62 protein-coding genes and 1 rRNA gene (1 of these 63 only partly in view) are annotated in these 50,947 nt (G+C 56.6%); 60 read left to right on the top strand and 3 right to left on the bottom strand.

What is annotated here, in order from left to right:
* From tuf to RI101_08710, 46 genes are all read left to right on the top strand, one after another.
* On the top strand, positions 1-142 hold a 142-nt coding region (gene tuf, locus RI101_08935; GenBank protein ID MEC4890170.1), incomplete at its 5' end, for an elongation factor Tu.
* A gap of 37 nt (positions 143-179) precedes the next feature.
* On the top strand, positions 180-491 hold the full coding sequence (rpsJ, locus tag RI101_08930; GenBank protein ID MEC4890169.1) for a 30S ribosomal protein S10: 312 nt from the start codon (positions 180-182) through the stop codon (positions 489-491).
* A 28-nt stretch (positions 492-519) separates the two neighbouring features.
* Complete coding sequence (rplC, locus tag RI101_08925; protein MEC4890168.1) at positions 520-1,140, top strand: 50S ribosomal protein L3; 621 nt, start codon at positions 520-522, stop codon at positions 1,138-1,140.
* Between the two features lie 3 nt (positions 1,141-1,143).
* On the top strand, positions 1,144-1,767 hold the full coding sequence (gene rplD, locus RI101_08920; protein MEC4890167.1) for a 50S ribosomal protein L4: 624 nt from the start codon (positions 1,144-1,146) through the stop codon (positions 1,765-1,767).
* A complete protein-coding gene (locus tag RI101_08915; GenBank protein ID MEC4890166.1) occupies positions 1,764-2,057 on the top strand; it encodes a 50S ribosomal protein L23 in 294 nt (97 codons plus the stop codon). Before rplD ends, RI101_08915 begins: the two co-directional genes overlap by 4 nt.
* A 24-nt stretch (positions 2,058-2,081) precedes the next feature.
* A complete protein-coding gene (gene rplB / locus RI101_08910; GenBank protein MEC4890165.1) occupies positions 2,082-2,924 on the top strand; it encodes a 50S ribosomal protein L2 in 843 nt (280 codons plus the stop codon).
* A complete protein-coding gene (rpsS, locus tag RI101_08905; protein ID MEC4890164.1) occupies positions 2,917-3,204 on the top strand; it encodes a 30S ribosomal protein S19 in 288 nt (95 codons plus the stop codon). The genes rplB and rpsS overlap by 8 nt, the downstream gene beginning before the upstream one ends.
* A gap of 46 nt (positions 3,205-3,250) precedes the next feature.
* Complete coding sequence (gene rplV, locus RI101_08900; protein ID MEC4890163.1) at positions 3,251-3,607, top strand: 50S ribosomal protein L22; 357 nt, start codon at positions 3,251-3,253, stop codon at positions 3,605-3,607.
* Positions 3,608-3,666: 59 nt separating this feature from the next.
* Complete coding sequence (gene rpsC / locus RI101_08895) at positions 3,667-4,332, top strand: 30S ribosomal protein S3 (protein ID MEC4890162.1); 666 nt, start codon at positions 3,667-3,669, stop codon at positions 4,330-4,332.
* Positions 4,333-4,350: 18 nt separating this feature from the next.
* Positions 4,351-4,764 (top strand): 50S ribosomal protein L16, encoded by a 414-nt coding sequence (rplP, locus tag RI101_08890; protein MEC4890161.1) that lies wholly within the window; start codon positions 4,351-4,353, stop codon positions 4,762-4,764.
* 41 nt (positions 4,765-4,805) lie between these two features.
* Entirely contained in the window at positions 4,806-4,997 is a 192-nt protein-coding gene (gene rpmC, locus RI101_08885) for a 50S ribosomal protein L29 (protein ID MEC4890160.1), read from the top strand.
* Positions 4,998-5,021: 24 nt separating this feature from the next.
* A complete protein-coding gene (gene rpsQ / locus RI101_08880; GenBank protein ID MEC4890159.1) occupies positions 5,022-5,273 on the top strand; it encodes a 30S ribosomal protein S17 in 252 nt (83 codons plus the stop codon).
* Between the two features lie 46 nt (positions 5,274-5,319).
* Positions 5,320-5,688: a 50S ribosomal protein L14 gene (gene rplN, locus RI101_08875; GenBank protein MEC4890158.1), complete on the top strand. Its 369-nt coding sequence runs from the start codon at positions 5,320-5,322 to the stop codon at positions 5,686-5,688.
* 22 nt (positions 5,689-5,710) lie between these two features.
* The gene (gene rplX, locus RI101_08870; GenBank protein MEC4890157.1) at positions 5,711-6,040 is read left to right on the top strand and encodes a 50S ribosomal protein L24; all 330 of its coding nucleotides are present in this window, start codon (positions 5,711-5,713) and stop codon (positions 6,038-6,040) included.
* A 15-nt stretch (positions 6,041-6,055) separates the two neighbouring features.
* The gene (gene rplE, locus RI101_08865; GenBank protein MEC4890156.1) at positions 6,056-6,709 is read left to right on the top strand and encodes a 50S ribosomal protein L5; all 654 of its coding nucleotides are present in this window, start codon (positions 6,056-6,058) and stop codon (positions 6,707-6,709) included.
* 44 nt (positions 6,710-6,753) lie between these two features.
* Positions 6,754-6,939 (top strand): type Z 30S ribosomal protein S14, encoded by a 186-nt coding sequence (locus tag RI101_08860; GenBank protein MEC4890155.1) that lies wholly within the window; start codon positions 6,754-6,756, stop codon positions 6,937-6,939.
* A gap of 44 nt (positions 6,940-6,983) precedes the next feature.
* The gene (gene rpsH, locus RI101_08855; protein MEC4890154.1) at positions 6,984-7,379 is read left to right on the top strand and encodes a 30S ribosomal protein S8; all 396 of its coding nucleotides are present in this window, start codon (positions 6,984-6,986) and stop codon (positions 7,377-7,379) included.
* A gap of 39 nt (positions 7,380-7,418) precedes the next feature.
* Positions 7,419-7,955 (top strand): 50S ribosomal protein L6, encoded by a 537-nt coding sequence (gene rplF / locus RI101_08850; protein MEC4890153.1) that lies wholly within the window; start codon positions 7,419-7,421, stop codon positions 7,953-7,955.
* 7 nt (positions 7,956-7,962) lie between these two features.
* The gene (gene rplR / locus RI101_08845) at positions 7,963-8,328 is read left to right on the top strand and encodes a 50S ribosomal protein L18 (GenBank protein ID MEC4890152.1); all 366 of its coding nucleotides are present in this window, start codon (positions 7,963-7,965) and stop codon (positions 8,326-8,328) included.
* A gap of 60 nt (positions 8,329-8,388) precedes the next feature.
* Positions 8,389-8,901 (top strand): 30S ribosomal protein S5, encoded by a 513-nt coding sequence (gene rpsE, locus RI101_08840; protein ID MEC4890151.1) that lies wholly within the window; start codon positions 8,389-8,391, stop codon positions 8,899-8,901.
* A 44-nt stretch (positions 8,902-8,945) separates the two neighbouring features.
* Entirely contained in the window at positions 8,946-9,116 is a 171-nt protein-coding gene (gene rpmD / locus RI101_08835) for a 50S ribosomal protein L30 (GenBank protein ID MEC4890150.1), read from the top strand.
* Complete coding sequence (gene rplO / locus RI101_08830) at positions 9,113-9,562, top strand: 50S ribosomal protein L15 (GenBank protein ID MEC4890149.1); 450 nt, start codon at positions 9,113-9,115, stop codon at positions 9,560-9,562. Before rpmD ends, rplO begins: the two co-directional genes overlap by 4 nt.
* Positions 9,555-10,874, top strand: coding sequence for a preprotein translocase subunit SecY (secY, locus tag RI101_08825; protein ID MEC4890148.1), 1,320 nt, complete (start codon positions 9,555-9,557; stop codon positions 10,872-10,874). The genes rplO and secY overlap by 8 nt, the downstream gene beginning before the upstream one ends.
* A gap of 6 nt (positions 10,875-10,880) precedes the next feature.
* On the top strand, positions 10,881-11,537 hold the full coding sequence (locus RI101_08820; GenBank protein ID MEC4890147.1) for an adenylate kinase: 657 nt from the start codon (positions 10,881-10,883) through the stop codon (positions 11,535-11,537).
* Positions 11,534-12,310, top strand: coding sequence for a type I methionyl aminopeptidase (gene map, locus RI101_08815; GenBank protein MEC4890146.1), 777 nt, complete (start codon positions 11,534-11,536; stop codon positions 12,308-12,310). The genes RI101_08820 and map overlap by 4 nt, the downstream gene beginning before the upstream one ends.
* A gap of 18 nt (positions 12,311-12,328) precedes the next feature.
* Complete coding sequence (gene infA / locus RI101_08810; GenBank protein ID MEC4890145.1) at positions 12,329-12,547, top strand: translation initiation factor IF-1; 219 nt, start codon at positions 12,329-12,331, stop codon at positions 12,545-12,547.
* 18 nt (positions 12,548-12,565) lie between these two features.
* Complete coding sequence (gene rpmJ / locus RI101_08805; GenBank protein MEC4890144.1) at positions 12,566-12,679, top strand: 50S ribosomal protein L36; 114 nt, start codon at positions 12,566-12,568, stop codon at positions 12,677-12,679.
* Between the two features lie 57 nt (positions 12,680-12,736).
* Complete coding sequence (gene rpsM, locus RI101_08800) at positions 12,737-13,120, top strand: 30S ribosomal protein S13 (protein MEC4890143.1); 384 nt, start codon at positions 12,737-12,739, stop codon at positions 13,118-13,120.
* Between the two features lie 39 nt (positions 13,121-13,159).
* Entirely contained in the window at positions 13,160-13,543 is a 384-nt protein-coding gene (gene rpsK, locus RI101_08795; GenBank protein MEC4890142.1) for a 30S ribosomal protein S11, read from the top strand.
* Positions 13,544-13,621: 78 nt separating this feature from the next.
* Positions 13,622-14,248, top strand: coding sequence for a 30S ribosomal protein S4 (rpsD, locus tag RI101_08790; protein ID MEC4890141.1), 627 nt, complete (start codon positions 13,622-13,624; stop codon positions 14,246-14,248).
* A 97-nt stretch (positions 14,249-14,345) separates the two neighbouring features.
* Positions 14,346-15,335 (top strand): DNA-directed RNA polymerase subunit alpha, encoded by a 990-nt coding sequence (locus tag RI101_08785; GenBank protein MEC4890140.1) that lies wholly within the window; start codon positions 14,346-14,348, stop codon positions 15,333-15,335.
* Between the two features lie 21 nt (positions 15,336-15,356).
* Positions 15,357-15,788: a 50S ribosomal protein L17 gene (gene rplQ / locus RI101_08780; protein MEC4890139.1), complete on the top strand. Its 432-nt coding sequence runs from the start codon at positions 15,357-15,359 to the stop codon at positions 15,786-15,788.
* Between the two features lie 157 nt (positions 15,789-15,945).
* Positions 15,946-16,518, top strand: coding sequence for an LPS export ABC transporter periplasmic protein LptC (gene lptC / locus RI101_08775; protein ID MEC4890138.1), 573 nt, complete (start codon positions 15,946-15,948; stop codon positions 16,516-16,518).
* The gene (locus RI101_08770) at positions 16,487-17,086 is read left to right on the top strand and encodes an LptA/OstA family protein (protein ID MEC4890137.1); all 600 of its coding nucleotides are present in this window, start codon (positions 16,487-16,489) and stop codon (positions 17,084-17,086) included. Before lptC ends, RI101_08770 begins: the two co-directional genes overlap by 32 nt.
* 29 nt (positions 17,087-17,115) lie before the next feature.
* Complete coding sequence (lptB, locus tag RI101_08765; protein ID MEC4890136.1) at positions 17,116-17,865, top strand: LPS export ABC transporter ATP-binding protein; 750 nt, start codon at positions 17,116-17,118, stop codon at positions 17,863-17,865.
* An 18-nt stretch (positions 17,866-17,883) separates the two neighbouring features.
* Positions 17,884-19,395: an RNA polymerase factor sigma-54 gene (gene rpoN / locus RI101_08760; GenBank protein ID MEC4890135.1), complete on the top strand. Its 1,512-nt coding sequence runs from the start codon at positions 17,884-17,886 to the stop codon at positions 19,393-19,395.
* Between the two features lie 51 nt (positions 19,396-19,446).
* Positions 19,447-20,010 (top strand): ribosome-associated translation inhibitor RaiA, encoded by a 564-nt coding sequence (raiA, locus tag RI101_08755; protein ID MEC4890134.1) that lies wholly within the window; start codon positions 19,447-19,449, stop codon positions 20,008-20,010.
* A gap of 142 nt (positions 20,011-20,152) precedes the next feature.
* The gene (gene rapZ, locus RI101_08750) at positions 20,153-21,019 is read left to right on the top strand and encodes an RNase adapter RapZ (protein MEC4890133.1); all 867 of its coding nucleotides are present in this window, start codon (positions 20,153-20,155) and stop codon (positions 21,017-21,019) included.
* Positions 21,020-21,736: 717 nt separating this feature from the next.
* Positions 21,737-22,849, top strand: coding sequence for a type IV pilus assembly protein PilM (gene pilM / locus RI101_08745; GenBank protein ID MEC4890132.1), 1,113 nt, complete (start codon positions 21,737-21,739; stop codon positions 22,847-22,849).
* A complete protein-coding gene (locus RI101_08740; GenBank protein ID MEC4890131.1) occupies positions 22,846-23,397 on the top strand; it encodes a PilN domain-containing protein in 552 nt (183 codons plus the stop codon). Before pilM ends, RI101_08740 begins: the two co-directional genes overlap by 4 nt.
* A 3-nt stretch (positions 23,398-23,400) precedes the next feature.
* Positions 23,401-24,042 (top strand): type 4a pilus biogenesis protein PilO, encoded by a 642-nt coding sequence (gene pilO, locus RI101_08735; protein ID MEC4890130.1) that lies wholly within the window; start codon positions 23,401-23,403, stop codon positions 24,040-24,042.
* 94 nt (positions 24,043-24,136) lie between these two features.
* The gene (locus RI101_08730) at positions 24,137-24,688 is read left to right on the top strand and encodes a pilus assembly protein PilP (protein ID MEC4890129.1); all 552 of its coding nucleotides are present in this window, start codon (positions 24,137-24,139) and stop codon (positions 24,686-24,688) included.
* Positions 24,685-26,658, top strand: coding sequence for a type IV pilus secretin PilQ (gene pilQ / locus RI101_08725; GenBank protein ID MEC4890128.1), 1,974 nt, complete (start codon positions 24,685-24,687; stop codon positions 26,656-26,658). The genes RI101_08730 and pilQ overlap by 4 nt, the downstream gene beginning before the upstream one ends.
* Before the next feature lie 294 nt (positions 26,659-26,952).
* Positions 26,953-28,098: a 3-dehydroquinate synthase gene (gene aroB / locus RI101_08720; protein MEC4890127.1), complete on the top strand. Its 1,146-nt coding sequence runs from the start codon at positions 26,953-26,955 to the stop codon at positions 28,096-28,098.
* 12 nt (positions 28,099-28,110) lie between these two features.
* Positions 28,111-29,373, top strand: coding sequence for a GAF and ANTAR domain-containing protein (locus RI101_08715; GenBank protein ID MEC4890126.1), 1,263 nt, complete (start codon positions 28,111-28,113; stop codon positions 29,371-29,373).
* A 27-nt stretch (positions 29,374-29,400) separates the two neighbouring features.
* Positions 29,401-31,173 (top strand): NAD+ synthase, encoded by a 1,773-nt coding sequence (locus RI101_08710; protein ID MEC4890125.1) that lies wholly within the window; start codon positions 29,401-29,403, stop codon positions 31,171-31,173.
* A 12-nt stretch (positions 31,174-31,185) separates the two neighbouring features.
* Here RI101_08710 and RI101_08705 read toward each other — a convergent pair whose 3' ends face one another.
* Positions 31,186-31,962, bottom strand: a complete 777-nt coding sequence (locus RI101_08705) for a hypothetical protein (GenBank protein MEC4890124.1) — start codon at positions 31,960-31,962, stop codon at positions 31,186-31,188.
* A gap of 553 nt (positions 31,963-32,515) precedes the next feature.
* Here RI101_08705 and RI101_08700 point away from each other — a divergent pair.
* The 11 genes from RI101_08700 to RI101_08650 all read left to right on the top strand — a co-directional run bounded on the left by RI101_08700 (position 32,516) and on the right by RI101_08650 (position 45,975).
* Positions 32,516-32,866, top strand: a complete 351-nt coding sequence (locus RI101_08700) for a hypothetical protein (protein MEC4890123.1) — start codon at positions 32,516-32,518, stop codon at positions 32,864-32,866.
* A 174-nt stretch (positions 32,867-33,040) separates the two neighbouring features.
* A complete protein-coding gene (locus RI101_08695) occupies positions 33,041-34,378 on the top strand; it encodes an outer membrane beta-barrel protein (GenBank protein MEC4890122.1) in 1,338 nt (445 codons plus the stop codon).
* A 23-nt stretch (positions 34,379-34,401) separates the two neighbouring features.
* Positions 34,402-35,784: an ammonium transporter gene (locus RI101_08690; protein ID MEC4890121.1), complete on the top strand. Its 1,383-nt coding sequence runs from the start codon at positions 34,402-34,404 to the stop codon at positions 35,782-35,784.
* 32 nt (positions 35,785-35,816) lie between these two features.
* Positions 35,817-37,193, top strand: coding sequence for an ammonium transporter (locus RI101_08685; GenBank protein ID MEC4890120.1), 1,377 nt, complete (start codon positions 35,817-35,819; stop codon positions 37,191-37,193).
* A 124-nt stretch (positions 37,194-37,317) separates the two neighbouring features.
* Entirely contained in the window at positions 37,318-37,656 is a 339-nt protein-coding gene (locus RI101_08680; protein MEC4890119.1) for a P-II family nitrogen regulator, read from the top strand.
* Positions 37,653-40,337, top strand: coding sequence for a [protein-PII] uridylyltransferase (gene glnD / locus RI101_08675; protein ID MEC4890118.1), 2,685 nt, complete (start codon positions 37,653-37,655; stop codon positions 40,335-40,337). The genes RI101_08680 and glnD overlap by 4 nt, the downstream gene beginning before the upstream one ends.
* 52 nt (positions 40,338-40,389) lie before the next feature.
* The gene (glnA, locus tag RI101_08670; GenBank protein ID MEC4890117.1) at positions 40,390-41,799 is read left to right on the top strand and encodes a type I glutamate--ammonia ligase; all 1,410 of its coding nucleotides are present in this window, start codon (positions 40,390-40,392) and stop codon (positions 41,797-41,799) included.
* 325 nt (positions 41,800-42,124) lie between these two features.
* Entirely contained in the window at positions 42,125-42,955 is an 831-nt protein-coding gene (locus RI101_08665) for a formate/nitrite transporter family protein (protein ID MEC4890116.1), read from the top strand.
* Between the two features lie 48 nt (positions 42,956-43,003).
* A complete protein-coding gene (cynS, locus tag RI101_08660) occupies positions 43,004-43,444 on the top strand; it encodes a cyanase (protein ID MEC4890115.1) in 441 nt (146 codons plus the stop codon).
* A gap of 91 nt (positions 43,445-43,535) precedes the next feature.
* A complete protein-coding gene (locus tag RI101_08655) occupies positions 43,536-45,110 on the top strand; it encodes a ferredoxin--nitrite reductase (GenBank protein ID MEC4890114.1) in 1,575 nt (524 codons plus the stop codon).
* An 82-nt stretch (positions 45,111-45,192) separates the two neighbouring features.
* Positions 45,193-45,975: a CBS domain-containing protein gene (locus RI101_08650; GenBank protein ID MEC4890113.1), complete on the top strand. Its 783-nt coding sequence runs from the start codon at positions 45,193-45,195 to the stop codon at positions 45,973-45,975.
* Between the two features lie 38 nt (positions 45,976-46,013).
* Here RI101_08650 and RI101_08645 read toward each other — a convergent pair whose 3' ends face one another.
* Complete coding sequence (locus RI101_08645) at positions 46,014-46,934, bottom strand: alpha/beta hydrolase (protein ID MEC4890112.1); 921 nt, start codon at positions 46,932-46,934, stop codon at positions 46,014-46,016.
* A gap of 212 nt (positions 46,935-47,146) precedes the next feature.
* Between RI101_08645 and RI101_08640 the strand changes: the two genes are divergently transcribed.
* Positions 47,147-48,184 (top strand): hypothetical protein, encoded by a 1,038-nt coding sequence (locus RI101_08640; protein MEC4890111.1) that lies wholly within the window; start codon positions 47,147-47,149, stop codon positions 48,182-48,184.
* Positions 48,185-48,502: 318 nt separating this feature from the next.
* Entirely contained in the window at positions 48,503-48,916 is a 414-nt protein-coding gene (locus RI101_08635) for a putative toxin-antitoxin system toxin component, PIN family (GenBank protein MEC4890110.1), read from the top strand.
* Between the two features lie 94 nt (positions 48,917-49,010).
* On the opposite strand, the gene RI101_08630 is transcribed toward RI101_08635, so the two are convergent.
* Complete coding sequence (locus RI101_08630; protein ID MEC4890109.1) at positions 49,011-50,048, bottom strand: molybdopterin-dependent oxidoreductase; 1,038 nt, start codon at positions 50,046-50,048, stop codon at positions 49,011-49,013.
* 306 nt (positions 50,049-50,354) lie between these two features.
* Between RI101_08630 and RI101_08625 the strand changes: the two genes are divergently transcribed.
* Positions 50,355-50,947, top strand: a 16S ribosomal RNA gene (locus RI101_08625) (it continues 948 nt past the right edge of the window).

Raw genomic sequence — 50,947 nt, 5'->3', positions numbered from 1 at the left:
GGAGATGGTCATGCCGGGCGACAACGTGAGTGTCACGGGCGAGTTGATCAGCCCGATCGCGATGGAGCAGGGGTTGCGCTTCGCGGTCCGCGAGGGCGGCAAGACCGTCGGCTCCGGCGTCGTCACTGAAATTCTGGCGTAGGGCAATATTCATTAGCCGATATGATGGGGAGTAGAGCGTGAAGGTCGATCAAAGAATTAGAATTCGGCTCAGAGGATTCGATTATCGCGTCCTCGATCAATCCGTCGCTGAAATCGTTGAGACGGTTCGGCGCAGCGGGGCGAAGGTCGTCGGGCCAATTCCGCTTCCGACGAAGATTGAAAAGTTTACCGTCCAGCGATCGACTCACGTCGATAAAAAGTCTCGTGAGCAATTCGAGATGCGGACGCATAAGCGGTTGCTTGACATCATGGAGCCGACTCCGGAGACGATGGATTCTTTGATGAAGTTGAATTTGGCTGCCGGCGTTGACGTCGAAATCAAGTTGTGATCTGGGCGCTGTTGAAGGACTGAATGCAATGACAAACGGGTTGCTCGGTAAAAAATTAGGTATGACCCAGGTGTTCGACGAGAGTCGGTTGACGCCTGTCACTGTGATTGAGGCTGGGCCCTGCCGCGTGGTGACGGTTAAGACGAAAGAGCGTGACGGCTACGAGGCGGTTCAGCTGGCTTTCGGCGAAGTGAAGGAGCGCAAGCTTTCAAAGGCGCAATTGGGCCATTTGAAGAAGAATGATGCGCCTGCAACGAAGACGTTGCGGGAATTCAAGGCGGATGGCGAGGTCACGGTCGGCCAGTCTGTCACCGTTGGAATTTTCAAGAAGGGCGACTGGGTTGATGTGATCGGTGTGTCGAAGGGCAAGGGGTTTCAGGGTGTCGTGAAGCGCCATCACTATGCCGGTGGTCCTGAGTCTCATGGTTCGATGTTCCATCGCGCACCGGGGTCGATCGGTGCCAGCTCATTCCCTTCAAGGGTCTGGAAGGGAAAGACGCTGCCTGGGCATATGGGTGCGGAGCGTGTGACGGCCCAGCGTTTGAAGGTTATCGAGTCTCGGCCAGAAGAGAATTTGCTGTTTGTGCGCGGAGCGATCCCTGGCGCAACGAATGGCCTTATTGTCGTGAGAAAGTCGAAGAAGGGTTAGGTCATGCCCACGGTCGATGTTATCGATTTGAAGAAGAAGAAGGTTGGCACGGTGGACTTGTCGCAAGCCGTGTTCGGTTGTGAGGCCAGAGCTGCCTTGGTTCATGAGGCGGTGGTTATGCAGCGGGCCTGCGAGCGTCAAGGTACGGCCTCCACGTTGCGTCGTGGAGAGGTCAGTGGTTCTGGGAAGAAGCCGTGGAAGCAGAAGCACACCGGCCGGGCCAGAGCGGGCTCTCTTCGGTCTCCTGTGTGGCGTCATGGCGGTACCGTTTTTGGGCCAAAGCCGAGAAGTTATTCCTATACGATGCCGAAGAAAAAGTATCGCGCCGCTTTGCAGAGCGCCTTATCGGCCAAGTTCGCAGACGGAAAAGTGATCGTGCTGTCTGATCTGTCTATCGAGCAGCCGAAGACGAAGTTGCTGGCGAAGGCATTGATGCAGTTCGGGGCCAATCAGCATGCGCTCTTGGTGGCCGGTGATGCGCAGCCTAACGTCTTGCAGGCGGCCCGGAATCTTTCGACTCTGACCGTGCTGCATCCAGACCGCTTGAACGTCTATGATGTGGTGCGTGCCGAGATCGTATTGATCCCTGAGCGAGAGCTGGCCCGCGTGAATGAGGTGTGGTCATGAAGGTGAGCATGCATGCGGTGTTGGTTCAGCCGCTCTTGACGGAAAAAATTACCGGTCTTCGGGAGAAGACTAATACGGTCGGATTTGTGGTGCATCCCGATGCAAATCGCCTCCAAATCAAGCAGGCCGTCGAAACTCTTCTGAAGGTCAAGGTTGAGAAGGTCAATGTCTTGAATGTTCAGGGGAAAACGAAACGCCTTGGACGATTTTCCGGGAAGCGGTCAGATTGGAAGAAGGCTTTCGTCACTCTGAAGAAGGGTGAAAAGCTTGAGATGTACGAAAGCGCGTAGCGTCGAGGGAAGGTAGGATCGAGCATGGGATTGAAATCGTATAAACCGACGTCGGCTGGCCGCCGCGGCATGACAGCCGTCACGACGGAAGATCTGACCAAAAAGAAGCCTGAAAAGTCGTTAACCGCGTTTCATCTGCGGACCGGCGGAAGAAATACCGACGGACGGACCACGATTCGCTTTCGTGGGGGCGGACACAAGCGGCTGTATCGGAAGATCGACTTCCGCCGTGACAAGATCGGCATTCTTGCCCGAGTAGCCTCAATTGAGTACGATCCGAATCGCTCGGCCCGTATTGCGCTCTTGAATTATGCCGATGGAGAGAAGCGCTACATTCTGGCGCCTGTTGGATTGAGTGTGAATGACCAGATTCAGTCCGGCCCTACGTCAGAGGTGCGTCCTGGGAATGCCCTTCCTTTGGCCAGCATGCCGTTGGGTACGACGATTCACAATATCGAATTGAAGCCCGGCAAGGGCGGCCAATTGATCCGAAGCGCCGGAGGATCCGCGCAGGTGATGGGGCGTGACGGTGAGTATGTCCAGATTCGCTTGAAGTCTGGTGAAATGCGCAAAGTGCTCTCATCCTGTATGGCCACCGTCGGCCAGGTTGGCAATGTGGATCACGAGAATGTGAGTGTGGGGAAGGCCGGTCGGACTCGCTGGAAGGGCAAGCGCCCTCACGTTCGCGGTGTCGTGATGAATCCTGTCGATCACCCGCACGGTGGTGGTGAAGGTAAGTCGGGCCAGGGTAACCCGCATCCGGTGTCGCCGTGGGGCCTGCCGACAAAGGGTTATAAGACTAGACAGAATAAGAAGACCGATAAGTTCATTATCGCTCGACGCAAGTCAGGAGTGCGCAATGCCTAGATCAATCAGTAAAGGCGCGTTTATCGACGATCATTTGCTTAAGAAGGTTGAGCAAATGAATCAAAATAAGGACCGGAAGATCATCAAGACCTGGTCGCGTCGATCGACGGTGATTCCGGATATGATCGGCCATACCTTCGCCGTCCATAACGGGAAAAAATTCATTCCTGTTTTTGTGACGGAAAATATGGTCGGCCACAAATTGGGAGAGTTTGCGCCCACCCGCTTTTTCAAGGGGCATGGTCAGGCGAAGACTGAAAAGGCGGTTGCTCTTAAGTAATCAGTGGGCCGGATTCTCCGGCTGGTGATCTGGTAAAGGATAGGACATGACTGAAGCACATGCAATTCTCAGATTCGTCCGTGTTGCGCCTCGGAAGGCACGACCAGTCGTTGACATGATTCGCGGCCAGCAGGTTCCCATGGCCTTGTCGATGCTGAAGCATACTCCTCGGCAGGCTGCTCGAGTGATCGAGAAAGTTCTTCGGTCTGCGGTGGCCAATGCCGAGCAGAAGGAGATGGGCGACAGTGAGTCGATGGTGGTGTCAAAGGCCTTTGTGGATCATGGGCCGATTTACAAGCGGTTTCGTGCCCGCTCGATGGGGCGCGCCAATTCGATTCAGAAGCGGACCAGCCATATCACCGTCGTGGTCTCGGCACCGGCGGTTGGAGATGGAACCAAGTAAACGATCGGCAAGTGGGCTCCTGTAGAAAAACCGTCACCGCATATTGAGGCAAACGTCGTATGGGTCAGAAAACACATCCAATCGGTTACCGGCTCGGCTACAACTACACGTGGAATTCACGGTGGTATGCCGGAAAAGACTACGCCAAGTTGCTCCATCAGGATATCAAGATCCGGAAAATGGTCAAGGCCAAGCTGTACCACGCCGGAGTCTCCAAGGTGGAAATTGAACGATCCGGCGACCAGACTCGTGTGATCATTCATACGGCCAGGCCCGGCATCATCATTGGCCGAAAAGGCGCTGAAGTCGATAAGTTGAAGGCCGAATTGGAGAAGCAGTACGGCGGGCAAGTTTATATTACCGTGAAGGAAATCAAGAAGCCGGAGCTTGATGCGCAATTGGTCAGCGAAAATGTGGCCACGCAGCTTGAGAAGCGTGTGGCCTTCCGCCGGGCGATGAAGCGCAGCGTGCAGTCCGCGCTCAGGCTTGGCGCTCAGGGCATCAAGATCATGGTAGCTGGCCGATTGGGTGGAGCTGAAATCGCCAGAACGGAATGGTATCGCGAGGGACGGGTTCCTCTCCATACGCTCCGAGCGGAAGTCGATTATGGTTTTGCCGAAGCGCATACCACAATGGGCCAAATCGGGGTGAAGACGTGGCTCTTCAAGGGCGAATTGCTTCCTGCGCAACCGATGAAATCAGAAGCCATGCTGGAACGGCGATAAGGGTAAGGAGAACGCACTGTGTTAGCGCCAAAGAAAGTTAAGTTTAGAAAAATGCAGAAGGGCCGGATGACCGGCAAGGCGTATCGCGGCGGACAAATCACGCTCGGCGAATTCGGTTTGAAGGCGTTGGAGCCAGGGTGGGTGACCAGCCGCCAAATCGAAGCCGCCAGAATCGCGATTACCCGCTTTGTGAAGCGAGGCGGCCAGGTTTGGACCAGGATTTTCCCGGATAAGCCCATTACGAAAAAGCCGGCGGAAACTCGAATGGGTAAAGGAAAGGGCAATCCCGAGTACTGGGTTGCCGTCGTCAAGCCAGGGCGTATTCTCTATGAGATGGACGGCGTGCCTTTAGATGTGGCGAAGGAAGCGTTTCGCTTGGCATCGCACAAGTTGCCGGTCGCGACGAAGTGTGTCGCGCGCGGAGAGTTCTAACCGAAGCGGGATCTGTTCGGCGAGGAGTGACGTATATGGCGTTGGATGTGAAAGAATTGCGACAATTGACGGCCCCAGAGCTGCTCGAAAAGGAAAAACAGCTTGTTCAGGAGCTGTTTAACTTTCGGTTCCAGCTCGGCACGGGTCGGCTTGAAAATCCGATGCAGATTCGGAAGGCCAAGCGCGATCTGGCGAGGATCAAGACCGTCTTGCGGGAAGTCTCAAAGGTTTGAACTTTAGGGTAAAGGATAGAGACTATGTCAGATGCAGGCAGTAAGCGCGAGTGGGTTGGCCGCGTGTTGAGCAACAAGATGGACAAGACGGTGGTGGTGGCCGTCGAGCGGTCGGTGATTCATCCCATCTATCGCAAGGTCCTTCGCCGGATCACAAAGTTCAAGGCGCACGATGAACAGAACGTATGCAAGATCGGCGATCGGGTGAGAATGGTTGAGACCCGCCCGATCAGCAAAGATAAGCATTGGCGCGTCGTGGAAGTGATTGGGAAGTAAGCCGTTCACTGATTCGGTTCTCTAGCTGGTAAGGAAGATCGCGAGCATGATTCAGAACTATAGCTATATGGATGTCGCTGACAACTCCGGGGCCAAGCAGGCGATGTGTTTCCATGTGTTCGGCGGAACTCGCCGCCGCTATGCGTCGCTCGGAGATATCGTTGTGGTGGCGGTGAAGGAAGCTATTCCGCAGGCTAGTGTGAAGAAGGGTGATGTGAGCCGTGCGGTGATCGTTCGGACGACGAAAGAAGTCCGCCGAGAAGATGGCTCTTACATCAAGTTTGACCGGAATGCCTGCGTGTTGATCAATAAGGATGGAGAGCCGATCGGGACTCGTATTTTCGGCCCGGTTGCGCGCGAGTTGCGCTGGAAGAAATTCATGAAAATCATCTCCCTGGCACCTGAAGTGTTATAGGGACGATTTCGCGGGGGACGCTGTGCAAGCACTTCGGAAAAGCAGAATTAGAAAAGGTGACACGGTGGTGGTGATTTCCGGTCGCGAGTCCGGAAAGTCAGGAAAGGTTTTGTCCGTCGATTTGGGCAAGGGGAAGCTGATCGTTGAGAAGCTCAACATGATCAAGCGCCACACCAAGCCCAGTCAAAAGGCGAAGCAGGGCGGTATTCTTGAGCGCGAGGCTCCGATCGCCATCTCCAATGTGATGTTCTTCTGTCCGGTCACTCAGAAGCCAACGCGTCTGGGAATGCGCAAGCTGGAAGATGGCCGGCGGGTCCGGTACAGCAAAAAATCGAACGAGACTGTCGAGTAGGTTGAGGAGTAACGCATGGCGAAGGTTGAAAAAGGGCGCACAGCGAAACCGTCAGAACGAAAGACTTCCAAGAAGGACGGCGTTGCATCGCCTCAGGCATTGGACGAGGGTAGTCATGAGTCGAGCTTTAAGCCGCGGCTCCGGGATGCGTACCAGCAGAAAGTCGTGCCTGCTCTCATGAAAGAGTTTGGCTATAAGAATGTGATGCAGGTGCCTAAGCTTGAGCGGATCGTGCTCAATGTCGGGATGGGAGAGGCGATTCAGAATGCCAAGTTGCTCGAGGGCGCGGTAACGGAGCTCGGCACGATCACGGGCCAAAAGCCGGTCATCACCAGAGCGAAGAAGGCTATTGCAGGATTCAAGTTGCGGCAGGGCCTTCCCATCGGCGCCAAAGTCACGCTCCGTAGCCGCCGCATGTATGAATTCTTCGACCGCCTGGTGACGCTTGCGTTGCCTCGTATTCGGGACTTCCGTGGAGTTTCCCCCAAGGCCTTTGACGGCCGCGGAAATTATACGCTGGGCCTGAAAGAGCAGTTGATTTTTCCAGAAATTAAGTATGATGAAGTGGCGTCGATTCACGGCATGGACATTACGATCGTGACGACCGCCAATACGAATGATGAGGGGAAAGCGCTGCTGAAGCATCTCGGCATGCCTTTCAGAGTCTGAGGCAAATTAGGCCAAGACTGGGCCATTGAGCAGAAGGAGTTCATGTGTCACGTTTAGCGCTACGGAATAAGGCGGTCAGTAAGCCAAAGTTTGGATGCCGGTGCTATAACCGATGCCCGTTGTGCGGGCGTGTGCGTGGATTTTTAAATCGGTTCCGCATGTGCAGGATTTGCTTCCGGCTATTGAGTCTCAAGGGAGATATCCCTGGAATTCGCAAGTCGAGCTGGTAGTGGCCGCTGGCATTTGAGATAGAAGGGAAAGAAAAGGGAACAGCATGGTTACTGATCCAATTAGCGATCTTCTCACTCGATTGAAAAATGGCTCTCAGCGCCGTCACGACACCATTTCGGTGCCTGCGTCAAAATTGAAGCGGGCCGTCCTGGACATCCTGAAAAAGGAAGGCTATGTGGATGGTGTGGAGTCGGCGACGGAAGATGGGCATCCTGTGTTGTCCGTTCAGCTACGCTATGTGGGCGAAGGCCAGCCTATGATTACGGGCATGCAGCGCATCAGCAAGCCTGGCCGGCGCGTCTATGTTGGCAGCAAGGAAATTGCCAAGGTGAGAAACGGGATTGGTGTGGCGATCCTGTCGACCTCAAAAGGCATTATGACGGATGCAGAGTCCCGCAAGAACGGATTGGGCGGTGAAGTACTCTGTTCTGTATGGTAAGTGATTCGCATCAAGGCTAAGAATTAAGGAAAGACCATCATGTCACGGATTGGGAAAAAGCCGATTGCCATTCCAGCCGGAGTGGAAGTGAAAGTCGCTGGCCCGACGGTCTCGGTCAAGGGCCCGCTTGGCAAGTTAGACTGGTCGCTGGTTGAGGGGGTTGCGGTTGCAGTCGAAAGCGGGAACGTCGTCGTCAGCCGGTCCAGTGATGATCAAAAGGTGCGCGCGCTTCATGGGTTGGTCCGGGCTGAGCTGAATAACATGATCCATGGTGTGACCAAGGGGTATGAGCGTTCATTGGAAATCACCGGAGTCGGTTATAAGGCGGCATTGCAGGGCAAGACGATGAGTTTCAACGTCGGGTACATCAATCCCGTGGTCTATCAGGTTCCAACCGGGATTGACGTCAAGGTCGACAAGCAGACGCTCATCAATGTGAAGGGGATCGACAAGCGGCTCGTTGGGCAAGTTGCCGCGAATCTGCGCGCCATTAAGCCTCCCGATGTGTACAAGCAGAAGGGCGTGCGGTATATGGGCGAAACGTTGCGAAAGAAGGAAGGCAAGACGGGGAAATAGGCGCACCATGAATACAGCAGAAAAAGCACGACAACTTGAACAGCGAAGGCAGCGAGTCCGTAAGCGGGTATTTGGCACCACCGAGCGCCCCCGTCTGAATGTATTTCGCAGCAGATCCCATATCTATGCGCAAATCATTGACGACCTGAAGGGCGCGACGCTGGCTGCTGCATCCTCGCTCGATAAATCCTTGAAGGCTTCCTTGAAGTCGACCGGAAGCATTGAGGCGGCCAAGGCTGTTGGAAAACTCTTGGCCGATCGGGCTAAAACGGCGAAAGTCTCCTCGGTCGTGTTTGACCGCGGCGGTCGAATGTATCATGGGCGGGTCAAGGCTCTCGCGGAGGCTTCTCGCGAGGGTGGGCTTCAGTTTTAGATCGCTTACTCTAGTGACTCTCACCCTAACGGCGGTGGGAAGGAAGAAGAGAGGATTCGCGTGCGAGTAAATCCAGATGAGCTAAATCTGAAAGACAAGGTCGTCTTCATTAATCGCGTCGCTAAAGTGGTGAAGGGCGGCAAGCGGTTCAATTTCTGCGCTCTGGTCGTCGTTGGCGATGGCAATGGCTGGGTGGGGATCGGCAAGGGAAAAGCCGCGGAAGTGCCAGTCGCTATAGCCAAGGCGGTCGAGCAGGCCAAGAAGCATCTTGTGCACGTTTCGCTCAAGGGCGGGACGATTCCGCATGAAGTTCATGGTCTCTTCGGCGCCGAACATGTGTTGCTCAAGCCGGCGGTCGACGGAACAGGCATCATTGCCGGCGGTGCGGTGCGAGCGGTCGTCGAACTGGTCGGCGCGCATAATATCATTTCGAAAACGCTCGGACGCGGGAATCCGTTTAATACGGTCAGGGCCACGCTCGAAGGCCTCTGCCAATTACGTAATCCAGAAGAAGTGCTTCGCCTTCGGCGTGAAGCCGGAAGCGGACAGCGTGAAAGGGCTATTGTCGGATGAGCTCAGCAAAGCAATCTACCGCTTCGAAATCCACTGCTCCCGGGGTGCGCGTGACGCTCATGAGGAGTCCTATTGGCACACCTGAGAAGCATCGCCTCGTTCTGCGAGGGCTTGGGCTCAGGCATATTCGGCAGACCGCAGTTCATCCTGATACGCCACAGGTTCGTGGGATGATTCACAAGGTAGGCTATCTTCTTGAGGTTGGGAAACCATGAATCTGCATGATTTAACCCCTGCACGGGGAGCGAAAAAGCGTCGGAAGCGCATTGGACGTGGTCCTGGTTCAGGCCATGGAAAGACGGCGACGAAGGGACACAAGGGTTTAAAGGCCAGATCTGGCGGCGCGAAGCGCCCTGGGTTTGAAGGTGGTCAGATGCCGCTCGTGCGGCGGCTGCCCAAGTTTGGCTTTACCAATCCATTCAAAACGGAATTTACGATCATCAATGTCAAGAACTTTGAGTCGTGGGCTGGTCCTGACACGGTGACCCCGCAAGCGTTGGTTGATGCGGGCATGGTCAAGCGCAAGAGTCTCCCGATCAAGATTTTGGGCAACGGCGAATTGAAGCGAGCACTTGTTATCCAGGCGCACAAGTTCAGCAAGACTGCCGCGGAAAAGATCCAGGCCGCTGGTGGCCGAGTCGAGGTTATCGGCGGTGTTTGAGCGGCTCCTTACCAGCTTTCAGAATATCTTCAAGATTCCTGAGCTGCGGACACGGGTGCTCTTTACCCTTGTCATGCTCGTGGTGTATCGGGTTGGCGCCCATATCCCGACACCTGGAATCAATGGCGATGCGCTTTCAGATTTTCTCCAGAAGCAAGGCGGTGCGTTGCTTGGTTTTCTGGACATATTCTCTGGAGGTTCGCTCTCTCGCCTGACGATCTTCGCGCTTGGCATCATGCCCTATATCAGCGCGTCGATCATTCTTCAGTTGTTGACGGTCGTCATTCCGCATCTCTCCAAGCTTGCCAAGGAGGGAGAGCGTGGCCGTAAAAAGATTATTCAGTACACTAGGTTTGGGACCATTGTTATTGCCTTGATTCAGGGATTCGGCATTGCGATCGGTCTTGAGCAAATGAATCAGGGCGCGTTTGTGCTCCATGCTGGGTGGGCCTTCCGTCTGATGACGGTGATTACCCTGACGGCAGGCACTGGATTTTTGATGTGGCTCGGTGAGCAGATTACCGAACGTGGCATCGGCAACGGTATCTCGCTCATCATTTTTGCTGGTATCGTTGCGCGCCTTCCTGCGGCGGTAGCTCAGACGTTTGATTTATATCGGATTGGTCAGCTCAATATTATTTTGTTGGTTGGGTTGGCGCTTCTGATGGTCGGTGTCGTCGCCGCCATTGTGTTCCTGGAAAGTGGGCGGAGGAAAATTCCCGTCCAATATGCCAAACGGGTCGTTGGCCGGCGGGTGTATGGTGGACAGAACACGCATATCCCATTGAAGATCAATACAGCCGGCGTCATTCCGCCTATTTTCGCGTCATCGATTATTGCCTTCCCTGCAACGATCGCCGGGTTCTTTGAAACACCATGGGTGAAGGCCATCGGAGCTCAGTTGGCTCCGGGGTCCTTGCTGTATACCTTGATGTATGTGGGGCTTATCGTCTTCTTTTGCTTCTTTTATACGGCCGTGGTCTTAAACCCTGTCGATATGGCCGATAACATGAAAAAGTACGGCGGCTTTATTCCTGGAATCAGGCCTGGCCAGCGTACGTCGGACTATATCTACAGCGTTCTAACGAAAATAACATTTGCCGGGGCTATATATCTGGCCATCGTTTGTGTTATTCCTGAGTTCTTAATTTATAAGCTGAATGTCCCGTTTTACTTCGGGGGTACGTCGCTGTTAATTGTGATTGGTGTGGGGCTGGACACGGCCCAACAGATTGAATCCCATATGCTCATGCGTAATTATGAGGGGTTTCTGGGCAAGGGGATGGGCCCCTTACGCGGCCGGAGTGGGTAAAGTCGTATGCGTCTTGTGTTTCTTGGAGCGCCTGGGGTAGGAAAAGGGACGCAGGCCGACAAAGTAGCCGCTTTGTATGGTGTGCTCAAGATTTCTACCGGCGATTTGCTGCGCGAGGCAGTCAGAAATAAGACGGCGCTAGGATTAGAAGCCAAGGGCTTTATGGACCAAGGAAAGCTGGTCCCCGATTCTGTTGTGATTGGGCTTGTACGGGAAAAGTTGAGCGATCCCAGTTGTGGAAAAGGATTTGTCCTTGATGGATTTCCGCGGACGGTTCCTCAAGCTGAGGAGTTAGCGAAGGCTCTTATTTCTCGTAATATCGGTTTGGACCGCGTCATTAACTTTCAAGTCTCTCGTGAAGATGTGGTCAAGCGTCTCACGGGAAGACGCAGTTGTTCTAAATGCCAGGCGACGTTTCATCTCGACTTTGCGCCATCGAAAGTGGACGGGATTTGTGATCGTTGCGGCGGCGGCCTTGTGCAGAGGAGCGACGACCAGCGAGAGGCTATTGAGACTCGCTTGAAAGTGTACGATGAGCAGACGGCACCGTTAATCAGCTTCTATGAAAAGAAGGGGCTGCTATCGAATCTTGATGGTGGCGGCTCCGTTGAATCGGTCTCACAGAATCTGACGAAGGTGTTGGCGGCGTGTAAGACGGCATGATCATTCTCAAGACGCCTGAAGAAGTTGCCGTGATGGCTGAGGCGTCGCGGGTGGTTGCCGAAGCCCTTGAGATTGTCAGGCGTGAAGTCAGAGCGGGTGTGACTACAGATGACCTCGACCGCATTGCTGAAGAAGCGATCCGGTCGAGAGGCGCGGTTCCGGCGTTTAAGGGGTATCGCAGTTATCCGAAAACGCTGTGCGCGTCCGTGAATGAACAGGTTGTCCACGGTATTCCGTCCAAGCGAAAGTTGAAGGACGGCGATATCATCGGACTCGATCTCGGCGCCATCGTTGGCGGATTTTACGGTGATTCTGCCGTGACGGTGGCAGTGGGGCGAGTGGATGAGAAAGTGGCCAGGCTGATTCAGGTGACAAAGGAAGCCTTGGATCTCGGTATTGCTCAAGCGGTTGTTGGAAAGAGGCTGACAGATATCTCCCATGCCGTGCAGCGGCATGTTGAAGCAGCCGGCTATTCCGTAGTTACAGAGTTTGTCGGGCATGGAATCGGGCGGCAACTCCATGAAGAGCCGCAAGTGCCCAACTATGGAAAGCCTGGGCAGGGGCCGCGGTTACAGCCTGGGATGGTGTTAGCGATCGAGCCGATGGTCAATATGGGTGGGAGCGCCGTTCGGGTTCTCGAGGATCGATGGACGGCTGTGACGGCTGATGGCAGTCTCTCCGCTCACTTTGAACATACCGTCGCAATCCAGGCGGACGGGGCTGCCCGTGTGCTGAGTCAACGTGTCGGAGAAGCTGCCGAACGGCATGCGTGAGTAGGGGACTAGGAGTACGTGGCAAAAGAAGATATTATCGAAGTGCAGGGATCAGTGACCGAAACGTTACCCAATGCAATGTTTCGGGTCAAACTCGATAATGGGCATATCCTCTTGGCGCATATTTCAGGGAAAATGCGGATGCATTTTATCCGGATTCTTCCGGGCGACAAAGTCACGGTGGAGATGTCTCCATACGATTTGACAAGAGGGCGGATCACATACCGATTCAAGTAGTAGGAGCGCGGACGAGTCATGAAAGTAAAGTCTTCAGTGAAGCCGATTTGTGCGAAATGCAAAGTGGTCCGTCGCCAGGGCGTGGTTCGGATCTTGTGCGAGAACCCCAGGCATAAGCAGCGACAAGGGTAAGGCTGGGCAGCAAGCGCCCATGCTCGTCTACGGACTTAGGTAGGAAGGGAAGAGATCATGGCACGTATCGCAGGCATTGATTTGCCGAGAGAGAAGCGGACGGATATCGGACTCACCTATATCTTCGGAATCGGGAGAGCCGTTGCCCGCAAAATTTTGAAAGAAGCCGGTGTGGATGGATCGATCCGCATCAAGGATTTGAGCGAAGATAAGATTGTCAAGCTCAGGGAAATCATTGATCGCGATCATCGCGTTGAGGGTGATCTCAGAAAAGAGATGTCCCTGAACATCAAGCGTTTAATCGACACGGGATCCTATCGTGGATTGCGCCATCGCAAAGGCTTGCCGGTTCGCGGCCAGCGCACCAAGACCAACGCCAGGACTCGGAAGGGACGCCGGTCAGGGGTGGGAAGCAAGCCGAGACCAACCGCGAAAGCCTAACCGAGCATCTAGCTCTTGTGAACGAGTGAAGGAGTCTGTATGAGTGTGAAGAAGGGTAAGAAGAAAGAGCGCCGGATTGTCCAAAACGGCGTGGCGCATGTTCAGGCCTCTTTCAATAATACGATCGTCACGATCACGGACATGAGCGGGAATACCGTGGTCTGGGCGAGCGCCGGCAATCAAGGGTTCAAGGGATCCCGCAAGAGCACTCCGTTTGCCGCGCAGCGTGCGGGAGAAACGGCTGCGCGCAAGGCGATGGAAAGCGGGATGCGGCAGATCGATGTGTATGTGAACGGGCCAGGATCCGGCCGCGAGTCGGCCATTCGCTCGCTCCAGGCCGCAGGGTTGCGCATCAATTTGATCCGCGATGTGACGCCGATTCCGCACAATGGATGCCGGCCTCCCAAGCGTCGGCGTGTGTAATATCCGTACGGTGAATGATTCACGACAGTCGTAATATGGGCGTCTGACAGCAGGCGTCCTGTAACCGGAGGTAGAGTAGTGGCTAAGTATCGGGGTCCAGTCTGTCGGCTTTGCCGGCGCGAAGGTGAAAAGCTGTTCTTAAAGGGCACTCGGTGCATGACCGAGAAGTGCGCCATCGAGCGACGGAGCTATGCACCTGGCCAGCACGGTCAGGCACGTCCTCGGATCTCAGACTATAGCCAGCAGTTGAGGGAAAAGCAGAAGTTGCGGCGTATCTATGGACTCCAAGAGTGCCAGTTCCGTGGCGTGTTTGAGCGGGCTGAGCGGCAGTCAGGCGTCACGGGTGACGCCCTCTTGCGGTTATTGGAATGCCGGCTGGACAATGTGGCGTACCGGCTCGGATTTGGCGCTTCCAGAAAACAGGCCCGCCAAATTGTGAGCCATGGACATCTCACGATGAATGGCAAGCGGATCACGGTTGCCGGTGCCATTGTGAAGGCTGGCGATGTTATTCAGGTTCGCGAGCGGAGCCGGAATGTCCCGTCTATTCAGGCGGCCTTGGAAGGGGTTGATGGGCGAGGGATTCCCGATTGGCTGGAGCTCGATAAGGGCGCGCTCAAGGGCACGGTTCGCGCGTTGCCGACGAAGGATCAAATCACGCTGCCTGTCAACGAACAGATGGTCGTCGAATTGTATTCGCGATAGAGTTTTCCCGAAAAGGAGTGGGTGCCGCTCAGTGGCGCACTTCTAATCGGTCGGCTTGTCACTCGATGGTAGTCAAGGGGGAGTCATGATTAAAGCGATGAAAGACTTTCAGGTCCCGATGCGGGTGGAAGTCGACAGTGATGCGCATTCCCCAACCTTTGGCCGATTCACCACCGAGGCATTTGAACGGGGTTTCGGCACAACGATTGGAAACGCATTGCGGCGTGTTCTGCTGTCTTCGCTCACTGGGGCCGCAGTGACCACGGTAAAGATCGAAGGTGTGTTGCACGAGTTTTCCACGATTCCTGGCGTCACGGAAGATGTCACGTCCATCATTCTCAATATCAAGAGCCTGCGTCTGGCGCTGCATACCGACAAGCCGCGGACGATCCGTTTGCGGAAGAAGGGGCCAGGAGAGGCGAAGGGGTCTGACATTATCCATGATGCGGACGTCACGATTCTTACGCCAGATCTGCATATTGCGACGCTTGATAAGGACGCGACACTCGATATTGAAATGACCATCAAGCACGGACGCGGCTATATGCCGGCCGAGCGGAATAAGGAAGAAGGGCTGCCGATCGGGGTCATCGCCATCGACTCCGTCTTCTCACCCATCAAGCGCGTTAATTTCCATGTCGAGAATGCGCGTGTCGGGCGGATGACGGATTACGATAAGCTGACGATGGAGATTTGGACGGATGCCACGATCAGCCCGAGGGACGCCTTGTCCACGGCCGCCGGAATTCTTCGCGACCATCTGGATATCTTCATTAATCCAGAAGAACGCGGCGAAGGAAAGCGGGAGGCGGGTTATGAAGAGTCGCTGCACGAGGAGAATAAAAACCTTTCGCGCAGCGTGAATGAGCTGGAGCTGTCTGTGCGCGCCGCCAATTGTTTGAAGAATGCGAACATCAAGACGATTCGAGATCTTGTGCAAAAGACGGAAAATGAAATGCTGAAAACGAAAAATTTCGGCAAGAAGTCCCTGAATGAAATCAAGGAGATCTTGTCTGAAATGGGTTTGACGCTGGGCGGCAAGGTTGATACCGATGCCTCCGGCAATGGCAGCCAGCAGTCAGAGTAATTCTCAGCGAAGGGGAACGCCGTGCGACACAGAAAAAAAGGTCGGCAACTCGGTCGGCAGACGAAGCATCGGTCGGCATTGTTTCGGAACATGGTCACGTCGTTGATTGACCATGAGCGGATTGAAACGACTGAAGCCAAGGCCAAAGAAGTACGGGGATTTACGGACCGGATGATTACGCTGGGCAAGGAAGGCACCTTGGCCGCTCGCCGCCGGGCGCTTGCGTTTTTGCGGAGCAAGGATGTCGTCTCGAAATTGTTTAGCGATGTGGCGGGGCGGTTTACGGATCGGTCCGGCGGGTATACGCGAATGATCAAGACACGCCGCCGTATCGGTGATGGTGCCGAAATGGTCGCGCTTGAGCTGGTTACGATGGTGGCAAAGCCGCTTAGCAAGAAGGCCAGTGTGCCGGCTGCGCCGGCTCCTGCCGCTCCTTCAGAGCCAACCGCATAGTTGTATTTCGTAGAGCATTCTCAAAGGGCTTCTCACGGTGTAGCCGTGAGAAGCCCTTTTTATGCCCTCCCCAACAGACGTTTACTTGCCGCATCCTGAGTGCTACTATCCATCGTACTGTGGATGGTCTTGTCTTTATAAGGAATTTTGTATCGATATGTGGGAGGTGCTAGCGAGGCGAAGTCTTCTTGCCCTAAGCGGAGTCCTGGCGGTATTTCTCGGGTACCTTCTCTTTACTAATGCAGATTCAGTTCCTGTAAGCCGTTCGGCAGCGCCTGGCGCCATTGAGCAAGCTGATGCCAAGATTTCGGAGTTTGCCTTTACTCAGACCAAGGGCGATGTGGTGCAGTGGAAGGTGGAGGCCAAACAGGCGCGTTTGTTTGAGCAGGAGAAGCGGGCAGTGTTAAATGATGTCCAGGTTACGCTGTATGGCCAGGCGGGAAAAGAGCTTACAGTTTCAGGCGAGGAAGGGGCGCTTGATACGGCAACAAAAGATTTTGTGTTGTCGAATCGGACGGATCCGCTGGTAATCGAAACGGGAAGCGGGTACATCATCTATACGAATCATTTGGCCTGGACTGACGCGACAAAGCTTCTCCGCACGGACGATGCCGTCCGGATTGTCGGCAATGGGCTCGAAATTACCGGGCGCGGCCTGTTGGGCCATATGGAGTCCGAAGAGTTTGAGGTGTTGGATAATGTACATGTGGATCTGTCTCCTGCTTCTTAGTCTTCTCTCGCCGGGTATTGCCTTGGCGGTGCTGTCTCCGGATGGTGGCGCATCAAAGGTTCAGGAGCCCGCCGCTCCTCCCACAAATATTACGGCAAAGAAAATGACCGTTCGGAATCAGGAGAGTCAGGCGGTCTTTGAGGGGACGGTGGTCCTCACTCAGGGAACGTTAATGGTGTATTCGGATAAGATGGTCGTTTTATTTCACCCTCGTGGTGCTGGAGAGCAAAGCGATCGTCCTGCGGATTCCAAATCCACCGGAGGGGCTTCTTCGCCAGAGCTTTCCAAAAGATCTGACGTCATGCCTGGCTCATCCGGTCAATCGGTCAAGCAGATTGAGGCGACGGGCCATGTACGAATCGAGCGTGAGGGCGGCAAGGCGACCTCAAACAAGGCGGTGTTTGATAACAGCCGGCGAATTGTGACCTTGACGGGTGATCCGGTGGCTTGGGAAAAAGGCACCCGTGTCACCGGAGAAAAGATCATTATCTACCTCGATGAGGACCGAAGTGTTGTCGAGGGCGGAACCCATCTACGCATTGATGGCGAGGGAGGCGGGAGTCAATGACCCAAGGCGCATCAATAGAGGCTGGCGCGTTGCCCATATCCCAGGCGGAGCCCCCCCTCGAATGCCTGCAGGCCGGAGGATTGGTCAAAAGCTTTCGTGGACGCAAGGTGGTCAAAGGCGTTGCCATCGAGGTGTTCGCTGGCGAAGTCGTCGGTCTTCTCGGGCCAAATGGAGCCGGAAAAACAACCATCTTTGATATGATGGTCGGCCTCTGTCAGCCTGATGAGGGGGAGATTACGTTTAGCGGAGAATCCATCACGAAGCTGCCCATGTATCAACGGGCCAGAAGAGGCATTGGCTATCTGCCGCAAGAATCGTCGGTGTTTCGCCGGCTTTCGGTGGAGAATAATGTCTTGGCGATTTTGGAAGTCCTAGGGTATCCTCGGGGTGAGCGGGCTGAGCGAGTCGATGCGCTGCTCAAGGATCTCGATCTGGTGCACATCCGCAAAAGTATGGCCTATGCCTTATCCGGAGGAGAACGGCGGCGCTTGGAAATTACCCGCGCGCTGGCGACCAATCCGTCATTTATGCTGCTGGATGAGCCGTTTGCCGGGATTGATCCAATCGCTGTGGCCGATATTCAGCAGATCATTCTCCGGCTGAAAGAGAAGGGGATTGGCATTCTGATCACGGATCATAATGTTCAGGAGACACTCTCGATCGTGGATCGAGCGTATATTATCAATGAAGGGCAGATTTTAGAGGCCGGGTCTCCGGACGCGATTGTGAAGAGTGAAACAGCTCGGGCGGTCTATCTCGGAGACCGGTTCAAACTCTAGGGGTGTAGTCGGGTTGTTATGAAGCTTCGTCTTGACCTCAAGCTCAGTCAAAAATTGATCATGACGCCGCAGTTGCAGCAGGCGATCAAGCTGTTGCAGCTCTCTCGGTTGGAGTTGCAGCAAAGTCTGTCGCAACATCTCCTTGAGAATCCCTTGTTGGACGAAGTGGCGGCAGAGGCTGAAGAAGCCGAAGCGAGTACGGCGGAAGAGAAGACCGAGAGTGCGCCTGCTGAGACCGCCCAGGACTCTCCGGAAGAATCAGGGACTCTTGAAGAGCGGGGATCGCCGGAAGAGTTTTCCGCCTCCGGCTGGGAAGAGTACTTTGGCAGTGATCGCCGATCGGGAGGATCCGAATATCCCTCATCCTCTTCCCAAGATGAGTTTCCCTCCTATGAACAGACGGTGGCCAAGGCGACGTCGCTGGAAGAGCATCTCTTGTGGCAGCTTTCGTTATCCGGTTTATCCGAGCGGGAGAAAGCGATCGGCCGGCTCATCATTGGAAATCTCGATGATGACGGCTATCTGCGCATTACGCTGGCCGAGGTGGTGAATGGCACGGAGTTTTCGGTTGCCGAAGCCGAGTCGGTTTTAAGGGACATTCAGACGTTCGATCCGACGGGTGTGGGGGCTCGTGATTTGCCGGAATGTCTCCTGCTTCAGTTAGGCCATCTGGGGAAGAACCCCATGGGGTCGCTTGGGGCGAGACCGGGAGCCCTCAAGGGGGCGGTGGTCGAAGGGATTGTGCTGCATCATTTGAAAGATTTGGAGAAGAAACAATATAGCAAGATTGCGAAGGCGCTGGATGTGACGGTCGAAGAAGTGTTTGAGGCGACCAAACTTATCGGGGATTTGGAGCCAAAGCCTGGGCGCCCCTTCAGCAATACGCAAAATTATGTGATTGTGCCGGATGTGTTTGTCGTGAAAAACGAAGGCGAGTGGGTGGTGCTGTTGAACGACGATGGTTTGCCGCGCATGCGCATTAGCCCCTACTACAAGCAATTGATGGCATCCGGGCAGGGAGGGGCGGAGGAAACCAAGTCCTATCTCGATGAGAAGTTGCGGGCGGCGCAGTGGGTGATCCGAAGCATTGAACAGCGCAACAAGACCATTGTGAAAGTCGTGACCAGCATCGTGAAGTTCCAGGAGCAGTTTTTCGAAAAAGGGGTGCAGTATCTCAAGCCGTTGGTGCTGAAGCAGGTTGCGGAAGATATCGGGATGCATGAATCGACGATCAGCCGAGTCACGGCAAATAAGTATATGTATTGTCCTCAGGGCATGTTGGAGCTCAAGTTTTTCTTCAATGCCGGGCTGCAACGAGTGGATCAGCCGTCCGACATGCTTTCTTCCGTTACGGTGCGAGAGATGATTCGCAAGATGATTGCGGAGGAAGATTCACAGCGTCCTTTGAAGGACGAGGAAATTGCCGCGCGCCTTAAGACCCAGCAGGTCTTGATTGCGCGGCGGACGGTGGCCAAGTATCGCGCCGAGGAGAATATTCCGTCGGCAAGCCAGCGGAAGCGATTCTTTTAACTAGTACGCCCGGTGGGGCGCTTATTCCTGTAGCGTAGGGGGAAGGACGACATGAAACTGAGAATTACCGGTCGGCATATGGATGTCACGCCGGCATTGCGCCGTTATCTCGAAACGCGGTTTGATCGGCTGGATCGATACGGATTGAAGGTCGGGACGGTCCAAGTGGTGCTGAGTGTTGAAAAGCTGCAGCATAAAGCGGAAGCCGTCTGCACCGTCAGTGGGAAACGGGTTCAGGCGAAGACGGCAACGCGGGAGATGTATGCGACGATCGATGCCCTGTCGGATCGGGTCGATGTTCAGTTGCGGAAGCTGAAAGAACGGTTGGCCAGTCATAAACCGGAGAAGGCGACAAGGCCGCGGTCGGTACGGGCATTGGCCGCTGAGTTGCCATCGGCGCCGCCGGTTGAGGTGGAGCGATGTGCCGTTCCGACGCTGTCGCTCTCCGCGGTGCATGACCACTTCAGCGACCATCTTGAGCCGTTCATGTTGTTCACGAATGCGGAATCGGGAAAGATCTGTGTCGCTCAGCGGTTGGCTGGTGGACAAGTGGTGCTGCTAGAGCCCTATTCAGAGAGTGCACGGCCCCGATCACGAACCAGTACGAAGGCATAATCCCTGGGCGTTCCGGTTGTTCGGCTGTAGCCGAGAATGCCCTCTGCGGACACTGGAGTGTTGCCCCAGAGTGTCGCGCAGGGAAGCGGCTGTTTCACGCGTGTGTCGATGTTGGTAGCCAGTCGGCCGGTTAAACACTCCTATGGCACAGCTCAATCTCGTCATCGTCAGCGGACTATCCGGGTCCGGGAAATCTCATGCGCTGAAGGCGTTTGAGGATGCGGGATATTTCTGTATCGATAACCTTCCGCCGACCCTGATCCCAACCTTCGTCGATCTCTGCAATCAGCAAGGGGGGGAGATTTCGAATGTGGCGTTGGGGGTTGATATCCGTGAGCGGGTATTTTTCCCCGATTTGGTTGGGACGCTTGAGCGGATCAAGACGCTGGGGTATTCGATTCGCCTGCTTTTTCTGGAAGCCAGAGAGGAGGTGCTGGTTAGGCGGTTTTCCGAGTCTCGCCGTCCACATCCCGTGCTCCCTCAGGTGCCGGTCATCGAAGGGGTTCGTTACGAGAAAGAGCGCGTGGCGGAGTTGCGCCGACAGGCCGATCGGATTATCGACACGTCGGATCTGACAGTCCATGAACTTCGCGAGGTATTGGCGAAGGAGTGTGCTCGGGGATCGGCAGCTCGGAAACTTGCGGTGACGTTGTTGACCTTCGGATATAAGTTTGGTGTGCCATACGATATTGATTTGCTCTTCGATGTCCGGTTTCTCCGGAATCCATTTTTCGTCCCCGATCTCAAGCCTCTTTCCGGGGATGATCCGCGTGTTCGCACCTATGTGCTTACCGATTCCGATGCGATCGCGCTGATAAGTCAGCTTGAAGGCCTGCTGAAGTTCCTGATTCCCCTCTACCAGCGAGAGCAGCGCAGTTATCTGACAATTGCCATTGGGTGCACTGGCGGGCGGCATCGGTCCGTAGCCATTGCCGGCCGTCTGCGGGAAAGCCTCTCAGCGCTGAATTTAGATGTGATGCTCAAGCATCGAGATCTTCATAAATCATAGGCCGTACAGCCGGGCTCGATTTGCCCGCCCTCTTCTCACCGGCGAGTCAGTCTCAAAACTTTTTAAGCTCCTGGGTTTTCTTCTCGATGGGTGTGGCCAGCTGGTCACACACATCCTCAGGCATTGCGGAATATCTAACGCATCTAGAGGGTATCAATTGCTCGCAAGAGAGGAGCCGGTCATCAAGATTTGCAAGAATACGGGGCTGGTCTGCTCCACTGTCCAGGAATAGAGGGCGGTATTTGATGGTGATGGCGGCGCCTCCAATGGTGTGGTCGAATCAGTGTTGAGAGAAGAGGCTCAAGTTCATAAATGGCTATGCCGACATGGTAGTAGGGATAGAGATTGGCGATGCAGGAGAAGGCGAATTAGTGGCGAGGGAAGATGGCGGGCAGCGATATATCATGCATGAAGGTGGGTATATTGCGATGTGGGTGGCTTAGGGAGGAAGGCAGGGGTGGAGGAAATGTGCCAGCGCTTCTGCCCGTAGCGCGGCTTTGTCTGACTTGCGGCATTTCTTGACAGGTATAGCATATGGATTATACTTCTCTTGTGCCTAGAGAAAATGACTTACCCGCGAGCCGCTGCAACACGCAACCAATGGGCTTTCCCCAAGAGATTCGTGAAAGAGAAGGGCGATGACCGATAGGGTTTGGTGAAATTGAGGAATGTATTCACGCCTAACAGTTTGTCCTGTAGAGTTGGTTGGTGAGGCCTATGCTGAGTTCATTTAAAAATGTGTTTGAGACCGATATCGTTTCACTCCTGACGCCAAAGCGTCAGCTTGTAGGTTTGGATATTGGATCCAGCGCCATCAAGCTGGTGCAGCTGAAAGAGTCCAAGGGGCGGTATAGTTTGCAGAAGTTTGGGGTCAAGCCGCTTGAGCCTGAAGTGATTGTCGATGGGGAGGTCATGGACGAGGGGCGTGTTATCTCGGCCATTCGTGAATTGTTCGATGAATTGAAAGTGAAGAATAATCAGGTGGCGGTGTCTATCTCGGGGCATGCCGTCATCGTGAAAAAAATCAGTCTCCCTCCTATGCCGGATGAGGAATTGGAGGGCCAGGTCAAGCTTGCGGCTGAACAATACATTCCGTTCGATATCAATGAAGTGAATATCGATTTTCACGTGCTGCCTCCTGATCCTGCCGATGTAGAGGGGGGAGGTGGCGAGATATCCGTCATTCTGGTGGCGGCAAAGAAGGCAAAGATCAATGAGTTGACCGAGCTTGTAAAGGGCGCGGGATTGGTGCCGTTGATCATGGATGTGGACGCCTTTGCCATTGAGAATATGCATGCCATCAATTATCCCACGGGGCAAGAGGAAACGACGGCGCTGGTCAACGTTGGCGCCAGTGTGATGAATGTGAACATTATCCGCGGCGGGGTGTCGCTCTTTACCCGTGATATTCCCCTTGGAGGGAATCGTTATACCGAGGCGATTCAACGTGAAATGGGCTTGTCGTACGAAGAGGCCGAAGAGGCGAAGAAGGGCGAAGGGGGCGGCCATGCTGGAAATGGATCGATCAAACAGGTGCTGGATGGCGTGAATGGAGAGGTGGCGTCTGAAATCGCGCGCACGGTCGATTACTTCAAGACATCGGCTCCCGATGTCGGCCTGGATCGTGTGCTGGTCTGTGGCGGTGTTGCGCGCATGAAAGGCTTAGTACAGCAATTAGGCGAGCATATGCACACACCAGTCGAAGTGGCGAACCCCTTCGAGGAAATCGATACGACTAGAAGCGGTGTTGATCAGGACGAATTGGCTGCCATGGCGCCGCTTGCTTCTGTTGCAGTGGGATTGGCCATGAGATTCGTGGGGGACCGATGATTCGCATTAATCTTCTTCCAGGACCCAAGGGCCGAACAGCAAAGCCTCAATATGATGTTCGGGCTCAGGCGCTATTGGGGATCGGAGTGCTTCTGATTACCGTGGCAGGGTGTTGGTGGTATACGGCTGCTTTGGACAGCGAAATTGAAGCGCGGCAAGAGGAAAAGCGGGATAAGGAGAAGCAGGTCGCCCAATTAAAAGAGCAAGTAAAGCAGGTTCAGGATTTTGAACAGAAAAAGAAACTGCTCGAAGATAAGAATCGTGTGATCGATCAGCTGGAAAAGTCGCGGGTAGGCCCTGTCAAGGTGCTCGACTATGTGAGCCAGAGTCTGGAGCCTCTCAAGGTGTGGCTGACCAGCTTGAAGATTTCCACAGACTCTGTCGAATTGGAAGGCCGGGCCCTCACCAATGATGACGTCGTAGAGTTTGTCAATAATCTTCGTCGGACCGATTTCTTCTCGAATATCAATCTTCAGGAAAGCCGGGCAGCCGTTGAAAGCGCGATCAATATCTATCAATTCAAGTTGGCATTTCGCCTGAAAGGTTGAGGTATGGCTGCGCCTACGATCAATCTCGATGTGTTGCGGAATATTCCCGCCATGCAGAAGGTGGCCCTGTTGAGCCTATGTGTTGGCGTCATGGTGGCCGGATTTTATTTTTATATCGCTGAGCCAAAGTCGGCGGCGATTGAGGCGCTCCATGCCGAGAATGCGCGGCTGGATGGCGAGGTGCAGACCTTGACGATCAAGGTGAAGCATTTGGATGAGCTGGTGGCGGCGAATAAGCAACTTGAGATCGAATTGGCAAAAAAGAAGGAGCGCCTGCCTCCGGAGGAAGAAGCCGTCATGTTGCTGAAGCAAGTGTCAGATTTGGGGGTGCGGTTAGGGCTCAATATTAAGTTATGGAAACCTGGATCCCAAGCGGAGGATGCGTCCAAACTTTTCGTGAAGATGCCTGTTAATGTGGAAGTCTCGGGGGCGTACCATACGGCCGCGCTCTTTTTTGATCGCATCAATCACTTGCCCCAGATTATCACGGTCTCCGGGCTGAAAATTGGGTCTCCAAAGATGGATCAAGGGCGGGTGGTTTCGCAAACGCAGTTCGATCTCGTGGCCTATGCCGCTCCACCTGAGAAGCAAGTTGCTGCTGTGCCGACGGCCAATCTCGCAAAGCCAGTTCAGCCTGGCAAATAGAAATCGAGGAGTTATGCGAAGGTTCAGCTCGTATGATGAAATATCCCGCTGCCAGTATCGGCGGACGGTATTACTGGGGGGCGGGATATTCTGTGTGTTGGCCGGAGTCGCACAGGTTTTGGCTGGTGGTCCGGTTTCGCCTCCTAGCCAAATCAATCCGATGAGACAAGAGTCTATCAAGGTGGCTCCTGTCCAAGACCTTCAACGCCAGCCGATCATTCCGACATCGAGTCAGGCTCAGGGAGAAATTGTCAGTGCTCTTCCTGTGGATTTATCGGTGACTGAAACGGGAGCTGGGTTTGGATACGATCCTGCTGGGCGTCGTGATCCGTTTGCCCCGGTTGTACAGCAGCTTCAGCTTGGGAAGGTGGACGTTAATTTGCCTCCTTTACAGCGAGTCAATTTAACGGAACTGAATCTGATTGCTATTGTGTGGGGCGCCTATGGATATACCGCGATGGTTCAAACACCTGAGGGGTATGGATATACGGTGAGGCGTGGGACTCGAATGGGGCAGAATAACGGCGTGGTCAGCGCGATCACAGAGCGGGGCATTATTGTGCAAGAGCGGTTTACTGATGTCTATGGCAAAAAACAGGAGCGGGAATACGTCAAGCTTCTCCATCCGAAAGAGGGCTTAGAATGAACACATCATTGGCAGTTCCAGGCAAGTATTTTGGTCGGGCATGGCTCATTGGAACGGCAAGCTTGATCCTTGGTGCGTCAATCGCGCAGGCCGGGGATTGGGCGGTTGACTCCAGGGCGGAGGCGAGGACTCAAGAAAACCTCGTCGAGAGAGACGATGTGGCGACGTTGCCTGCACAGGCTGTGACGAATGTGTCAATTCGGCCAGATGGAGATCAGGTTACCGTGGTCGTCACAGGTGATGGAAAGTTATTTCACGATGTTAAACGATTGGACGACAATCGGTTGGTGGTCGATCTTGTGGCGGTGTCATCGGCCCTCAAATCGTCGGTGATTCTTGGGCAGCATCCGTTGCTGAAGCGAGTAAGGGTGGGGGATCATGCCGAAAAAGTTCGCCTGGTTTTTGATCTCCTTGAGCAGCCTGCCTTTACGGTGAGATCTTCCGGCAGGGAGGTTTTGGTGACGCTTAAGCCTGCAGCCGGTAGCCCAATGCTTTCATCGGCGGCCATTTCTCAGAGCGACTTGGATATCGAGGGAGTAGGCTCGAAAACATCCGCGCGGCCGCCCGTTCGAGGCTCCCGGTTTATTGGTGTGGCCCAGGAAAAGTTCAAGGTGCGCACTGTTCAAATGGCGGGAGAACCCAATCCGTCGGATGACGTCCAGACACAAGATGTTGTGGCGGGACAGACTCGGTATGTTGGTCGCAGGGTCTCGCTTGATTTTCAGCAGGCCGATATCACGAATATTCTTCGCCTGATTGCTGAGGTGAGTGGATTCAATATTGTGGTCGGTGAAGGCGTGAAAGCCAAGGTGACCATGAAGCTGGTGAGTGTGCCGTGGGATCAAGCCTTGGACATGCTCCTGAAGATGAATGGCTTGGGCATGATCCGGCAGGGCACCATTGTGTGGGTGGACACGTTGACCAACATTGCCAAACAGCAGGATGAGGAAGCGAAAGCGAAAGAGGCGAAGGTCAAGGCGGAAGAATTGGTGGATCGTGTTTTCTATATCCGGAATCTTCCCGCGCAAGAACTCATGACATCGCTCAAGCAGTATTTGAGCCCCCGAGGAGTGATGACGATTAGCCAAGGCAGCAACGCGTTGATCGTACGCGAGACTGAGACCAAGCTTGCGGTTCTGAAACAGTTGGTGGATGGGCTGGACTTGCAGGTCCCGCAGGTGCAGATCGAAGCACGCATTGTGCAAGCTGATACGGCCTATGCGAGAGGCTTGGGAATTCAGTGGGGTGTTCAGAATGCGGATTTTAGCAGCAATAAGTTTAATTTCTTTGGGAATGCCACGGGCGCATTTGCACCATTAGGTGGTACTGCTGCAGGTCAAAGCGGAACAGGAACAATTCCCCGCGATTTCATCGTAAATCTTCCTGCGCAGGTGGGCGGTCTTCCCGCTGTCCCGGCCATTGGCTATCAATTCGGCAAGTTGGCTCCGGGATTTGCCCTCGACATGCGGTTATCCGCTGGGGAACTGTTGGGATTGACGAAGGTGATCGCGTCTCCCAAGGTGACGACATTGGATAAGCGGGAAGCTAAAATCTCGCAGGGTGAGTCGATTCCCTTCCAGACCACCTCGCTTCAGGGTACACAGACCACATTTGTGGATGCGAATCTTGAGTTGAATGTGACGCCGCAGATTACATCGAGAGACCCGCGGGAAATCGGCAAGCAGATTATGTTGAAAGTGCGCGCTACGAGAAACTCTGTGGGTGCGCGAAGCAATCCTGCTGGGCCCAGTATCGATCGTCGCGAGGCCACCACGCAAGTGGTGGTGCGCGATGGGGAGACCATGGTGATTGGTGGTGTGTTTGTCGATACGCAGGGGAACAACGTGCAGGGTGTGCCGTATCTGTCACGAATTCCGGTGCTCGGTTGGTTGTTCAAAAATAAGTCTGAAACGGTGTCGAAGCAGGAATTGTTGATTTTCCTCACGCCGACGATCATGCGGGCGATTTAGCCTGCACGATTGAGGGTGTCGGTTTAGGTGTTGTTGAGGAAATAGCAGGTGCGTGGCCCGTTCCCGTTGCCGATGGCAGTGGGGACGGGCCATGTTGTTTTGACGGCCCGCATTTCCTTGGCCTCTCTTCGTTCGTCCCCGTCACCTTTTAGTATCGCCAGTACTGTGTTACCATTCCGCCTTAGCCAGCCCGGTTGGAATTCTGTGTGTATCGGAATTATAGGGAGCAGAGCGGAGAGAAGGCCTCAAGGGACACGGTGTCTTTTGGGCAGGGCCTCTTGATGGATACGAATCATGGTCATTCGAACGACTCAGGTGCCGGTTTCTCTGGGAGATCGGAGCTATACGATTACAATCGGTCCGGGACTTCTCCGAGAGCTTGGCGTACGGCTGCGAGCGCTCACGGCTTCCGGATTAGTCGGCGTGGTGACGGATCGTCATGTGGCGCGCCATTATCTCAAGCCGGCACTGATCCAGCTGAAACGAGCGGGTTTTACTCCGGTGCCGATCATTCTCCCGCCGGGGGAAGAAACCAAAACTTTCGCAACCATTGGGAAAATACTGGATGTGCTCGCCAAGCACCGGTTCGAGCGGCAATCGGTTCTCGTGGCACTCGGGGGCGGGGTGATCGGCGATCTCACAGGATTTGCGGCGGCGATTTATCAACGCGGCATGCCGTTTGTGCAAATCCCGACCTCCTTAGTGGCCCAGGTTGATTCCAGTGTCGGCGGAAAGACCGGCGTGGATCACCGGTTGGGCAAGAACCTCATCGGCGCTTTTCATCAGCCCCGCGCTGTGTGGATTGATCCGCAATTATTGCGAACGCTTCCGAAACGGGAATGGGTTGCAGGACTTGCGGAAGTGATCAAGTACGGCATTATTGCCGACCGCGCCTTCTTTGCGTATCTTGAACGGACGATGCCTGCGTTATTGCGGCTTGAGCAGAAGGTGGTTATGCAGGTCGTCAAACGCTCATGCGAGATCAAGGCGCAGGTGGTAGCGGAAGATGAGCGTGAATCGGACCGTCGGAGAATTTTGAACTATGGCCATACGATTGGTCATGCGCTTGAAGCCATGGGCGGGTATCGGGCGTTAGTTCATGGGGAAGCTGTAGGCATCGGGTTGGTACTAGAGGCGGAATTGGCGCGAAGCCAGGGATATTGTGACGACAAGACGGTGACACGCATTCGAAAGGTGGTCCTGGCCGCAGGGCTATCCGATTGTGCGACCACTCGTTCAGCGGCGAAGGTGTGGTCGGCGATGCAGCACGATAAAAAGGTTTCTCAAGGGAAAGTCATCGGTGTGTGGCCTGAGGCGATCGGCCGGGTGCGTATGGCACCGCTTGAACGCCAGGTGTTTCTGGACTGGTTTCGGGCTTCGCAGGGAGATTCAGCAGGGCGTCGGAAGCAGGTTTCTTCTCGCCGTATGGCATCACAGTAGCGATTCGGAGATATGGAAAGCAAAAAGCTCTCTTCCGCACAACTTGAGCAGGCCTTGCGAGAAAAAACACGTGAAGTGGATGTCTTGCATCGCATCAGTGAATCGATCAGCAATACTCTGGATCTTGAGGCGGTGTTGCGGCATATCGTCGATGTCGTCGTGGAAGTGACCAAAGCCGATGCGTGCCTGCTCTATCTGTTGTCCGAGGGGCGTGATGAGTTGGTCTTGCGGGCATCGAAAAACCCCCATCCTCGTCTCATTGGCCGCATCACCATCGGCTTAGGCGAAGGTATTACCGGGTGGGTGGCGCGTGAGCGCACCCGTGTCGTGATCCCCAGTAACGCCAGCGAAGATTCGCGATTCAAGTTTTTCAATAACCTCCCGGAAGATCGCTATCAGGCATTCGTGTCGGTGCCGATCCTCGTCAAGAAGGAAGTCACCGGCGTCATCAATGTGCAGCATAAGCGGGCGCGCCGGTATCGTGAGGACGAGTTGGCGCTGCTGACCACTATTGCCAATCAGGTGGGCGGTGCGATTGAGAATGCCAGGCTGTACGATCAAATGCGCAGAAAGGCCGTGCAGTTGGAGACGTTGTCGCAGGTGTCTGAAACGGTTGTCTCCAACCGGATTATCGATGACGTGCTGCAATTGATCGTGACAATGACCGCTCAAATGTTGGGGTCGAAAATTTGCTCGATTATGCTGCTGGACGAAGTATCCGGAGAACTCAAGATTGCGGCGACTCAGAGTTTGAGTGAGCAGTACCGGCGCAAGCCCCATCTCAAAACCGGACAGAGTATCAGCGGACGCGTGGTTCAGGAGCGGCGGCCGATCATTGTGCCTGACGTGACCAAAGAGCAGGATTATATGTATCCTGATTTGGCCGCGAAGGAAGGCCTGTGTTCGTTGCTCTCTGTCCCGATGATGATGCGGGACAAGGCCATCGGCGTGATCAACAGTTATACGTCGGTTCCGCACAGCTTTACGTCCGAAGAGGTGCGCTTGATGCAAGCCATTGCCAATCAGGCGGCGATTTCCATTGAACATACCACCTTGCTGGAAAAGTCTTTTGAAATGCAGGAAGCCCTCGCCGTGCGAAAACTTTTAGATCGCGCCAAGGGGTACCTCATGCGATCCAAGCGGCTCACAGAAGAAGAGGCCTTCAAACTCATTCAGCGGCAGAGCATGGATTTGCGGAAGTCCATGCGTGAAATCGCCGAAGCGATTTTGCTTGCCGGCGATATCGAAGAGCGGGCCGAAAAGCGTAGTGTGTAGGCCGTGACGAACTGGTAACGGGACCGGATGCAAATCCTTCGGCTGGCCATGGCCCAGATGAATCCCACCGTCGGTGATATCGCCGGGAATACTCGTGCGATCAAATCCTGGATCAAAGAGGCGCGCAAAGCCAAGGCCGATGTCGTGGCGTTTCCGGAATTGGCGGTGACGGGATATCCCCCGGAGGATTTGCTGCTGAAGCCGCGGTTCATTGCGGACAATCTGCGCGCGCTCGATGAGATTGCCAAGGACTGTCGGGGGCTGCTCGCCGTGGTCGGCTATGTCGGGCAAGGACGGGCCAGCGACAGGGCGACCCGTCGCCCTGTGGTCGCCGAGGGCCAGCATGAATTGTCGAATGCTGCGGCTGTGTTGAACGAACGAGGTCTGGTTGCCAGTTATAGCAAGTGGATCCTCCCGAATTATGGCGTTTTCGATGAGAGCCGGTATTTTCACCCTGGGCGGACGCTGCCGTTGCTGACCCTTCGCGGGGCGACGATCGGCATCAATATCTGTGAAGACATTTGGTTCCCTGACGGGCCGACTCGCTTGTTGGCCGCCGCCGGGGCGGAAGTGATCGTCAACATCAATGCCTCCCCGTTTCAGATCGGAAAAAGCCGGACTCGCGAGCAGATGCTGGCGACGCGGGCGCGGGAGAACGGGGTGATTGTGACCTACACCAATACGGTCGGCGGGCAGGATGAATTGGTGTTCGACGGGAACAGTCTTGTGCTCGATCAGACGGGGACGGTGATTGCACGGGGAAAGGCCTTTCAAGAAGATTTTCTGGTTGCCGATGTGAACGTGGATGCGGTGGTTCGCCAGCGGATGGCGCAACGGCGGGCCAAGGCGCTGGGGGGCAAGTTGGCCAGTGTGGTTGAGCGGGTGATGGTGAAATTACCGGCCCCCTCGAAGCGGGCCAGGGTGGTGCCGTCTCTTCAGGCTCCACGGGAAGAGTTGGAAGAGGTCTATGACGCCCTCGTGCTCGGCGTGCAGGACTATGTCCGCAAGAATGGATTCAAAAAAGCCGTCATCGGCTTGAGCGGGGGCATCGACTCAGCGCTCACGGCGGTGATCGCGATTGATGCGCTCGGCGCCGAAAACGTCGTGGGGCTGTTCATGCCCTCACCCTACACCTCTCAGGAGAGCGGTGAGGATGTGGCAGAGTTGGCTCGCCGCCTCCACATGGCGTACGACACGATCGCGATCACTTCGGTCTTCGACGCCTGTCGGCAGTCGCTCGCGGCGTCCTTTGCCGGCCGGCCTGTCGATACGACGGAGGAAAATCTCCAGGCCCGCATTCGGGGGAACTTTCTGATGGCCTTTTCAAATAAGTTCGGCCATCTCGTGCTAACGACTGGGAACAAAAGCGAGATGAGTGTCGGCTATGCCACGCTCTATGGCGACATGGCCGGCGGCTTTGCGGTGATCAAGGATGTGCCGAAGACGATGGTCTATGACCTGTCACGGCTGCGCAATGCCCGTGGGGCTTCGGCCGTGATTCCCAAACGCGTGCTGGATCGGGCTCCCACCGCGGAATTGCGGCCAAACCAGAAAGACGAAGACAGCCTGCCGCCGTATCCGATCCTGGATCCCATTTTGAAGGCCTATGTGGAAGAGGATCGGTCTCTGGAAGAGATTGTGGCGATGGGCTTTGAGCGGGCGGTGGCGGCGAGGGTGATTGCGCTGGTCGATCGCAGTGAATACAAACGCCGCCAGGCGCCGATTGGAATCAAGATCACCCATCGCGCGTTCGGGAAGGATCGGCGGATGCCGATCACGAACGGCTATCGCAATTGCTAGTCTGCGTGATGGTTAGGGAGCCGGCGAGGGCGGAGTTGATTTGCGTTTGGGGCGTTCCTGCTTGAGACGTTGCTGGTCGAGTTGTTGCTGAAGGGCTTGCAGTGCCTTCCTGAGTGAGTCCAATTCCAAATCTTTTTGAATGACGAGATCCTTGAGTGTGCGGATCTCGTTCTCGCGCGCCGCCAGGACGGCGTTCATGTGAGCAGACACGTCCGATTCGCCAGGCGACCCTTTCGGCTGGGGAGCCGGAGGGGCGTCCGGCTTTGTTCGAGGGAGCGCTCGCTCAACCACGGGTTCTGATGGGGGCTCATGTTGCAGCTGTTGGTAATCGATCGCAACCATTCTGTCTGTCGGCGCCCCTGCGAGTGGCTGGTAAAAGTTATCCGGGCGTTGGGCTATACGCGGAATAAACTGCAAGGTGCGGTTAGAGAGGCCTGATGTGTCGGGGAGGTGTCGGTGGGCCATGCTATCTGTCTGAGGCTGGTCCGCCGAGTAGCGATACTGCGAGAGCGTGACATAGAGCGACAAGCCGTATGCATAGAGGGATCCGGTGGTCGTTTCCATGACCGGGCGGTCCGCTTGCCCCGACCGGGGGCGAGCAGTGCGCACGAGAAACGCCACGGAATCTCGCTCGGTGGCAGTGGCCAGGGCACGGGCAATCTGTGGCGCGAGAAACTGAATGTGTTCTTCTGAAAAGACCGGGGCCGCCGCAGAGGATCCTCCCAACATTTCTTGCAGAACTCGCTGCCGTTCTTGGACGTGCAGTCCTCGCAAGACGCGGGCGATCACGGAGGTGTCCAGAGTTATCGGGTGGCTGGATTGGATTGACTGACCGGGAAGTCTCTGAAGGGATACGGTCCCGCGCGCCTCGTCAACGAGAATGGTTCGAGCCGGCGGTGACGTTCCACAGGCGGTGCTGATGAGGCAGAGCCACACCAGAAAGATCGTGTAAAAACGCGGTGGTACCGTGTGTCGCGGGGAAGTCATTGATAGGGGGGAGCTTAGCATAAGTTGGGGGGCGCCACTAGGTCTGTGTGCCGTGGGCTCGTTGGGCGGTGTCATATGGCCACCAGAGTGGCACGGAGATCAATATTGACAGAATTTCTTGAAGCGTGTTAGAAGAGCAAATATTCGCGCGGGAAACAACGACGTTTCCTGCGGGGTTTCAGATTTCAGGAACCGGACAATGACGTCCTCCTGCTCCTTATCGGGGCGAGAGGGCGTTTTTTTTTGTCCAGCGATGTGGTGGGTGAATTGGGATGGTGCATTTGATGCGAATGGGATCACCACCACTGGGAGATGGAGTCATGAAGGGGAGCGGTCACTCTAACCGGAGGGCATCATGACAATTCAGGGCAAGTGGATGACGCGTGGCATGTTGTGGGGGGTGGTACTGATAGGGTTTGTCGCCTGCGCGGTGATTGCGAATCCTCCCGAAGGTCTGATTGCTAAAAATGACCACATGGCACTGGCAACTTGGTATGAGAAAGAAGCGGCGCATCTTCGTCTCCATGCGAAAGAGATGGCGGCTATGGCGGAAGAGTATCGAAGGAATCCTGGCCCCACCACCAGGGGTGTCGTTTCTCCCAAAATCGATTTCCTTCAACACTGCGAGAGCCTCGTGGGCATGTATACACGAGCCGCTGCGGAGGCTGAACTGTTAGCCCTGGGGCATCGAGACCTGTTGAAGTAGGAAAAGGGGAGCGTTGGGGGCAGTTGGGAATCGATATGAGACGAACCGTCAGATGGACGGGGAAGAGTGGCGAGGATGCGCACAATGGCGTGCGTGGCGACGACGTCGTCGAGGTGAGAGAGGCAAGGCATCGAAGCAACGGGATCACCAACTCGGACGAAGGAGGACGTCACCATGTCAGTACGCAGTGTGATCGGAATTGGAATGTGTGCGTGGGTGTCGCTAGTCGGCAGCCACTCTGTGTTGGCGCAGGTGCCGCCCGCATCTGCGCCAGCGGCGGGGCCCACCGTTCAGGAGCGTCTGGAGGCGCTTGAGAAAAAAGCGGAGGCGCCATCGCTGTGGAAGACACTGGGATTCAAGGTGTCAGGATTTGTGGATGTCGCCTATACCCATAACTTCAATAATCCGAGTACCAACCTCAATCAACTGCACATCTTTGATACGAACGCGAGTTCGTTCATGCCGCATATGGCGCAGCTCATGCTGGAGCGGCCTGCCGACGCAGGGGGAAGCGCCCTTGATCGCGCGGGGTTCCGTGCGCGGTTGAATTTCGGGCCGGATGCGCGCGTCACGCGCGCCAGAACCAACTACCAACCAGGTGTGGCCGGCGCCGAAATGGATTTTCAAGAACTCTATGCCGAGTACATTCTTCCGGTCGGCAACGGCCTGAAAGTGCAAGCGGGGAAGATCAACACGCTGATCGGCTATGAGGTGATCAATAGCTGGGAAAATCCGAACTTTTCCAGAACCTTCATGTTCGGTCTCGGACAAGCCTTCACAACGACCGGCATTCGATTCACTTATACCTTCAATCCAGTCGTCACGGCCTCCGTGGGGGTAGTGAACGGATGGGACAATGTCGACGATAACAATAAAGGCAAGACAGTCGAATGGCTCGTGGCGATCACCCCGCATGAACGATTTGGGGTGAATTTCTATGGGTCCGTCGGACCGGAGCAATCCAATACCGTCGGTGGGGTCGTTTCGGGAGCGGGCACAAATGCCAGCGCTCAACGCACAGTCGTGGGATCCATCATTACGTTTAAAGCCACCAGTCAAGACACGATCATCCTGGAGCCGTACTATGCGAATGAAGCGAACGCCAACCTTGTGGCGGGGCAGACGGGAAAGAATGCCCGGTGGAATGGAATAGGCGCCTATTACCTCCATGACTTCGATGATCAATGGAGCATGCGGCTCCGGGGCGAGATCTTTGAGGATGCGGGTGGGGCCAGGGCTTGTACCGGAGTTGTGGCGGGGTCGGTCGGTGCGTTTACCGGTGCTCCAGGTGGGTGGAATACCTGCGCTGGTGCGACCGCATCTGCGGCGGCGACGGCCGTGGCTCAAACCCTTTGGGAGACGACCTATACGCTTCAGTACAAGCCGGTGCCTTCCCTGATCACGCGGGCGGAATTCCGGTATGACCATTCGAATAAGAATGTGTTTCTCAATGGGAATGAGCGAACCAACAACCAGGAAACCTTGTCGTTCCAAGTCGTGTACCTGTTCTAAACAAGAGCCGAAAGGAGCAAGCGATGATCACGCGCGTCGGTATCATGCGTTGGATGCTGTCGATCCTGTCGTGTCTTGTTTTGGCGGCAGGAGTCACAGGAGTTGGGGCGGAAGAAACCGGAGTGCCGGTTCCGGTGGTGTCAGATGGGGCGGCCACACCAGCCGCGCCTCCCGTGGCGCCGAAAATCGATACCGGTGATACCACCTGGGTGTTGGTTTCAACCGCCATGGTGCTGGCGATGACGGCGCCGGGCTTGGCGCTCTTTTATGGCGGCATGGTGCGGTCGAAGAATGCGTTGGGCACGATCATGCAGAGCTTTATCATCCTCTGTGTGATCAGTGTGCAGTGGGTGTTGTGGGGCTATAGTCTGGCTTTCGGGCCGGATAAGGGACACATGATCGGCGGGCTGGAATGGCTCGGTCTCACGGGCGTCGGGCTCGAGCCCAACGCGGATTATGCGGCGACGATTCCGCATCAGGCGTTCATGATGTTTCAGATGATGTTTGCCGTGATCACGCCGGCGCTCATCACCGGGGCCATTGCGGAACGGATGAAGTTCAGCAGCTTTCTGGTATTTACCCTCCTTTGGGCCACGCTGGTCTACGATCCGCTGGCCCATTGGGTGTGGGCGGTCGGGGGATGGGTCAGAAATCTCGGCGCCTTGGACTTCGCCGGCGGGACGGTGGTGCATATCAGCTCAGGCGCATCGGCATTGGCCTGTGTGATGGTGATGCGGCGGCGTTTGGGGTATGGCAAGGAGCACATGGCCCCGCATAATCTGCCCATGACGGTCTTGGGGGCCTCGCTGCTCTGGTTCGGATGGTTTGGGTTCAACGCCGGAAGCGCGGTGGCGTCCGGGGCGTTGGCGACCAGCGCCTTTGTCGTGACCAATACGGCTTCCGCCGCCGCCGCGCTGGCTTGGATGCTCGCGGAGTGGCTCTATCGCGGGAAGCCCACGGTGCTCGGTGCGGCGAGCGGCGCGGTGGCCGGCCTGGTGGCTATCACACCGGCTTCAGGATTCGTCGGCCCCATGGCATCGCTGGTAATCGGATTCGGGGCGGGAGTCCTGTGCTACGGGGCGGTGCTGTGTAAAGCCCGGCTGGGTTACGACGATGCCCTCGATGTGGTGGGGATTCACGGCGTGGGCGGTGTGTGGGGAGCCTTGGCGACGGGGCTCTTTGCCTCGAAGGCCATCAATGCGGCCGGTGCCGATGGGTTGTTCTTTGGCAATCCCGGCCAACTCGGCATTCAAGCGCTGGCTGTGGTGATCTCTGTGGGATTTGCGTTCATCGCAACGGTCGTGATTTTGAAAGTGCTCGATAGGCTGATGGGGTTGAGTGTGAGCGAGGAAGAGGAGCGAATGGGCTTGGATCTGAGTCAGCACGACGAACGAGCCTATTCGTAGCGTGTGTGGTGTGTGTAGCGGAGGAGGACACAGTGATTGATCAGGCACGAGATGGCAATGGCGGCAGTCGGTATCAGCCGGTACGGAATGCCGGCGGTCTCAGCAGGGCGGCTCTGTTCTTAGGGATTCTGGCGGTCCTATTTGAGGGCGTCTCCATGGCGCAGGACCCCGGCGGATCGGCGGCGCTCAAGGTCGATACCGGCGATACGGCATGGATGCTCATGTCATCGGCGCTGGTATTGCTGATGCTGGTGCCGGGCTTGGCCCTCTTTTACGGCGGGCTGGTCCGGAGCAAAAATGTGCTGGGGACGATCATGCAGAGCTTTGTGATCCTGAGCGTGGTCAGTCTGCTGTGGATTGTTTTTGGGTACAGCTTGGCCTTTGGTCCTGATCGCGGAGGAATCATCGGCGGGCTGGAATGGGCCGGGTTGAGCGGGGTTGGGGCGGAGCCGCATCCGGTCTACGGGCCGACGATCCCGCATACCGTCTTTTTCCTGTTTCAAATGATGTTTGCGGCGATTACCCCGGCGCTGATCGCGGGCGCTTTTGCGGAACGCAAGCGGTTTAGCGCGATGCTGCTGTTTTCAGCCCTGTGGTCCATCGTGGTCTACGTGCCGCTCGCGCATTGGATGTGGGGGGGCGGGTGGCTCGCCAAGATGGGCGCCCTGGATTTTGCCGGTGGCGCGGTGATTCATATCAGCTCAGGCGTGGCGGCCTTGGTGTGCGCCATTGTGCTGGGCAAGCGGCGGGGGTATGGGAGCGATTATATGGGGCCCCATAATCTTCCCATGACGCTCCTGGGCGCGGGGTTGCTCTGGTTCGGGTGGTTTGGATTTAACGGCGGCAGCGCGCTGGGCGCCAACGGTGTGGCCGCCTCGGCGATTGTGGCGACGCATGCCGCCGCCTGTATGGCCGCGGTTGTCTGGTGTGTGGTGGAGTGGGTGCATCGCGGAAAACCGACGGTGCTCGGCGTGGCGAGCGGCGCCGTGGCGGGCCTTGCGACGGTGACGCCGGCGTCCGGGTATATTGGCCCGTTTCCGGCGTTGGTGATCGGCGCAATCGCTGGCCTGGCGTGCTATTTCGCAATTGTGTGGAAGGGGAAATTCGGCTATGATGACTCCCTTGATGTCGTGGGAATCCACGGCGTGGGCGGGGTGTGCGGAATTCTCGCGACGGGGTTGTTTGCCAGCAAGGCGATCAATGCGGGGGGGGCCGACGGATTATTGTTCGGCAATCCGTCTCTGTTGGGTGTGCAGTTCTTGACCGTGATCGTCGTGGCGGTATTTTCCGGGGTCGGAACTTTTGCGTTGTTGAAGATTGTCGGGTGGATCACGCCACTTCGTGTGGAGCCGGAAGAAGAGTCAACCGGATTGGATTTGAGCCAACACAACGAACGAGCCTACTCATAGTGGTTGGGCCGGAGGTCGAGGTGCTGGGTCAGAGGTCTCCACACATGCAATCGCACGATGATGGAGGACGACCGATCAGGCCCTATGCCATACGCTCTGTGCCCCTAGCCTGGAGGGAGACGATATGAAATTGATCGAGGCGATTATCAAGCCATTTAAGCTCGATGAAGTGAAGGATGCGCTGCTTGAAATCGGTGTGCAGGGCATGACGGTGACCGAAGTGAAGGGGTTTGGCCGTCAGAAAGGCCACAAGGAAACCTATCGCGGTCAGGAGTATACAATCGAGTTTGTGCCGAAAGTGAAAATCGAAGTCGCGGTGCCGGATAGCCAGGTTCAGCGGGTGCTTGATGCGATTACCCGAACGGCGAAGACCGGCAGCATCGGCGACGGGAAGATCTTCGTGCGGGATCTCAGCATGGCTGTTCGGATCAGAACGGGAGAAACGGGGGACACGGCATTGTGAGTGTGTTGTCCGATCAGCGGGCCTTGGCCCTTTCCGAAGCCGACCAGGCGGCGGCGGGGGCCATGTTCGCCGAACAGCGGCTGGTGATTACGCAGCGCTTGATGGACGGGGCGTCGGGATCCGAAGTGGTCGCCGCCCAGACCGATCTGGCGGACGCGATGATCATCGGCCGCTATCGGAATGCCGGGCGCCAGGGCGGTGAAGCCATGATGGCCGCCGGGCTGCAGCATTGCTGCCTGGTGGCCCTCGGCGGCTATGGCCGGCGAGAATTGTCGCCCTATTCGGATATCGACTTGATGGTGCTGTTCCGTCCTGAGGCGGCCAAAATTGTGCCGGAGTTCGTCCGGCAGGTCCTCCATCCCCTGTGGGACATCGGCTTTCAAGTGGGCCACAGTGTTCGCACGATTCAAGACTGTGTCGCGTTGGGATTGAGCGACGCCACCGTTCGCACCTCAATGATGGAGGCGCGGTTTTTGGCCGGGAATGCCCAGCTCTTTCAGGAATTCCACTCGCTCTACACGCGCAAGGTGGTGACGGTCGGCGTCGACAAGTATCTCGAGCAGAAGCTGGCCGAGCGCCGCCGCGAATATGAAAAGTTCGGCGAGACGGTGTACCTCCTTGAACCGAATGTCAAAAAAAGCCAGGGCGGGCTGAGGGATCTCCATCTGCTCCAATGGGCGGGGATCGCCCGCTATCAGGCCTCGACGATCCGCGAACTCTCCGATCGGGGGATTCTGTCCCGGCAGGACTATGTCACCGTGAGCGAGGCGCGGGAGTTTCTGCTGCGCGTGCGGGCGTTGCTCCATGTGCATGCCGGTATGGCGCAGGAGATTCTTTCGTTCGAGGAGCAGGTCTGGCTGGCGGCGCGGTTCGGCTTCGAAGACCGTCCGCATCTCCTCGCGGTCGAACAGTTCATGCAGCAGTATTACCGGCATACGATGGGGCTCCATGAGGCGGCCGTGCGGTTTGTCAGCCGGTGCAAGTCGCAGTCGCTGTGGGAGCGGATGAGGCAGTGGCTGCCTGCGCCGAAGGTGGACACCTACTTTGTGCAGAATCGGGAGACGCTGACGGTCCCGGCCGACTTGCGTCCCCGTGTTTTGGAGCGTCCGGCGCTGCTGATGCGGCTGTTCGACCTGGCCCGTTCGAAACGGCTCACGATCGAATCGTCGCTGCTGGAAGACATCCACCGGCATATGGCAGGGCTGTCGGACGAGGCGTTTTGCACACCGGAGGTCAGCCGTGTGTTCATGCAGATCCTGGCCGGACCCGGAACCGCCGCGACGCTCGAGGCCATGCATCGCGCGCACTTGCTGGAGAAGCTGATTCCGGTCTGCTCGACGGTTCGCGGACTCATGCAGTTCAACCAGTACCATAAGTATACGGTCGACGAGCACAGTCTGTTGGCCGTCGCCAAGGTCGAATCGTTCGCGCAGGATCAGGGGATGCTGGGTGAAGTCTACCGGGAGATCAAACGGAAAGACCTTCTGCACCTGGCGGTGTTCCTGCACGATCTGGGGAAGGGCCAGGAAGAAGATCACAGTGAGGTCGGCCGCCGGATCGCCGAAGATGTCACCGCGCGATTGGGCTTCAGCGAGGGCGAGCGGCGGACCGTGGCGTTTCTGGTGCACCGGCATTTGCTGATGGCCCATACGGCCTTCCGCCGCGATCCCAACGATGAGAAGGTCGTCCTGCCATTTGCCCGCGAAGTGGGTACGCCCGAAGTGTTGCGCAAGCTGTTGGCGCTGACCGCCGCCGATATTGCCGCCGTCGGTCCCGGCGTCTTGACCAAATGGAAAGAGTCGTTGCTGGTCGAACTCTATGTACGGACCATGCAGGAAGTGTCCGGTGAGCGGCAGGCGGCCGATGCGCCGGAACGGCTGAAGCGGATCGCGTCGGAAGTCCTGCAGCAGCCGGTGTTCCGCGGGCAGGTGGAGATTTCCCAGCCCTGGGTCGAGTCGCAGTTGCGGCAGTTTCCCTTGCGCTATGCGTATGGGACGTCGCCCGGGCGCATTGCGGCGCATTTGTCCACGATTCGGCGCTTGAATCCAGGAGATGTGCTGGTCGATGCCGAGTTCAATACGGTGCTCGGGACATGCGAATATGCCGTGATCACTTTTAACGATGTGATTCCTGGAATCTTTTCGAAGATCGCCGGGGTGATGGCGGCAAACGGTCTGCAGATTCTCGATGCGCAGATTCTTACCCGGCAGGATGGCGTGGTCGTGGACACGTTCCAGGTGATCGATCCCGACTTTACCGGGGCGCCGCCTGATGAACGCCGCGAGGAGATCGGGGCGATGATCCGATCCGTACTGCTGGGCCGGGAGCCGGTGGAGGAGGTGGTCAGGCGTGGCACGCGGCTCGCGGGCCCGCGTTCCATCACGCCGGCGCGGCAGGCCACCGAGGTGCGGATCGACAACGAAACCTCGGATCGGTATACCATCGTCGATGTCTTTGCCGACGATCGGCAGGGGTTGCTCTACGTCATCACGAATGCGATTTTTAAGCAGGGGCTGTCGGTGCATGCCGCGCGGATTTCCACGCGGCTGGACCAAGTGGCCGACGTTTTTTATGTGACGGACGAGCGGGAGCGGAAAATTGAGCAGCCGGAGCAGGTTGAGCGGATTCGGCAGGGGGTGTGGCAGGAGATTGAGCAGTTCTTGGGTGTGAAGGCAGCATAACCGTGGTGAAGGTCTCACGCAGTCGATGTGGAGAGCCTGAAAGGAGGAGGGGATGAACGTTCGTGAAGTGTTAGAGTATGCGAAGAAGAACAAAGTTCAAGCCGTGGACTTGAAGTTTGTGGATCTGATCGGCACATGGCAGCATTTTACCATTCCGATCGGCGAGTTGACGGAAGGGTTGTTCAAGGACGGGTCGGGCCTCGATGGCTCCTCGATCCGCGGCTGGAAGGCGATCAACAACAGCGACATGCTCGTGGTGCCCGATCCTGCGACCGCCTGCATGGATCCGTTTTGCGCGGTGCCGACCTTGAGCCTGATCGGCAACGTGGTCGATCCGATCACCAGGGAAACCTACGATCGCGATCCGCGCTATATCGCGCAGAAGGCGGAGAAGTATCTGCAGAGCACGAAGATCGGCGATACCTCCTATTGGGGGCCGGAAGCCGAGTTCTTCATTTTCGATCAGGCGCGGTACGATCAGACCAACCACAGCGGCTACTACTTCATCGATTCCGAAGAGGGCGTGTGGAATATGGGCCAGGAAGGCCTCAACCTGGGCGGAAAGATCCGCAGCAAGGAAGGCTATTTCCCGGTGGCGCCGACGGATACCCAGCAGGATATCCGGACTGAAATGGTGCTCGAAATGGAGAAGGCCGGCATCGCGATTGAGAAGCATCATCATGAAGTGGCCACGGCGGGCCAGGCGGAAATCGATATCCGCTTCGATTCGCTGGTGCGGACCGCCGACAAGATGATGATGTACAAGTACATCGTCAAGAATGTCGCGCGCCGCCACGGCAAGACGGCGACGTTCATGCCGAAGCCGATTTTCGGCGATAACGGGTCCGGCATGCACACCCACCAGAGCATCTGGAAGGATGGCAAGCCGTTGTTTGCGGGCAAGGAGTATGCGGGTGTGTCACAGATGTGCCTGCATTACATCGGCGGCATTCTGAAGCACGCGCCGGCCTTGGCTGCGTTCACCAACCCGACGACCAACTCGTACAAGCGGTTGACGCCGGGATTTGAAGCCCCGGTGTTGCTGGCGTACTCCAGCCGGAACCGGTCGGCCGGCATCCGCATCCCGATGTACTCGCCGAGCCCCAAGGCGAAGCGGATCGAAGTCCGTTTCCCGGATCCCGGCGCCAATCCCTATCTCGCCTTCGCCGCCATGTTGATGGCGGGTCTGGACGGGATCGAAAACAAGATTGTCCCGGGCGAGCCGGCGGAGAAGGATCTGTACGATCTCGAGGCCAAGGAAATGGCCAAGATCAGGACCATGCCAGGCAGCCTGGACGAGTCGCTCAACAACCTGGAGAAGGACCATCAGTTCCTGCTCAAGGGCGGGGTCTTCTCTGAAGATCTGATCGAGGCCTGGATCAGCTATAAGCGGACCAAGGAAGTCGATACGATGCGGTTGCGGCCGCACCCGTACGAGTTCTATCTGTACTACGACATTTAGAGCGCTCGGGCCCTTTCTTCGGTATGGGTTGACGGGTTTCCGGGAGCTGTGGTACATCTCCCAATAATGGACAGGGTCGAGGCAATGGCGCTTCGATAACGTCCATGCGAGACAGGAAACGGACAAAGGCGTCCGTCATTCAGGAATGAATGGCGGGCGCCTTTTTATTTTCAGCGTGCCGGGCGAGACGGAGCCGTCCCGCCTAAGGCGCAACAGTGTTTCAACGGAAGGACAAAGGCGTCCTTGTTCCCTGGCGGGAATAAGGACGCCTTTGTGTTATTCGGGTCTCCGGCGGCGGGCCTTCACCCTCAACAAGGAGGAGCCAATGCATCTCGCAGATCATCAACGAATCGCCGATCTGGCGAAACTGAAAGTCGGGTTTCTGAACCAGGCACCGGGCGGATATCTGCTGTTGTCGGCGATGGCCGGCGTCTATCTCGGATTCGGCATCGCGTTGATATTCAGCCTCGGCGGGCCGTTGGTGGCGGCGGGATCGCCGGTTGTGAAGCTGGTCATGGGGGCCTCGTTCGGCATTGCGCTCACCTTGGTCATGTTTGCCGGGTCCGAGCTCTTTACGGGCAACAACATGGTGGGGGCGATCGGGGGACTCTCCCGCAGTGTGAGCTGGCCGCAGGTGATCGGACTCAATGTCTGGTCATGGATCGGCAATGTGATCGGGTCGCTGGCGCTGGCCTGGCTGATCGCGGAGTCCGGTGTCTTTGCGAAGGGGCCGGCGGCGGAATTCCTCGGGTCAGTGGCGGCCGCGAAAATGTCGCTGCCGGCCTGGGAATTGTTCATCCGAGGCATTCTTTGCAACTGGCTGATCTGCCTCGCGGTCTGGATGTCCGGCCGGACCAGCAACGACGCGGCAAAAATCCTGCTGATCTTCTGGTGCCTCTTCGCGTTCATCGGAACGGGGTTTGAGCATAGCATCGCCAATCAATCGTTGTTGGGGATGGCCTTGTTCCTTCCGCATGGGGCGGGCATCAGCTGGGGCGGGTTTTGGTACAACCAGCTGTTCGTGGTCCTGGGCAATGTCGTGGGCGGCGGATTGTTTGTCGGAGGGCTCTACTGGCTGGTGAGCCCCTATCGAGTCGCGGAGGTGGAGGCCGCCCCGGTGGCGGTGCCGGTATCGCCGGTGGTGGCGCGGTCGTAAGCGGAGATCGGAGAGGGAACAGCTTCACATTCACACAAGGAGAGCACCATGTCGAAGGATGACATTCGGAAGGCGATTAAGGAGAAGCGGCTGGCCAAGAAGGTGACGATTGCCGAGGTGGCCAAAGTGGTGGGCAAGAACCCGACTTTTGTGGCGGCCGCGCTGCAGGGTAATCACAAGCTTGCGGCCGACGAAGCCAGAAAAGTCGGCGATCTGTTGGGGCTGGATGACGAGTTAACCGCGTCGTTGAGCCGGTTTCCGGTGCGAGCGGATTTCCCGAACGCCACGGATCCCTTCAAATACCGGCTGCTGGAAATTATCGGGGTCTATGGCGATTCGATGCGAGAACAGGCGAACGAGATGTTCGGCGACGGGATCATGAGCGCGATCGATTTCACGCTGGATATGGAAAAAGTGACCGGAAGCCAGGGCGAGGCCCGGTGCAAGATCACGCTGAATGGCAAGTGGCTGGAGTACAAGACATTCTAAGAAGAGCGCGTCAGCAGGAGACAGACTGAGCGGGATGGGCAGGGAGCCCACCCTTCATAACAGACAGAGGCCTGGCTGGACGGAGGACAGGATGAACAAGATCGAGGCGATAAAGACCGAGCGCGATGGATTGGCCGTGGGGGAGATGATTGCCCGCTATGCGACGACGGGATGGGAGTCGATTTCCGAGGGCGATGTCCAGCGGCTCAAGTGGTATGGCCTGTTCTTGCGCAATCCGACGCCGGGGTTCTTCATGGTGCGGGTCAGGATTCCCGGCGGGCATGCGACCACGTATCAATTGCGGGCGCTGGCCGAGATTGCCTCCACGTATGGCAATGGTCTGCTCGATCTGACGACGAGACAGCAAATCCAGCTCCGGCACATCACGATCGAGGATGTGCCGGCGGTGTTTGCCAAGATGGAGGCGGTGGGGCTCACGTCGCTGCAAACGGGCATGGATAACGTGCGAAACGTGATGACATGCCCGGTTGCCGGACTGAGCCCCGACGAGGTGGTTGAAACGTCCGGGCTCGTACGGGCGATCAACGACGACATCCTCGGCAATCCGGCCTATTCCAATTTGCCGCGGAAGCTCAACGTGGCGGTCACGGGCTGTCCGCACAACTGCGTGCACATGGAGACGCAGGATCTGGCGCTGATTCCGGCCTACTACGATTTGGGGCATGACCGGTGCCTCGGGTTCAATGTGCTGGTGGGCGGGAAGCTTGGATCGGGAGGCTACCGGATTGCGAGTCCGCTGGATGTCTTCGTCAATCCGGCCGACGCACTGGACCTGTGCCGTGCGGTGCTGGAGATCTACCGGGATCACGGGCCGCGGGAGAATCGCACGCAGGCGCGGCTCGCGTTTTTGATCGAGGACTGGGGGGGGGCCAAGTTCCGAGCCGAAGTCGAAGCCCGGGTCGGCAAGCGCCTGGCGCCGGCCGGCGCCGATGCGCGGAAGATGGGCGAGGCCGATCACGTCGGGATTTTTCGTCAACGGCAACGGGGAATGAACTACGTCGGGCTGAAAGTGCTGGTGGGGCGCCTGAAGGCGGATGATCTGGTGAAGATTCTCAGCCTGGCCGAGAAGTACGGGACCGGAGAAGTGCGCATCACTCCGGGGCAGGCGCTGATCGTGACGAACATCAGCGACAGGAAGATCGGCGAACTGGCGGAAGAGCCGCTGCTGAAGCAGTTCGCGTACAATCCCTCGGCGCTCTATCGGGGACTGGTGAGTTGTGTCGGCAACGACTATTGCAACCTGGCGGTGATTGAAACCAAGAGCCGGGCCGTTGAGGTGGCCAATGCGCTGGAGGGACGGCTTAGCGGAGCGCTGAAGCCCATCACCATGCACTGGTCAGGATGTCCGGCCAGTTGCGGCAATCACCTGGTCGCGGATGTCGGATTCTTGGGGAAGAAGGCCAAGATCGACGGAAAAGTCGTCGAGGCGGTGGATATTTTCGTCGGCGGGCGGTCAGGGCCCGATCCGAAACTGGCCATCAAGATTATGGAGGATGTGCCCTGTGACAAGCTGCCGGCCGTCTTGGAAGGGCTGTTGCCCTATCACACCAGGGACAAAATGCATCGCGTCCGGGGCCGGGAACCGAAAAAAGCCGTGCAGGCCGGTGAGGCAACCTATGAGGCGTCAAAGCGGCAAGTGGCCTGACTTCGTGGCGGCCTGGCGAGTGCGCACGACTTGAGCCCCGTTGGAGGGTGGGGTATTCTCTATCGTCTAACCAGGAGGCCCTATGCCAAAACGAGTGCGCACTGGATTGGTCCGGACCGATATTCTCAAACGGTACATCGAGCGGTTCCGCAAGCAGCTCGGTCTGTTTCAGCCGTTTCTGTCGCGCAAGCGATCGACGACGCCGCTCGACGTGTTCGACGATGCGGCGGAGGAATTGATCGGCCAGGTGTACGGACAGGCATCGGATGAGCTGGAAGCCTATATCTACGCCAAGACCGGCGAGGCACCCCTGGTTCCGGAAGAGGCCCAGGAGAGCGGGATGCAAGACATCGAACGGGAAAGCCTGCATCAGCGGCGGCAGGTGCTCGAAAGCTGCTTGTCCGACCTGGAGATGCGGTATCGGGTTCAAGTCTCCCGGCAGGCGGCCCTGGGGGGACAATCGCTGACACGGCATACGGTCGAGGGCTACATGAGCCACGATGTGCGCAGCGTGCATCGGGCCGCCACCATCAAGGAAGCGGGGCGCCTGCTGCTGAAATACAAAGTCGGGTCATTGATCGTGGACGATGGTTCCCGCTACATCGGCATTGTCACGGATTCAGACCTGAGCCGAAAGGCCGTCGCCAAGGGGCTCGATCCCAATACGACCACGGTGATGATGTGCATGAGCAAGCCTGTAGTGACGATTGAAGAGACCGAGTCATTGGCCGAGGCTATCGCCCTCATGAAGAAGGAAGGGATTCGCCACTTGGCAGTCACGGCCGATAGAACCATCATCGGCGTGCTCTCGCTCGCCGATCTCTTGCGGGCCTATGAGGAAAGGGCTGAGTCAAAAAGCCGCTAGGCGGCGGAGCCTGATGCCTCAAGCCGCAGGCTGGCCGGTCACTCGGGCTTGAGGCTCTGCAAGAAGCGTCCCAGCGCGGTGCGAAATCCTTCCGGATCTTCGGCCATCATAAAGTGCCCGGTGTTGAACTCGACGAGCCGGGCCCCTGCGATTTGCGATTGAATGCCGCGCGCGATCGCCGGTGTCGCCACCTCGTCTTTGGCGCCCACCACGACGAGTGTCGGTGCCGTGATCTGTGCAATCTGCCCATGGACGTTGGCGCGGGCCATGTCCGTCAAGGCCTCGCGCAGCACGGTGGCGTTCCATGTCGGAATGCGGTCGAGCAAGGGCTGGTAGAGGGCTGGCGCGGTGCCGGGCGGGAAGCTCTCGACGATGATGTTTCTCGAAACGTCGCGGAAATCTCTGGGGTTGCCGATGGTCGGCAGGTCCTTGTCGAGCACCATGGCGCCGTCCGTCGTCGAGACCAGCACCAGCGCGCGGACGCGATCGGGGTAATCTATGGCCAGCTGTTGCAGAATCATCCCTCCCATGGACACGCCGACCCACACGGGCTTCTCGATGCCGAGCGCGTCGGCCAGCGCGATGAGGTCTTTGGAGAATTGCTTGATCGTGAATCCGCCCGCCGGTTTCTCCGAATCGCCATAGCCCCGCAGGTCGACCGCAATGCCCCGGAAGTCCGGTGAGTACGCGCTGAGATAGGCGGGGAAAATGTTGCTGGTTGTAACGACGCCATGCACGAAGATGATGGGCTCGCCAGCGCCGGCCTCCAAAATGCTGAGCGAGACACCATCGATCGTCACGGCGCGCCGCCGGATTTCCCCGTTACGGTGGGGCGCCGAGGCCTGGGGCTGGGCTGATACGGGGGATGCCAGCTTGTCCTGTTGCAGGGCCGGAGATCGCAGATCGCAGCCCATGAGTCCGAGAACGAGGAGTGAGAATGTGAGGAATCGCCGTGCCATAATGCCCTCCAGAAATAGGAAGCGGATGAACTACCAGTAGCGAGATTTGCAGCGAGAAGCAAGCCGGGGGTGGGGGAGGACGGATGGTTGTCAGTTGGGCCAGCATACGAACGCACGTCGCGGCAGCTATTGGCCTGGCCTGTTTTTGCGGTCTTCTCCTGAGCAGTTGTCATTCGGGGAGCGTACGGCAGCAGAGCGCCAGGGATTGTTCGGTGATCGAGCAATCCTTCGATCTCTCGGAACGAATCAAGACCCTCAGTCTGTTGTCGGAGGCGTTCGCCTCCCACTGCGATGGCCTGGTGGTGCAATACGGAGCCGGCGCGCAATCCCAGTTTCGGCACAAAGCCTTTTCATTCACCAGAGAAGCGGCGAACGTCTTTGTCCCCGATGGCACGTTCATCGAATATGTGATGGAAAGCTACGAACGGGGCTATCTGAATACGCTGCTGGCGGCCAGCTATCTGCGGATGCACAAGGATCAAGAGGCCAAGGTGGAACTGCGGCGTCTGGATCATGAACTCTTTGCTCCGATCTACAATTACGGCGAAGATCCCGTCAATCTTCTGCTTTCCGCCATTCTTTGGGAACAGCTCGGAGAGATCGGTGAGGCGCGAGTCGATTGGTTGCGGCTTCGTGACTTGCCGCGCCTGACTAAGAAAGAGGACGAGGCCCTTCGCCGTTTTGCCGGGGAACGGGTGAGCCGTATCGATCGCGGTGATGAGGCCGGGGCCTCGTGGCGGGTCTATCAACTCGGCACGTTTCCTCAACTCGATTGGGATCTGCAATTTGCCAATTCGACCAGCGGGTATTTTTCGATCACCCCCACGCAGCCGTTTCTGAAAACCTGCGCGTCAGAAACCGGACTCCGATTGTCGACGGAAAGCTGGTTCGAGAAGGTCGCGATGCGCCATAGCCAGGCCTATCATCCGCTCTTGAATGTGCAGACGTGGATCAGGCTGCCATTCGGTCTGACCTATAGCCTGATTCCCCTGGCGGCAGGAGCAGGGATTATGGTCGGAGGCTGTGCGGTTGATGCGGCCGGCAATGGCAAAGGGGCGTTGTGTCAGTTGTCCGTGATGGGAGGGATCGCGCTGATGAGCACGGCCCCTCAAGTGCTGGAAGGCGCGCTGAGACCGGATCTGCGGCATTGGGAAAATGTTCCGGCTGCCATTGTGGTGACGAGAACCTCCGAGCCCAACCAAGAGCCGTGTTTGGCCAATGTGAAGGCCGATGTGCAGCGGATGCTGTAGGGGTATCAACCAATGCGCGTTAGAACTGTTTGGTGACTGTACCTGAGGGGGCAGTTGCTCTGACGGCTTGCGTCTCGAGCGTATTTGTAATACATTGTCAGACATGGGTAACGCCGTCACAATACGACTCGATCAGGACCTTGATCGGATGCTCGACAAGTTTTGCCGTCGCTCGAAGCGGAAGCGAAGCGATGTGGTGCGAGATGCTCTCCGGAGACAGTTGTCTCTGATGACTTTTGAGCAGCTCCGCCATAAGGCAATGCCATTTGCGGAAGCACGAGGCTTCCTCACGGACGAGGACGTGTTCAAAGCCGTGTCGTGAGAGTTTTTCTCGATACCAACGTATTGGTCAGCGGCTTTACCACGCGTGGTCTCTGTGCCGATGTCATTCGACTCGTGCTCGCCGAACACCAGCTCATCACAGGCGAAGTCGTCTTGCATGAGTTGAAGCAGGTGTTGAAGCGGAAGATTCAGCTTCCTGCTGAGCAAATTCAAGAGATCCTTGCCTTCCTCGAAAATCAGACCGTTCAGCCTAAGCCGAAGTCGCTCTCGTCCATTCCAGTCCGAGACGAGGACGATCAGTGGGTGCTCGCCTCAGCGCTGGCATCCAAAGCGGATGTGCTGGTCACAGGCGACAAGGACTTGCTGGATGTCGCAGGGCAGGTTGCCGGTTTGGCGATCACCGATCCTCGTGGGTTCTGGAACCTCGCCAAAAAGCCCAGGAAGAAATGAGTTTGGTTTTGTCGCAGAGAGTTTGGCTGCCGAGGGGTAGGTAGTGAATACCTTGATGTGGGCAAGCGATTGAGGGCGGAGCGGAGCGGAGCAGCTAGAGCTGATCGACTTCCGCGATAATCGTGTGCAGCCCGCTTGCTCCGGCTGGCTGCGGTCTCACGATTTCCGCGATTTGCAGCTGACCTTTCGTGTCGGTCGCGCGCACGACGGTTTGGAATTTCCCGCGCCTGGGCGGCGTCCAGGTATAGTGCCAGATGACCCAGGAGTAGGGCGACATCGGCGGTTCGATCTCGCAGTCGTTCCACGTATTTCCCGCATCGAAACTCAATTCCACCTTGCTGATACTGTTCGGTCCCCCGAAGGCGATGCCGCGGAACTTCTGCTGCGGCCCGCGCAGGCTTTGATAATGGCCGGGTGAATCGATGCGCGAGAAAATTTTGATGGTGGCATCGTCGGTCCAGCCTTTGCGCTGCCAGTACCCTTGATAATCTCCGGGATAGACTTCGATCTCCGTGATCCATTTCACATTCTTAATGCCATAGAGCCCCGGTACGATAAGGCGAATCGGGAAGCCGTGCTCCTTCGGAAGCTTTTCGCCGTTCATGAGGAAGGCAAGCATTACGTCATCTTGCATGGCCCGCGCGAAGGGAATGCTGTCGTCATAGCCGTCGATGCCGCGAAAGATCACATCGCGCGCGGTTTCTTCATCGGCGCCGGCATCTTGCAGGAGCTTTTTGAGGGAAATGCCGCGCCAGGTTGCGGTGCCCATGCTGTCGCCGCCGGGGAGTGTGTCGATGCACATAAGGGTGGACACTTGATCGTAGGAGTCGCGATTCAAAATGCCACGCCAGCCCAGCGAGAGCGGATTTTTCACGGCGCCTTTGATCTGAAGTTTCCACTGTTCGATATTGACTTCGCGCGACACGGAGACGGCGGAATCGGCATAGTTGACGACGTAGAACTTTGAATTGGGCGTGAAATAGGTGGTGTCGCGCGGCGGAATGGCGAACATGCGTCCAAAAACAGAGCCGATGGCATCGCAGCCACCGGTCATTCCGGCCAGTGTGCCGAGTCCTAGGGCCTGTAGAATCGTCCGGCGGCGCAATTGGCGGAGGTTTTGATCATTTTTCATAATAATTGATTATACAACGAAATGGGGCTTGACTCTCAGGAGGGATATTGGTATCTTCCCACTCGTGCGCTGGTTGTTGTGAGTCTGCCTGTTGAACGCGCCTGACGGCGAGTCACGGTGCGGTTCTCAGAGGGAAACTACCCGAAAATAATTCGAGCGGGTCCCTTGACATGTGAGTTTGCGCTCTGTATAGTGCGCGACTCGCATCAAGAACGTGTGCGATTGTTCTTTGAAAACTAAATAGAGGAAGTTGAGCAAGGTGTAAGGTGTATTGAAGTGGTGGCCCTTGGTCCAATTTAAAAATACCTATTTGAGAGTTTGATCCTGGCTCAGAACGAACGCTGGCGGCGCGCCTAATACATGCAAGTCGAGCGAGAAGGTGTAGCAATACACTTGTAAAGCGGCGAACGGGTGAGGAATACATGGGTAACCTACCCTCGAGTGGGGAATAACTAGCCGAAAGGTTAGCTAATACCGCATACGTTTCCGGGACTTCGGTTCCGGAAAGAAAGCAGTACCGTGGGTACTGCGCTCATGGATGGGCTCATGTCCTATCAGCTTGTTGGTGAGGTAACGGCTCACCAAGGCTTCGACGGGTAGCTGGTCTGAGAGGACGATCAGCCACACTGGCACTGCGACACGGGCCAGACTCCTACGGGAGGCAGCAGTAAGGAATATTGCGCAATGGACGAAAGTCTGACGCAGCGACGCCGCGTGGGGGATGAAGGTCTTCGGATTGTAAACCCCTTTCGGGAGGGAAGATGGAATGGGGTAACCCATTTGGACGGTACCTCCAGAAGCAGCCACGGCTAACTTCGTGCCAGCAGCCGCGGTAATACGAAGGTGGCAAGCGTTGTTCGGATTCACTGGGCGTACAGGGAGCGTAGGCGGTTGGGTAA

Origin of the sequence: Nitrospira sp. (assembly GCA_035968315.1) — a bacterium.
Lineage (GTDB): Bacteria > Nitrospirota > Nitrospiria > Nitrospirales > Nitrospiraceae > Nitrospira_D.
Note: the sequence above shows the minus strand (reverse complement) of the source record. Positions and strands in the feature narration are given on the sequence as shown.

Bases quoted from the DNA above. Each gene is read 5' to 3' on its own strand.
- pilM (MEC4890132.1), top strand. From the start codon at position 21,737: ATGCTGAGTTCATTTAAAAATGTGTTTGAGACCGATATCGTTTCACTC.
- RI101_08915 (MEC4890166.1), top strand. From the start codon at position 1,764: ATGAAGGTGAGCATGCATGCGGTGTTGGTTCAGCCGCTCTTGACGGAA.
- rplO (MEC4890149.1), top strand. From the start codon at position 9,113: ATGAATCTGCATGATTTAACCCCTGCACGGGGAGCGAAAAAGCGTCGG.
- rpsQ (MEC4890159.1), top strand. From the start codon at position 5,022: ATGTCAGATGCAGGCAGTAAGCGCGAGTGGGTTGGCCGCGTGTTGAGC.
- RI101_08785 (MEC4890140.1), top strand. From the start codon at position 14,346: ATGAAAGACTTTCAGGTCCCGATGCGGGTGGAAGTCGACAGTGATGCG.
- rplV (MEC4890163.1), top strand. From the start codon at position 3,251: ATGACTGAAGCACATGCAATTCTCAGATTCGTCCGTGTTGCGCCTCGG.
- pilQ (MEC4890128.1), top strand. From the start codon at position 24,685: ATGAACACATCATTGGCAGTTCCAGGCAAGTATTTTGGTCGGGCATGG.
- RI101_08665 (MEC4890116.1), top strand. From the start codon at position 42,125: ATGCATCTCGCAGATCATCAACGAATCGCCGATCTGGCGAAACTGAAA.
- cynS (MEC4890115.1), top strand. From the start codon at position 43,004: ATGTCGAAGGATGACATTCGGAAGGCGATTAAGGAGAAGCGGCTGGCC.
- rplF (MEC4890153.1), top strand. From the start codon at position 7,419: ATGTCACGGATTGGGAAAAAGCCGATTGCCATTCCAGCCGGAGTGGAA.
- rpsS (MEC4890164.1), top strand. From the start codon at position 2,917: ATGCCTAGATCAATCAGTAAAGGCGCGTTTATCGACGATCATTTGCTT.
- RI101_08770 (MEC4890137.1), top strand. From the start codon at position 16,487: ATGTACATGTGGATCTGTCTCCTGCTTCTTAGTCTTCTCTCGCCGGGT.
- rpoN (MEC4890135.1), top strand. From the start codon at position 17,884: ATGAAGCTTCGTCTTGACCTCAAGCTCAGTCAAAAATTGATCATGACG.
- rpmJ (MEC4890144.1), top strand. From the start codon at position 12,566: ATGAAAGTAAAGTCTTCAGTGAAGCCGATTTGTGCGAAATGCAAAGTG.
- pilO (MEC4890130.1), top strand. From the start codon at position 23,401: ATGGCTGCGCCTACGATCAATCTCGATGTGTTGCGGAATATTCCCGCC.
- RI101_08700 (MEC4890123.1), top strand. From the start codon at position 32,516: ATGACAATTCAGGGCAAGTGGATGACGCGTGGCATGTTGTGGGGGGTG.
- RI101_08820 (MEC4890147.1), top strand. From the start codon at position 10,881: ATGCGTCTTGTGTTTCTTGGAGCGCCTGGGGTAGGAAAAGGGACGCAG.
- RI101_08695 (MEC4890122.1), top strand. From the start codon at position 33,041: ATGTCAGTACGCAGTGTGATCGGAATTGGAATGTGTGCGTGGGTGTCG.
- RI101_08680 (MEC4890119.1), top strand. From the start codon at position 37,318: ATGAAATTGATCGAGGCGATTATCAAGCCATTTAAGCTCGATGAAGTG.
- lptC (MEC4890138.1), top strand. From the start codon at position 15,946: ATGTGGGAGGTGCTAGCGAGGCGAAGTCTTCTTGCCCTAAGCGGAGTC.
- RI101_08690 (MEC4890121.1), top strand. From the start codon at position 34,402: ATGATCACGCGCGTCGGTATCATGCGTTGGATGCTGTCGATCCTGTCG.
- RI101_08740 (MEC4890131.1), top strand. From the start codon at position 22,846: ATGATTCGCATTAATCTTCTTCCAGGACCCAAGGGCCGAACAGCAAAG.
- rpsM (MEC4890143.1), top strand. From the start codon at position 12,737: ATGGCACGTATCGCAGGCATTGATTTGCCGAGAGAGAAGCGGACGGAT.
- rapZ (MEC4890133.1), top strand. From the start codon at position 20,153: ATGGCACAGCTCAATCTCGTCATCGTCAGCGGACTATCCGGGTCCGGG.
- rpsC (MEC4890162.1), top strand. From the start codon at position 3,667: ATGGGTCAGAAAACACATCCAATCGGTTACCGGCTCGGCTACAACTAC.
- rplD (MEC4890167.1), top strand. From the start codon at position 1,144: ATGCCCACGGTCGATGTTATCGATTTGAAGAAGAAGAAGGTTGGCACG.
- rplB (MEC4890165.1), top strand. From the start codon at position 2,082: ATGGGATTGAAATCGTATAAACCGACGTCGGCTGGCCGCCGCGGCATG.
- RI101_08645 (MEC4890112.1), bottom strand. From the start codon at position 46,934: ATGGCACGGCGATTCCTCACATTCTCACTCCTCGTTCTCGGACTCATG.
- rplR (MEC4890152.1), top strand. From the start codon at position 7,963: ATGAATACAGCAGAAAAAGCACGACAACTTGAACAGCGAAGGCAGCGA.
- raiA (MEC4890134.1), top strand. From the start codon at position 19,447: ATGAAACTGAGAATTACCGGTCGGCATATGGATGTCACGCCGGCATTG.
- RI101_08650 (MEC4890113.1), top strand. From the start codon at position 45,193: ATGCCAAAACGAGTGCGCACTGGATTGGTCCGGACCGATATTCTCAAA.
- map (MEC4890146.1), top strand. From the start codon at position 11,534: ATGATCATTCTCAAGACGCCTGAAGAAGTTGCCGTGATGGCTGAGGCG.
- aroB (MEC4890127.1), top strand. From the start codon at position 26,953: ATGGTCATTCGAACGACTCAGGTGCCGGTTTCTCTGGGAGATCGGAGC.
- RI101_08655 (MEC4890114.1), top strand. From the start codon at position 43,536: ATGAACAAGATCGAGGCGATAAAGACCGAGCGCGATGGATTGGCCGTG.
- rplE (MEC4890156.1), top strand. From the start codon at position 6,056: ATGGCGAAGGTTGAAAAAGGGCGCACAGCGAAACCGTCAGAACGAAAG.
- RI101_08710 (MEC4890125.1), top strand. From the start codon at position 29,401: ATGCAAATCCTTCGGCTGGCCATGGCCCAGATGAATCCCACCGTCGGT.
- glnA (MEC4890117.1), top strand. From the start codon at position 40,390: ATGAACGTTCGTGAAGTGTTAGAGTATGCGAAGAAGAACAAAGTTCAA.
- rplN (MEC4890158.1), top strand. From the start codon at position 5,320: ATGATTCAGAACTATAGCTATATGGATGTCGCTGACAACTCCGGGGCC.
- rpsK (MEC4890142.1), top strand. From the start codon at position 13,160: ATGAGTGTGAAGAAGGGTAAGAAGAAAGAGCGCCGGATTGTCCAAAAC.
- rpsH (MEC4890154.1), top strand. From the start codon at position 6,984: ATGGTTACTGATCCAATTAGCGATCTTCTCACTCGATTGAAAAATGGC.
- RI101_08630 (MEC4890109.1), bottom strand. From the start codon at position 50,048: ATGAAAAATGATCAAAACCTCCGCCAATTGCGCCGCCGGACGATTCTA.
- rplC (MEC4890168.1), top strand. From the start codon at position 520: ATGACAAACGGGTTGCTCGGTAAAAAATTAGGTATGACCCAGGTGTTC.
- RI101_08715 (MEC4890126.1), top strand. From the start codon at position 28,111: ATGGAAAGCAAAAAGCTCTCTTCCGCACAACTTGAGCAGGCCTTGCGA.